Below are 57,671 nucleotides of genomic sequence, written 5' to 3'. Positions count from 1 at the left end.
TGCGCCGGACGGGCTCGACGCCGTCGTCGACTACGTGGGCGGCGACGACTGGGTGGCCTCCCTCGCGTACCTGGAGGACGCCACGCGGGTGGCTTCCGTGGCCGACGCCGAGGTGAAGGAGAAGGGCGGCCGGTACATCTTCGTCCGGCCCAACCCGGAGGACCTGCTCGCGCTCACCGAGCTCGTCGAGGCGGGGAGCGTCAAGCCCGTCCTCGCCGCGACCTTCTCCCTCGAGAATGCGGCCGACGCGTTCCGCAGCAGCATGGACGGCCATGTACGGGGCAAGATCGCCGTCACGGTGGGCGACGAGGGCTAGGCCGGACCGGGGCACGGCGACGGCACCTGGCGGCGCCGTGCCCCGCACGGATGGCTAGTGGTGCGGGTCCTCGTGGTCGCCGCCTCCGAGGTGGACGGGCTCGCGCCGGGCGTCCTGCTGCGCGCGGAGCCAGTGCCGGTATTCGTGGTCCACGCGGTGGCGGCGGGAGCCGGCGGTGATGAGCAGCAGGAAGATCGCCAGGACGGCGAAGAACGCCAGGTTCATCGCGAAGGGCTGGCCCAGGACGCGTTCGACGGCGATCCACAGCAGGCCCCACGAGGTCGCCGCGGCCACGGCGAGGCGCCCGCGGTCCGTGGAGCAGATGACGGCGGCCGTCAGGAGGACGGCGCTGATCCCGAGGATGGACCACGTGACCCCGGACCAGCCGAAGAGGTCCGCCCCCGCCGCCGTGAGGAACGCCGCCCAGTTCGCGGCCGCCGCCAGCAGCACCCAGCCCAGGTAGAGGCCGATCGGCGTATCCACGAAGGCGCCCTCCAGCCGGGTCTCGGTGGGGTGCTCGTTCAGGGTCCGGATGGCGGACAGGAGGGCGAAGAAGAGCAGCATGATCACCACGAGGCTCAACGTCAGGCGGCCCGCCTGCGCACTGAGGATCCAGGCGAGGTTCAGGAGCATGGACGCCGCCACGGTCCAGCCGAGCCGCCGCTGGCGGTCGCTCCTCCGCTGCGACGGCAGCCACTGGAACCCGGTGTAGGCCACCAGGCCCGCGTAGATCACGCTCCAGATGGAGAAGGCGGTCGACGACGGCGCCAGGAGCGTCGCGTCCGGAGCGAACAGGCCGCCTGCGGCGTCCCGGATGGACGGTCCGCCGAAGGCCCCGACGCCGGCTGCCGACCCGAGGATGCACGCGATGGCGCAGAGCGTCACGACCACCTGCCGCACGACGTCCCGGTCCCAGGACGAGACGTGGCGGGCCGTCGCGCTGCTGCCGTCGCGGATGGCCCTGCCGGTGACGCTGCTGCCATGGCGGATGGCTCGGCCGGTCGCGCCGCTGCCCCGGTGGATGGCTCGGCCGGTCACACCCGCGGCTGCCCGAGCCCGGACGGCCGCGACCCGGAGCCGCTCGGCCGCCTCCGCGCTGCGGGCATCGCTGCCCGGATCGCCTGGAGCCCTGTCGCCCTCTGCGGATCCAGTGGTCGCGTGCAGGGTGCGGGTGGTACCGGCGCTCGGCGCTGGGCCCGTGACGCCGTCCGTGGCCGCCGTGCTGTCCCCGGCACCAGCTGACCCGCCGGTAACCGGCGCTGCGGAACGCCGGTCGGGGCGGTCGTCGTCGCCGGTCGCGGCAGCCCGCGGCTGTGCGGCCTTGAGGCGTGCGAGGACGCTCGTCGTGTCCGGAGAGGGTGCCGCGGGAGCTTCCTGTAGGCCGGTCGGGGGCCTGATCGGCTTCTCAGGGAGCTTCGGACCCGGGTTCTTCAGGGTGCTCATGCGTGTTCTTGGCCTTCCGGTGCTTCTTCAGGGTGAGGATCGCTGCTGTGATGGCTCCCACAAGCGTACCGACCACCATTCCGAGCAGGGCACCCACCCAGGCGGGTAGTCCGGTGGAGGCGCCTGCCACGAAACCGAGTCCCACCAGCCAGGCCGTCCACAGGGCGCCTCCTGCGGCGGCGGCGAGCATGAAGGGGCGCAGGGGCAGCTCCGCGATGCCGGCCGCTGCCACGCTCGCGGTGCGCCCACCGGGCAGGAAGCGCACGGCGACGACGGCGGCGTAGGTGGGCGACGAGCCCGCTTTCGCGATGGCTTCCCGCAGTCCCCGATGGATCCGGCGCCCCCAGCGGAAACGCTCCAGGAGATGGGTGAGCCGGCGCCGGAACAGGAGGAACAGGGCCACGTCCCCGAGCCAGCTGCCGGCCCACGCGACGAGGCCCGCGACGGGCAGCAGGAGCAGGCCGTCGGCGACCATCGTGCCGGAGCCGATCACGAGCAGTTCGGAGGGCACGACGGGGAGCACCACATCGGCGACGACGACGGCGAACATGACGAGGAGGTAGAGCGGGTCGGAGATGTCCGTTCCGGGCAGATCCACACAGTAAATGTCCCGTCAGGGCCCTGAGCGACCCCCGGGCGAGAAGGGCGGGATCTGCTCAGGGGAGCAAACCGGGGTCGGACAGCGGCTCGGGCCTGGAGGAGATCAGGGTCAGGCGAACTCGGCGAGGGTCAGGCCGGACTCGAAACTCCGGGCCGTGCCGTCCACCGGGTCCGTGAACGCGATGCTGTGCGCGAGGAGTTGCAGCGGTTTCGTGTAGTCGTCCGGGGCCTGCGGGTGCAGCACCGGGTAGAACGGGTCGTTGACGATGCCGAGCCCGAGGGAGGCCATGTGCAGCCGGAGCTGGTGGGTCTTCCCGGTATGCGGCTGCAGCCGGTACAGGCCGCGGTCGGCGCGCTCCTGGAGCAGGCTCACCGTGGTGTGGGTGTTCGCCGGTCCCTCGACCTCCTGGGCGAGCAGGTAGGTCCGGGATTTCACGATCCGGCTGCGCACCTCCAGCGGCTCCTCGTCGAGGTGCAGTTCCGGCCGGAGGGGTGCCACGGCCCGGTACTCCTTGCTGATGCGCCGGTTCTCGAAGAGCAGCTGGTAGGCGCCGCGGGTGTCCGGGTCGATGGAGAACATGAGGATGCCGGCCGTCATGCGGTCCAGGCGGTGCATGGGAATCAGGTCGGGGAGGCCGAGGTCCACGCGCAGACGCACGAGCGCGGATTCCGCCACGTACATGCCGCCCGGTGTGGTCGGCAGGAAATGCGGCTTGTCGACGACGAGGAGGTGGCGGTCCTGGTACAGGATGGACAGCTCCACGGGAAGCCGCTCCTCGACCGGCAGCTCGCGGTAGTACCAGATGAACGTGTGCTCACCGAGCGGGGTGGACCGCGTGAGGATCTCGCCGCCGAGCGCGACCACCTCGCCGCGGTCGAAGCGCTCACCGAGGCCCTCCGGGTCCACGTGGTCGAAGCGGTCGAGGATGTACTCGAGGGCGGTCTCCCACGGGCCCTCTGCCGGCAGGCGGAGCCGGGTCGCGTTGACGCCGTTGCGCACGGGCAGGGGGGATCTCATCGCCATGGGCACATCACCCGTCGTATTCCGTCCACCTGGTCAGGGTAGTGCCGGCCCGGCCGGGGCTTCCACTCGCGGCTGGCAGTGCGGGCAGTAGTAGAGCTCCCGCAGTTCGGTCTCCTTGTCCCCGAGCTGTTCCAGTGCGACGGGCGTTCCGCAGCGCAGGCAGCCCCGCCGGGACCGCCCGTACACCCAGAGCGTGTTGCCGCGGAGCTGCCCGGTGGTGGCCCGGGTGCTGCGCTCCTTGTTCGCCTCGAGGAGCTTCTTCGAGAGCTCGACCATGCGCGGCAGATTCGGCACCTCGCCCACCGGGGTGAGCGGGTGGACGCCGGCGAGGAAGCACAGCTCGCACCGGTAGACGTTGCCGATCCCGGCGAGGTTCCGCTGGTCGAGCAGGGCGAGGCCGATCGGCCGCTCCGGCTCCTCCCGCAGGCGCCGCAGTGCCTCCTCCGGATCCCAGTCGGGACCGAGCAGGTCGGGTCCCAGGTAGCCGACGGCGTCGTCCTCCTCGGCGCGGGGGATCACCCGCAGGAAGCCCAGCTCGAAGCCGACGACGACGGCGTCCGCGGTCTCCAGGATGCAGCGGGCCTTGAAGGCAGGCCTCCGCCACTTCTCCCCGCGGGCGTAGACGTGCCAGAGGCCCTCCATCTTGAGGTGCGAGTGGATGTCCCAGCCGCCGTCGCCCCCGCCGCGGATGAGCAGGTGCTTCCCGCGGGACACCGCCTCCTGCACGGTGTCGCCCGTGAAATCCACAGTGGCGAAGCGGGGGACGCGGATGTCGCAGCGGGTCAGTGTCTTCCCGGCGAGGGCGCGGTGCAGTTCGCGGGCCGCCCGCCAGACGGTATCTCCCTCAGGCACGGATCCTCAGCCCCTTCGGCGTGGAGTGGAAGCCGGCGTCGGCGAGCGCGCGGCCGATGTCCGTGTCCAGGATCTCGCCGCCGTTGACTTTCTCGAGGGCCATCTTCTCCGCGGCCCCCCGGCGGATGATCGTGACCAGGGACAGCGCCGCCGCCCGGAGGGTGTCGACGTCCTCGGTGAACGCCAGCAGTGTCTTGCCGCCCCGCTCCACGTACAGCGCGAGCGCCCCGTCCACGAGCACGACGAGAGCCCCGGCCTTCCGCCCGGCGCGGTGCCCGCCGTCGGCCTGCGGCCAGCTCAGTGCCGCGCCGTAGGGGTTGGCGGGATCGGTGGCCGCGAGGGCCACCGCCTTCAGGGGTGGGGCCTCCCCGCCGAGCACGTCCTGGGCGGTGGGCAGCTGGTTGTCGGCGCTGAAGGAGCGCAGGCGGTCCACCGTGGCGGGGACGGCGAACTGCGCGGCGCCGAGGTGCTCGATGAAGTAGCCGCGCCGGCACCGGCCCATCTCCTCGAGTCGTGCCAGCACCTTGTACATGAGGCCGAATCCGCCCGGGACGCCCTCGTTGCCGACGGCCCCGCGCGTGACGACGCCGTAGCGGTCCATCAGCAGTTCCGCCTGCGCGTGGGCGTGCAGGGTGGTCTCCGCCTCGACGGCGGGCAGCATGTTCCAGCGGCCGGCCGCCAGGGGAGGGGTGGCCCGCTGGTAGCCGCCGGTGGCGCCGTCGTCCCCGGCCAGGCTCAGGCGCATCGACGCTCCCGTGAGGGATTTGCCGGGGGCGCGGCCCAGCCGCCCGGCGCGCGGGGCCCGTGCTCGGGCCGGGGCCGGTCGCTGCTTGTGGGCTGTCTTGCCGTGCGCGAGGAGGGCGCGGACCGGGGAGAACGTGTCGTTGCTGATCCTGCCCGCCCACACCAGGTCCCACAGTGCGGTGACGACGGCGGTATCCGACGTTGCCTCCTGCACGTCGAGCTGGTTGGTGAGCTGCCGCAGGAAGTACCCGCCGCCGCCGGCGAGCAGGTCGAGCAGCCCGGTGTGGAGGGCCGTCGGCTCGAACGTGGGGTCGGGGCGGAGCGTCAGGGGCGCGTTCTCGGCCAGGTGCAGGGCGATCCAGCCGTCGTTGCCGGCCAGCGACCCGGCGCCGGACCAGAGCACCTCGCCGGTCGCCGTCAGCTCGTCGAGCATGGCGGGCGCGTAGTTGGCCACGCGCTGAGCGAGGATCAGCGGCTCCCAGGCGGAGGCGGGGATGGGGACGCCGGAGAGCTGGTCGATGACGGTGATCACGCCGTCGAGGCCGCGCAGGCCGGAGCCGATGTGCTGCCAGGCCGGCAGGAACCGCCCGTAGGCGGCGGGGTCCACGGGCTCCACCTCCTGGCGGAGGGCTGCCAGGGACCGTCGGCGGAGGCGCCGGAGCACCTCGACGTCGCACCACTCGCTGGCGGCCGGCGCGTGCACGGTGATGGTGCCGGGTTCGGCGCCGGAGGCTGCTGAGATGTCGAGCACGGGGACCGACTCGGCGGGGCGGAACTCGCCCTCGACCACGCGGCCTGCACCGGCGAGGCGCTGCAGCGCCCCGGCGACGACGGCGACGCCCAGCCCCAGGCGCGACGCCGCTTCGGCGGCCGTGAAGGGGCTGTGGGTGCGCGCGTAGCGCCCCACGAGGTCCCCCAGCGGATCGGCGACCGGCTCGATGAAGGCCAGGGGGATGCCCATGGGCAGGGGGACCCCGAGGGCATCGCGCAGGCGGGCGGCGTCCTCGACGGCGGAGATGCGCTCGACGCCGCCGATGTGCACGGTCAGGGCGCGGTTGGCCTTCACGAGGGCGGCCACGTGCTCCCGCACCACCGCGGGCGAGGCCCTCACAGTGTTCGGGGTGGCGGGTGCCGTGTCGGCGAGCAGTTCCTCGTCGGAGGGGTCCTCGGACGGGACCGCCCGGGCCGGGGATGCGTCCGTCGGATGGGCGGTTGCCGCAACGGCCGCCCGGTCATCGGCCGGCGCCTCGAGGCGCTCGGCGATCTCCTCGACGGTCAGCGGCCCGAGCAGGCGCAGGAGGTCGGCGACGCCCTCGAGTCCGCGGGCCAGGCGGTCGTGCTTGAGGCGCTGCAGCTCGAGTTCGGTGTCGGCGATGACCCGGGCGTCGAGCAGCTCCCGCAGTTCGGCGCGGCCGAGCAGCTCGTTGAGGAGGGTCGGGTCCAGCGAGAGGGCGGCCGCCCGGCGCTCGGCCAGCGGGGAGTCCCCCTCGTACAGGAAGGACGCCACGTACCCGAACAGCATGGACCGCGCGAACGGGGAGGGCTGCTGCGTGGTGACTTCGACGATCCGCAGCTCCCGGCGTTCGAGGGAGGCCGCGAGGTCCTTCAGGGCGGGCAGGTCGTAGACGTCCTGCAGGACCTCCCGCACCGTCTCGAGGACGATCGGGAACGTCGGGTACTTCTTGGCGACGTCCAGCAGCTGCGCGGACCGCTGCCGCTGCTGCCACAGGGGGGTGCGCTTGCTCGGGTTCTGGCGGGGCAGCAGCAGGGCGCGGGCCGCGCACTCGCGGAAGCGGGAGGCGAAGAGCGCGGACCCGCCCACCTCGGCCGTGACGATGCCGTCGAGTTCCTCGGCGTCGAACAGGAACAGGTCGGCGCCGGGGGGCTCGTCGTCCATGAGCGGGACGCGCAGCACGATGCCGTCGTCGGAGGCCATCGCGGAGCCGTCCATGCCGTAGCGCTGCTCGAGCCGGGCGCCGACGGCGAGCGCCCACGGCGCGTGCACGGGCATGCCGAAGGGGCTGTGCAGGACCACGCGCCAGTCGCCGAGTTCGTCGTGGAAGCGTTCGACGACGAGCGTCCTGTCGTTCGGCACCACCTCGGTGGCCTCGCGCTGCTCGGTGAGGTAGGTGATGAGGTTCCCGGACGCCCAGGTGTCGAGCCCGATCCGCTCGCACCGCTCCTGCGCCTTCTCCGGCGTCGCCCCGGCCATCTCGCGGCGGAAGGCGCCGAGGGCGCGGCCCAGTTCGACGGGACGGCCGAGGGAGTCGCCCTTCCAGAACGGCAGCTTGCCGGGCTGGCCGAACGCGGGGGAGACCAGCACGCGGTCGTGCGTGATCTCCTCGATGCGCCAGCTGGTGGCGCCGAGGGCGAAGACGTCGCCCACGCGGGATTCGTAGACCATCTCCTCGTCGAGTTCGCCCACGCGGCGGCCGCCCGCGCGCGGGCCCTCGCCCTCCGAACCGACGAGGAACACGCCGAACAGTCCGCGGTCGGGGATGGTGCCGCCCGAGGTGACGGCGAGGCGCTGCGCTCCGGGGCGTCCGGTGATGGTGCCCTCCACGCGGTCCCAGATGATGCGCGGGCGCAGTTCGGCGAACTCGTCCGACGGGTAGCGGCCGGCGAGCAGGTCGAGGGTCGCGTCGAAGGCCGAGCGGGGCAGGGTGGCGAACGGCGCGGAGGTCCGGACGACGTCGAACCACTCCTCGACGTCGATGGTCCCGAGCGCGGCGGCGGCGACGGTCTGCTGGGCGAGGATGTCGAGCGGGTTGGTGGGGATGTAGAGGGGTTCAATCTGCCCGGCGAGCATGCGCTCCACCGTGACCGTGGTGTTGATGAGGTCACCGCGGTGCTTGGGGAAGAGGACGCCCTGCGACACCTCGCCCACCTGGTGGCCGGCGCGCCCCACGCGCTGCAGGCCGCTGGCCACGGAGTGCGGCGATTCGACCTGCACCACGAGGTCCACGGCGCCCATGTCGATGCCGAGTTCCAGCGAACTCGTGGCGACCACGCAGCGCAGGCGCCCCGACTTGAGGTCGTCCTCGATGAGGGCGCGCTGGTCTTTCGAGACGGATCCGTGGTGGGCGCGGGCGAGGAGCGCCTCGGCGCCGCCGGACTGCCCCGCCTGGGCCATCATCTGGGCCGGCGTGGCCTTGGTGTGCGCGAACGACGGCGGAGCTGCCGGCTCGACGGCGGCCGGGTCGCCACCCGCCGCCCATACGGCGTCGCGCTCGCGGCGTTCCGCGTGGATCTCGTTGAGCCGCGCGGTGAGGCGTTCGGCGAGCCGGCGCGAATTGGCGAACACGATCGTGGACCGGTTCTGCTCGATCAGGTCGACGATCTTCTCCTCGACGTGCGGCCAGATGCTCGCCTGCGGCACGGCGTCGCCGTCGTCGTCGGTGTTCGCCGCGGCCCCGCCGAGCTCCGTCATGTCCTCCACCGGGACGGTGACGGTGAGGTCCCACTGCTTCTTCGAGGGTGGGGCGACGATCTCCACGGGGGCGTTGCCCGAGAGGAAGCGGGCCACGGTCTCCTTCGGCTCCACCGTGGCCGAGAGGCCGATGCGCTGCACGGGCTTGTCCAGCAGGGCGTCGAGGCGGGACAGCGACACCGCGAGGTGCGCGCCGCGCTTGGTGCCGGCGACGGCGTGGACCTCGTCGATGATGACGGTGTCCACCTCCATCAGCGTCTCGCGTGCCTTCGAGGTCAGCATGAGGAACAGCGATTCGGGCGTGGTGATGAGGATGTCCGGCGGTCGCGTCAGCATGGCGCGGCGTTCGGCCTGCGGGGTGTCGCCCGACCGGACGCCGACCGTGATGCTCGGCGCCGGGAGGCCGAGCCGCTTCGCGGTCTGCGTGATGCCGATGAGCGGGGCCCGCAGGTTCCGCTCGACGTCCACGCCGAGCGCCTTCAGCGGTGAGATGTAGAGGACGCGGGTGCTGCGCTTGGGCTTCGCCGGGGCCTTCCGGCCCTTCGCCGGGGCCGGGGGATCGGGGTCGACGTCGCCGCTGCCCTCGCCGGAGGCGATCAACCGGTCCAGGGCCCAGAGGAACGCGGCGAGGGTCTTGCCCGACCCGGTGGGGGCGACGACGAGCGCATTGGAGCCCGCGGAGATGGCGGACCAGGCGCCCTCCTGGGCGGGGGTGGGTTCGGAGAAGGCCCCTGCGAACCACTCATGGGTTGCGGGGGTGAATCTCGTCAGTACCTGCGTCACTCCCTCATCATGCCCCAGCGCACCGACACTCGGTCGGGCCGGTGCGCCGGGAACCGATCAGGCGGCGGGCTGCAGGGGGCTGACGGTCAGCAGGACGATCGATGCCGCGGAACAGGCCGGCAGCTCCTGGGGCAGGATCAGCGAGTCGGTGGCGCCGGGCGGGTAGACGCGGAGCCCGGCGGCGGGCGTGAGGCCGCAGTCGGCGCCGTAGTTCTGGGCGTTGGCCTGCCGCAGGGTGGCCGAGGCGGAGGCGCCCGGGGCGAGGAGCACGGGTGCGGAGGTTGTGCCGTCGCGGTCCGCCGGAGCACCGATCTGGTTGCCGGCACCGTCCACGGAGGAGACCCCGGGGTAGCCCGCGACCGTGCACGGCTGGCCCGACGCGTTGGTCAGCACGAGGGTTCGGTACACGCTCCCGGCGGCGCCGCCACCTGCCTGGTCCTGGATGGACCCCGTCAGTTGGGCGGCGGTGCAGGTGCCGACCGCAGCCTCCGGTGAGGCCGACGGCGTCGCGCTCGGTGAGGGGTCCGCGGGGGCGGACGTGGCGGACGGCGAGGCTGTGGCCTCGGTCGTCGGTCCCGGTGCGGCTGTCGTGGCCGACGCGTCCGCTGTTGCTTCGGCGGACGGCGATGCGGACGGCGATGCGGACGGTACGTCGGAGGCCGTCGGGGCGGCGGTGGCGATCTCGGAGGTCGACGCCGCCGGTTCCCCGCTTCCCGGATCCGACGCCGAGCAGCCGCTGACGGCGATGAGTGCTCCGGCAGCCGCAATGGCCGCGATCCAACGGTTGCTCCCCAGCAATGTAGTCATGGGCTCACCCTAAGGCCGCGACCCCCGACTCCACAGGTGTGCGCCACGTCGTACCGAGATCGTTACTTTTGGGGCTGATGAGGCCTCTGAGGTCTATGCGTGGTGGTAGGCGCGCCCGCCCGCAATCTCCTGCGCCCGGTACACCTGCTCGGCGAGGATGAGGCGCACGAGCTGGTGCGGGAAGACCAGGGGCGAAAGGGACCAGGTGAAATCGGCGCGCTGGTGCACCTGCTGGTCGACCCCGTAGGCACCGCCGATGATCACCGTGACACTGCGGGAGGCTTCGAGCGGTGTCAGCAGGGTCCGGGAGAGGGCCGGCGAGTCGATGGCCTTGCCGCGCTCGTCGAGGAGGATCACGTAGTCGGTCCCCAGCCGGGCGAGGAGCCGCTCCGACTCCTCCGTGCGTGCCGCGTCGTTCTCCCGCGCCGAATGGGCGATGAGCTGCCAGGACAGGTCGAAGGGCTTCTTCAGCCGCTTGGAGTACCGCTCGATGCCCTCGGACACCCAGCTCTCATGTTTGCGGCCCACTGCGAGCACCCGGATAGCCATCCCCTCAGGCTATCGCCCGGCCCGCCGATACGGGCCGGGCGCACCCCGTAGGGTGGAATGCGGACGAAAGGAGCACGACATGAAGAAGATCCTCATGGTTCTGACCAGCGTTTCCGAGCTCGGCGATACGGGCGAGAAGACCGGCTACAACGTGGCCGAGGCCGCGCACCCCTGGAAGGTCTTCAAGGATTCCGGGCACTTCGTGGACTTCGCCTCGATCCAGGGTGGCCAGCCGCCGCGCGACGAGGTGGACACGTCGGATCCCATCCAGGTCGCCTTCACCGAGGACGAGACCACGCGGGCGGGCCTCTACAACACGGCGCGCGTCGACGTCGTCGATCCCGGCCAGTACGACGCCGTGTATCTGGTGGGCGGCCACGGCACCATGTGGGACTTCCCGGGCAGCGAGGGCCTGCAGAAGCTCGTCGCCGGTGTCTACAACGCGGGCGGCCTGGTGGGTGCGGTCTGCCACGGACCGGCCGGCCTGCTGGACGTGGAACTGGAGAACGGTCTGCGGCTCGTCGAGGGCCGGAGGGTGGCCGCGTTCACCAACGACGAGGAGGTCGCCGCCGGCAAGGACAAGGTCATCCCGTTCTTCCTCGCCGACCGCCTGGAGGAACAGGGCGCCACCCACGTCTCCGCCGACGTGTTCGAGGAGAAGGTCATCGTCGACGAGCGCCTCGTGACAGGCCAGAACCCGGCGTCGGCCGCCGGTGTGGCCAAGGAGATGGAGAAGCTGTTCGCGGAGGTCATCCACCAGGAGAAGGCCGAGGAGCAGCACGAGACCGAGGCACTGCGGGCCGAGAAGGACGCCCTCAAGGCCGCTGCGGCGGCGGACGACGAGGGCTGACCCCGGAAACGCCAGAACCCCTGCTTCCCTTCAGCTGAAGGGAAGCAGGGGTTCTTCATGTGGCGGTGACGGTGGGATTTGAACCCACGTTGGCTTTTACACCAAACAACATTTCGAGTGTTGCACCTTCGGCCGCTCGGACACGTCACCAACGCCACTACGTTACCGGGTGCGCGGCCGAACACCCAAAACGCGGGGTACTACGGAAGGTCGACGACGTCGTTCTTGCCGCTGTCGGGCTTGGTGCCCGTCACGAGGCCCTTGACCATTTTCACGGCCGACACGACGCGCGGCGCGTCCATGGACCAGTACTCCGCGGTGTCGGCGTCGACATGGATGAGGGCGACGGCGGGATCCTCGCGGCCGTTCTCGAACCATGCAGAGACCGATGGTCCCCATAGCTCGTCGATCTTCGCCTGGTCCTTCGTCAGGGTGGCCGTGCCCGCGATGGAGACGTAGCCCTTGCCGGTACTCGCCGAGACGTTGACCTGCGGGTTGGCGCGGATCTCGTCGGCCTTGGGGGAGGGGTCCTCGGTGAAGAACCAGAGGTCGCCGTCGAAGTCCTTCGCCTGGAGCGCGAGGGGCCTGCTCACGAGCTGCCCGTCGAGGCTTACCGTGGTGAGGATCGCGATGTCGGTCTTGCCGAGGATGTCCTGTACTTCTTTCAAGCCGTCCTGCTGATCTGCCACGTCTACTCCTTCGTGAGGGATACTGCGGATTTCCTCAGCCTACGCAGGATCACCGGGAGTCGGAACCGGACCGCTGTGTGGCGAAGAACTCCTTGAGGAGGGCGGCGCACTCCTCCTCGCGGACCCCCGCGAAGACCTCGGTCCAGTGGTTCAGCCGGCGCTCGCGCAGCACGTCGAACACCGAGCCCGACGCCCCTGCCTTCTCGTCCCACGCCCCGAACACTACGCGGGGGATGCGCGCCAGTACGGAGGCGCCGGCGCACATGGCGCACGGCTCGAGCGTCACCACAAGGGTGCAGCCCTCGAGCCGCCAGGCGCCGAGGCGTGCGGACGCGGCGCGGATGGCCTGCACCTCGGCGTGTGCCGTCGGGTCCCCGAGCTCCTCCCGCTGGTTCCATCCCGTACCCAGCATCCCGCCGTCCGGCCCGACGACGACGGCGCCGATCGGCACGTCCGCACTCGCCCGGGTCCGTGCTGCCGCTTCCAGGGCCAGCCCCATCCACGCCCGATGCTCGGGGAGGGCGGGGGCGACGGAGGGGGCCATGGCTCCAATGGTACTTTTGAGGCATGCGTGTACTGGTAGTCGACCACCCCCTGGTAGCCCACAAACTGACGGTTCTCCGGGACAAGGACACGTCGTCGCCGGTGTTCCGCCTCCTCACCGAGGAACTCGTCACCCTCCTGGCCTACGAGGCCACGCGGGACGTCCGCGTGGAGACCGTGTCCATCGAGACGCCCGTCACGAAGACCGAGGGCGTGGGACTCGTGAAGCCCACCCCCCTCGTGGTCCCCATCCTCCGCGCGGGCCTCGGCATGCTCGAGGGCATGACGCGCCTCGTGCCGACCGCCGAGGTGGGCTTCCTCGGGATGGCCCGTAACGAGGAGACCCTCGAGGCGATCACCTATGCCGAGCGCCTGCCGGACGATCTCACCGGGCGCCAGGTCTTCGTGCTCGACCCTATGCTCGCCACCGGAGGAACCCTCCGCGAGGCCATCAAGTTCCTCTTCGCCCGCGGCGCCGCGGACATCACCTGCATCTGCCTGCTCGCCGCCCCCGAGGGCCTTGCCACGCTGCAGGACGAGCTCGAGGGCCGCAACGTCACGATCGTCCTGGCCTCCATCGACGAGCGGCTCGACGAGAAGTCCTACATCGTTCCGGGCCTCGGCGACGCCGGGGACCGCCTCTACGGCGTCGTCGGCTAGGGCCCCGCCCCTCGAGGTGCTGGGCGGCAGGACCCCGAATCGCAGCAAGCCTTGCGCCGGTGCACGCGAAGTACTGCAATGGGGCGATGGCCACGGACAACAGCACCGCAGCTCCGGTCCCCGCAACGGGACTCAAGCGGGCGATCGGCACCCCCCTCCTGTTCGCGTTCATCGTGGGCGACACGCTCGGAGCGGGCATCTACACGCTCGTCGGCAGCATGGCCACGGACGTCGGGGGAGTGATCTGGTTGCCGTTGCTCATCGCGTTGGTCGTGGCTCTCCTCACCGCAGGGACGTATGCGGAACTCATCACCAAATACCCTCACGCCGGCGGCGCCGCCCGGTACGCCGACAAGGCCTTCGGCATCCCGTATCTGTCATTCCTGGTCGGGTTCCTGATGATGGCCTCCGGCATCACCACGGCCGCAGCACTGGCGAACGCCTTCGCGGGCGACTACCTGGCGGCGCTCATCGACGTGCCTCTCGCTCCGGCGGCCATTGTCTTCATCGTGCTGCTGACGATCATCAATCTGCTCGGCGTCCGCGAATCACTGACCGCCAACCTCGTGGCGTCCGTCATCGAGGTGACCGGCCTCGTGCTGGTCATCGCGATCGCCGCGATCGTGTTCGGGAGCGGCGACGGCGAGCCGGCGAGACTTCTCGAATTCGCGCCCGATGTGCCTCCCCTCCAGGGTGCTTTCGCGGCCTCCGTGATTGCGTTCTTCTCGTTCCTGGGCTTCGAGGCGGCCGCCAACATGGCCGAGGAGGTCCGCAACCCCTCGAAGGCTTACCCGCGGGCCCTTTTCGGTGCCATTTCCACTGCGGCCGTCGTCTACGTCCTGATCGCGATAGGAGCAGTCATCGTCCTGCCTCCTGCCGAACTTGCACAGTCCACAGGTCCGCTGCTCGATGTCGTGAATGCCAGTGGGCTGGGTATCCCGCCCTGGTTGTTCGGTCTGATCGCGCTGGTCGCCATAGCCAACGGCGCCCTGTTGTTCATGGTCATGGCGAGTCGTGTCGGCTACGGCCTCGCAGAAGCGGGGCTCCTTCCTCGAGCCTTCGCCCGGGTTCTGCCGACCAGGCGTAGCCCGTGGGTCTCGATCGTCATGGTTGCCGGGCTGACCATCGTGCTGACAGTGGTCGGGGACCTCGCCACGCTGGCCGAGACCACAGTGCTCCTGCTGCTCCTGGTGTTCCTGTCGGCCAACGTCAGCGTGCTCGTCCTCAAGAAGGACAAGGTGGACCACGCCCACTTCACGGCCCCTCGGATCGTGCCTGTCCTCGCCATCCTTGCCAGCGTCGTGCTTCTGGCGCAGCAGACCGGCGTCGTCTGGGTCGGAGCCGGCGTCTACGTGGCGGTCGGGTCGGTGCTGTTCCTGGTCGCGCGGGCCGGGCGGAAGCGCGAGGCGCAGCCCGCCAAATGATGGTCTCCAGCAGAGAGGATCCTGGGCAGCCGGCGTGGACGCCTGTCCGCATGCTGGACTATCCGTCATTGTTACTTGTGCGTAGCCAATTGTTACGTGCAATAATTCGTCACGTGAACACCCCTTCACTCCCATGTGCAGCCGCAGTTTCCTCCCCGGACGTCCTGTCCGGCGCGGGTCGCTGCTGTCTTCGAATGCACGCGTAACGGTTACACCCCACCCACTTACGCATTCTCAAGCCCAACGGCGGGCGATCCTCTCATCCCGACCGGGCACATCCCGCATTCGAGCCGTGATGACGGCACACTTCACGAGGTTGGTTCCATGTCAGTTAATCCGGGTTACGTCCACATCTCCCTCCGCTCCCCCCAGAGCCGCCAGGCGCGTCCGTCCTTCGGGCACCCCCTTCCCGGTCACATCCAGTCTCCGGCCCAGTCCCGCCTGCAGGCCGTCCCCGGAGACGCTGCCTCGGCCATGACGGCGCCCGTTCCCGTCGTCGCGCCCAACGGTGTGCCGGGCCCCCAGGCGGTCACGGGTGACACCACCGCGCGGGGCTTCGTGCTCTACGTCGCCCTCGACGAGGCCACCGCCGCAGCAGCGGGCACCACCTTCACCAAACTGGCCCAGGACGTGCGGGCCTACGTGCGCTCGCTCGTGCCGACCGCCGAGAGCCACGCGGCCGTCGCCCTCGCCCCGGCCGATGCCCCCGGGTCGGACATCGACGTCGTCCGTGCTGCGCTCGGCGACCCGACCGTCGCCCGTCGTGCCCGCCCCGAGGCGGCACCCGCTCCCTCCCGGACGCAGCAGTCCCGGCCCACCGGTGTGCTCATCGACCTGTCCCGCCGTGAGGTCCACCTCGACGGCGAGACGCTGAACCTCACGTTCAAGGAGTTCGAACTCCTGAACTACCTCGTCGAGAACGCCACCCGCACGGTGGGCCGGGAGGAACTCCTCAGCGGCCTCTGGCGGAACGCCGACGAGGTGCCGAACGAGCGCACCATCGACGTGCACATCCGCCGTCTCCGCTCGAAGCTCGGCCGCCTGGCCAATACCGTCCGCACCGTCCGCGGGCAGGGCTACCGCTTCTACGACCACCCCGAGGTCGTTGTCTGGGCCGCCCCCGAGTACTCCATCTAGGCTGCTCGGCAGACAGCAGACGCCCTAGACTGCGGAGATGGCCTCCCACCTGAAACGACTCATGCTGCTGCGCCACGCGAAGGCCGAGTTCGGGGAGGGTGTGCCCGACCACGAGCGCTCTCTCAGCTCGCGCGGCCACGCCGACGCCCCGCTCGTGGGGCGCTGGATGCTGGAGCACGACGCCGTCCCCGACTTCATCCTGGTCTCCACGGCCCTGCGCACCCGTCAGACGTGCACCTGGGTGTGCAAGGAACTGGGGGACAAGGCGCCCACGCCGAAGCTGGAGGACGAGCTCTACGCAGCCCACCCCTCGGAGATGCTCACCCTCATCAACCACGTGCCGCAGACCGTGACGAGCCTGCTCGTCATCGGGCACAACCCCGGCATCCAGGACCTCGCCATGCGGCTGGCCTCCGTCCGTTCCAGCGAGCACGCGGTCATGGACCTCGCCACGGACTACCCGACGTCGGGACTCACCGTCATGACGTTCGACGGCCCCTGGGCGGAACTCGACGGACGCGACGCCGACGTCACGGACTTCGTGGTGCGCCGGGCCTCGACCCTCCGCTGACGAAGCCTGAGCGGCCCGCTCACAGCCCGTACTTCTCGAGCAGGCGCAGCCACACCTCACTCACGGTGGGATAGGCGGGCACGGCATGCCACAGGCGGTCGAGGGGCACCTCCCCGACGATCGCGATCGTGGCGGCATGCAGCATCTCGGACACCTCGGGGCCGGCGAAGGTGACGCCCACGAGCACCTTCCGGTCCTCGTCGACCACCATCTGCGCCCAGCCCGTGTAGCCGTCGGAGTGCAGGGCGGACCCGGCGACGGCGATCTCGAGGGACGTCTCGGAGGCGTTGACGCCGTCCTTCCGTGCCTGTTCGAGGGTCCGGCCCACCATCGCGATCTCGGGGTCGGTGAAGACCACCTGGGGCACGGCTGCGCGGTCCGCCGTCGAGGCGTAGGCGCTCCAGTCCGCGGCGCTCTCGCCGAGGTCACCCCGGGCGCGGGCCGCGATGGCGTCACCGGTGACGCGCGCCTCGTACTTCCCCTGGTGCGTCAGCTGGACGACGCCGCCCGCGTCGCCGACGGCGTACAGCCAGCCCCCGGCATCGGGCACGCGTCCGGTGTCGTCGCGGGTCAGCGTCTTCGGATCGAGGCCGACGCTCTCGAGCCCGAGGCCGGCGGTGTTCGGGTGCCGTCCGGTCGAGACGAGGAGCTTCTCCGCCGTGACGGTCCGCCCGTCGCCGACGTCGAGCACGAACCGACCGTCCTCCCGCGTCACGGCGTTCGTCGCCGTGTCCGTCAGGACGGTGAGCCCCTCACCGCGGAGGGCGTCGAGGACGAGGTCCGAGGCCTCCTTCGGATAGTTGCCGAGGATCCCGCTGCGGGCGATGACGGTCACCTCCGCGCCGAGTCGCGCGTAGGCCTGGGCCAGTTCGACGCCGGCCACGCCGCCACCGAGGACGGCGAGGCTCGCGGGGACCTCCTTCGCGGAGGTCGCCTCGCGGGTGGTCCAGTAGTCGAGGTCGGCAAGGCCGTCGATCGGCGGGACGGTCGGCGTGGAGCCCGTGGCGAGCACGACGGCGTGCGTCGCGCGGTAGGTGGTCCCGGATCCGTCATCGTGACTGATGGTGACCTCGCGCTCGCCGGTGAGCGTCGCCCACCCGCGCTCCAGGATGATGCCCGTCGAGGTGACCCATTCCTCCTGCGAGGAGTCGTCCCAGTCGGAGGTGAAGGAGGTGCGGCGCTCGAGCACCTGCTGCGGGTCCAGGGCGCCCGTGACCGCTTCGCGTGCGCCTGCCACACCGCGTGCCGCGCTGAGGACGGTGCCCGGGCGGAGGAGGGCCTTGGACGGCATGCACGCCCAGTAGGAGCATTCACCCCCCACGAGGTCCGACTCGACGAGCACCGCCGAGAGCCCGCGCTCGACCACGCGTCCCGCCACGTTCTCTCCGACGGCGCCGGCGCCGATCACGATGACATCGATACTCAGGGGTTCGCTCATGGGCTGAGCCTTCCACCCGTCCCTGCACGGAGGCAACCTCGACGCAAAAAGGCCCCGACCGGAGTCGGGGCCTTTTGGTCTGCGTGACCGTCGTGCGCGCGAAGGGATTCGAACCCCCAACCTTCTGATCCGTAGTCAGATGCTCTATCCGTTGAGCTACGCACGCATCCGTAGGCCGTCGATTCGCACTGCGAATGAGTCCTACAAGCTGGCCGTTTGGCCGTAAATAACTCTAGCGCGGATTCGCTGCGGCGCCTAATCAGCAGTCGCCCCTGGCAGAAACTAGACCGGTCTACGTGACCTTTGTCACAGTGAGGCGTAGCGTAAGCGCTGGACATCGGCTCACTGGCGCGGAAACCCGCCGGGTCGGGCCGGACATGCCGTCGATCGGACCCTTGCACGAAATATCGCGCCCCTAGCATCGGAAGACACCAGGCACCCAACGAAGGGAAGAGTAATGGGCGATCCCGCACGACAGCTCACGGTCGACACACCCCCCGCTGCGCCGACCACCCACCAGGCCCTGCTCGCCTGGGTCGAGGAGGTCCGGCAGCTGACGCAACCCGACGACGTCGTCTGGGTGGACGGCTCGGAGGCCGAGAACCGCCGGCTCACGGACGGGCTGGTCGCGAGCGGGACGTTCATCCGGCTCAACCCCGAAACCTTCCCCAACTCCTTCGCGGCGTTCTCGGATCCCAAGGATGTGGCCCGGGTGGAGGAGCAGACCTTCATCTGCTCCGCCGACGAGCGTGAGGCGGGCTTCACGAACAACTGGATGGATCCGGTGGAGATGAAGGCGAAGCTCACCGGGCTGTTCACCGGCGCCATGCGCGGCCGCACCATGTACGTCATCCCGTTCGTCATGGGCCATCTCGACGCCGAGGACCCCAAGTTCGGCGTCGAGATCACCGACAGCGCCTACGTGGTCACGTCCATGCGCATCATGGCGACGATCGGCACCGCCGTCCTGGACCGCATGACCGAACTCGACGCCGCGTTCGTCCCCGCGCTCCACTCGCTCGGCGCACCCCTCGCCGCCGGGGAGGCCGACGTCCCCTGGCCCTGCAACGAGGAGAAGTGGATCGTCCACTTCCCGGAGGAGCGCTCCATCTGGTCCTACGGCTCGGGCTACGGCGGCAACGCCCTGCTCGGCAAGAAGTGCTATGCGCTGCGGATCGCCTCCGTCATGGCCCGCGACGAGGGCTGGCTGGCCGAGCACATGCTGATCCTCAAGCTCACCTCGCCCCAGGACAAGACCTACTACCTCTCCGCGGCGTTCCCCTCGGCGTGCGGCAAGACGAACCTCGCCCTGCTCGATCCCACGATCGACGGCTGGAAGGTCGAGACCCTCGGCGACGACATCACCTGGATGCGCTTCGGCAAGGAGGGCGAACTGCGGGCCGTCAACCCCGAGGCGGGACTCTTCGGCGTCGCGCCCGGCACCGGCTGGCACACCAACCCCAATGCGATGCGGGCCATCGCCAAGGGCAACTCGGTCTTCACGAACGTGGCCCTCACCGACGACGGCGGCGTCTGGTGGGAGGGCATGACCGAGGAGGTGCCGGCCCACCTCATGGACTGGCAGGGCCGCGACTGGACGCCGGACATGGACCACACCGCCGCCCACCCGAACGCCCGGTTCTGCACGCCGATCGACCAGATCGACATGCTCGCCGAGGAGTTCAACCGGCCCGACGGCGTCGAGCTCTCGGCCATCCTCTTCGGCGGACGCCGCAAGACGACGGTCCCCCTCGTCACGCAGTCCCGCGACTGGGCGAACGGCATCTTCATGGGCTCGACGCTCTCGTCGGAGACCACGGCCGCCGCCGCGGGCGAGGTGGGCCGGGTGCGCCGTGACCCCATGGCCATGCTGCCCTTCATGGGCTACGACGCCGGCGACTACCTGAAGCACTGGCTCACCCTCAGCGCGGCTGCGGACCAGGCACGCCTGCCGAAGATCTTCCTCGTCAACTGGTTCCGCCGCACCGCCTCCGGCGGCTTCGCCTGGCCCGGTTTCGGCGACAACGCGCGGGTGCTCAAGTGGGTCATCGAGCGGTTGGAGGGCACGGCGGACGCCGTCGAGACGCCCATCGGCTTCGTGCCCACGGGGGAGTCGCTCGATCTGACCGGGCTGGACATGACGCCGGCCGAGGTGGAAGCCGCCGTGCACGTCGACCGGGAGGAGTGGGACGTCGAGCTCGCCTCCATCGAGGAATGGTACGCCCGGTTCGGGGACTCGCTCCCCGACGCCCTGCAGGCCGAGCTCGACGCGCTGAAGGAGCGTATGTCCGCCCACTGAGCGTCCGGCCGACGACGGCGTCCGCCATGCCTGCGCACGTCCGGCGGGTCCCGAGCGCCGGGACCCGCCATGCCTGGGCACTCGACGGGGGCATGAGGGCGCTTCCGCGCCCATCCTCCGTCGGTGTGCAGAGGTGGCGGGTCCTGGGCAACCGGACCCGCCACGCCTGCCCAGTCAACCGTCCTCAGGGCCGATACTAGGCCGGGAGGCCGGGCCGAGGGTCAGTCGCGGATGACGGCGAGGACGCGCTGCACGAGGTCCTGGAGCGTCTGCGGGTCCACGGCCTCGGCGTTGAGCCGCAGGTACGGCTCGGTGTTCGAGGGGCGGAGGTTGAACCACCAGTCCCCGTGGTCCGGCGTGAAGGTGAGCCCGTCGAGGTCGTCGACGACCACGCCGTCCTGCTCGAACTCGGCGCGCGCCCGGGCGATGGACGCCGGGAGGTCCGCGACCTTCGAGTTGACCTCGCCGGAGGAGAAGTAGGGCTCGTACTCGCGGCCCAGCTCAGAGAGCGGACCGTCCTGCTCGCCGAGGGCCGCGAGGACGTGCATCGCGGCGAGCATCCCCGTGTCCGCGTTCCAGAAGTCCCGGAAGTAGTAGTGCGCGGAGTGCTCGCCGCCGAACACGGCGCCCTCCTTCGCCATGACGGCCTTGATGAAGGAGTGGCCCACCCGGGTACGCACCGGGCGGCCGCCGTCGTGCCTGATGAGTTCCGGCACCGCGCGGGAGGTGATGAGGTTGTGGATGATCACGGGCTCGGCCTCGCCGGCGGCCTGTGCGCGGGCGATCTCGCGGCGGGCGACCATCGCGGTGATGGCACTGGGGGAGACGGGCGCGCCGAGCTCGTCGATGATGAAGCAGCGGTCGGCGTCGCCGTCGAACGCGATCCCGAGGTCCGCGCCGTGCTCGACGACGGCGGCCTGCAGGTCGCGGAGGTTCTCCGGCTCGAGCGGGTTGGCCGGGTGGTTGGGGAACGAGCCGTCGAGCTCGAAGTAGAGCGGCACGATCTCGAAGGGGAGGGCGGGCAGGATCTTGTCGCCGAGGACGGCGGGGGTGGTCAGGCCCGCCATGCCGTTGCCGGCATCGACCACCACCTTCAGCGGGCGCGACGACGAGAGGTCCACCTGGGCGCGCAGGAACCGCGAGTACTCCTCGAGGACGTCACGCACGCCCACGGTGCCCTGCACCTCGACGGCGGGGATCACGCCGTCGGCGAGATAACGTTCCGCCCGCGCCTGAACGTCGTTGAGCCCCGTCTCAGAGGACACCGGGACGGCACCGGGACGCGTCATCTTCATGCCGTTGTACTGGGCCGGGTTGTGGCTGGCGGTAAACGTCACACCGGCCGCGTTCAGGGTGCCGCTGGCGTAGTAGAGCTCGTCGGTGGAGATGAGGTCGAGGTACACCACGTTCGCGCCGCGGCGGGTGGCGCCCTCGGCGAAGGCCTTCGAGAACTCGGGTGACGACGGCCGCATGTCCCCGCCGACCAAGATGGTCTCACCCGCCAGCTCCAGCGAGTCGACGAACGCCGCTCCCACGGCCCGGACCGACTCGACGGTGATGGTCTCGCCGACGATGCCGCGGACGTCATAGGCCTTGAAGGATGCAGAGAGATCGATGGTTGTAGTCACGTCTGGAAGTGTATCGGCTGGTAGCGGAGCGACGGTTGTGCACATAGCCGTTGCACCACGGGGAGTGGGGGAGGCGGCTGGGATACTGGGGACATGTCGCCGACCACCACGCTGAACGAGCAAGCCACCGAAATCCTGACCACCCTCGTCGGGTCACCGGACGCACGGTTCCACGACGGGCAGTTCGAGGCCATCGACGCCCTCGTGGAGGGCGGGCGCCGGGCGCTCGTGGTCCAACGCACCGGGTGGGGCAAGTCGGCCGTGTACTTCGTCGCGAGCCTGCTCCTGCGCGCCCGCGGTGCAGGCCCCACGCTGATCGTCTCGCCGCTCCTGGCGCTCATGCGGGACCAGGTCGCCGCCGCGGCGAGGGCCGGTGTCCGGGCGGAGGCCATCAACTCGGCCAACCAGACCGAGTGGCAGGACATCACCGCGAAGCTCGAGGCCAACGAGGTGGACGTCCTCCTCGTCTCGCCCGAGCGCCTCAACAACCCGTCCTTCCGCGAGCAGCACCTCCCGGAACTCATGCGGCGGACAGGCCTGCTCGTGATCGACGAGGCCCACTGCATCTCCGACTGGGGGCACGACTTCCGGCCCGACTACCGGCGCCTGCGCGAGCTCATCCTTGGCCTGCCGACCGGGGTGCCCGTGCTGGCCACCACGGCAACCGCCAACTCGCGCGTGGTGAAGGACGTCGAGGAGCAGCTGGGGGCGGGCGGCACGGACGTCTTCACGCTGCGCGGCGAGCTCGCCCGGAAGTCCCTGCGACTCGGCGTCCTGCGGCTGCCCAGTCCGCGGTCGCGCCTCGCCTGGCTCCTCACCCACCTCTCGGACCTGCCGGGCAGCGGCATCATCTACGCCCTCACCGTGTCCGCCGCGGAGGACACCGCCCGGCTCCTGCGGGAGAACGGCCACGCGGTCCGCGCCTACACCGGGCGCACGGACCCCGCCGACCGCGAGGCCGCCGAGGCGGCCCTCAAGAACAACGAGGTGAAGGCCCTCGTGGCCACGAGCGCCCTGGGCATGGGCTTCGACAAGCCGGACCTCGGGTTCGTGGTGCACCTCGGCGCACCCTCGTCCCCGGTCGCCTACTACCAGCAGGTCGGACGCGCCGGGCGCGGGACACCCAACGCCGACGTCCTGCTGCTGCCCGGCGCGGAGGACCGCGACATCTGGGAGTACTTCGCCACCGCGTCGATGCCGTCCCAGGACGCCGCGCTCCGGGTGATCGAGGCGCTCCAGCCCGGTGTCGTCCTGTCCACCCCCGCCCTCGAGACGCGGGTGAACCTCAAGCGCTCACCGCTCGAGCTGCTGCTCAAGGTGCTCGACGTCGACGGCGCGGTCCGCAAGGTCACCGGCGGGTGGGAGGGCACCGGTGCGACGTGGGAGTACGACGCCGAGCGGTACCGCCGCATCAGCGAGGCGCGCGTCGTGGAACAGAAGGCGATGCTCGACTACGAGAACACCACCGCCTGCCGCATGGAGTTCCTCTCGCGGTCGCTCGACGACCCAGCGGCCACCCCCTGCGGCCGCTGCGACAACTGCGCCGGCCCCTGGTACTCCGACGAGGTGGCCCACGAGGCGTCGGACTCCGCGAACCAGGCCCTCAGCAGGGTCGGGGTGGAGCTCGAGCCCCGCGGCCAGTGGCCCTCCGGCATGGACAAGCTCGGGGTGCCGCTCAAGGGGAAGCTGAAGCCGGGCGAGGTCAGCCTGCCCGGACGTGCCCTCGCCCGACTCACCGACCTCGGCTGGGGCAACCGGCTCCGTGAACTCCTGGCGGATGCGACACCGGACGCCCCGCTCGATCCGGCGGTCGTCGAGGCCGTGGTCCGCGTGCTGGCCCAGTGGGGGTGGGAGGAGCGGCCCGTCGCGGTCGTGAGTATCCCCTCGCGACGGCGCCCCCAGCTCGTCGGGTCCCTGGCGCAGGCGCTCGCGGGTGTGGGCCGCATCCCCTATCTCGGGCAGTTGACCACACCACACGGCTTCCCCCAGGGACAGCCCGGCGGGAACAGCGCATTCCGTCTCGCCGCGGTGTGGGATCACTTCGGCGTTCCGGACCAGGGGGCTGCCTGGTTCGCGGCGAACCCGGGGCCTGTGCTGCTCGTCGACGACTTCGCGGACAGCCGCTGGACCATCACGGAGGCCGGGCGGGCGCTGCGCGCTGCCGGGGCGTCCGGGGTGTTGCCGTTCGCGTTGGCGCTCAAGGCCTGACGCCCCTGAGGAACGGCCGGGCAACAAAAAGACCCCCGCAGGTGCGGGGGTCTTAGCGCGGAGACGGGGGGATTTGAACCCCCGGTAGGCTTTAGGCCCACACTTCATTAGCAGTGAAGCCCATTCGGCCGCTCTGGCACGTCTCCATCGGCTATCGCTAGCTTCCCAAGGTTACCCAGAAGGGGACAGCACAAGCAAAACAGGCCTTCGATCCCGCGCCAGACCGAAGCCGAGACCGAGCCCGGGCCGGAGGCGAGGCGATCCAACCGACCCGAAGCGAGGCGCCCGAGCCCGGGCCGGAGGCGAGGCGATCCAACCGGCCGCCGGTGGGCCCGGACCCGAAGCGGCACCGCCGCCGGTCAGAGGGAGCCGGTCAGCGCCCGCCACAGGAACTCGAAGCTCATCGCGTGCATCCTCGCGGCCTGCCGATTGTCCGATGCCCCGGCGTGGCCGCCCTCGAGCGCCTCGTGGAACCAGACGTCCCCCGCGCCGAGGTCCTTCATCCTCGCGGCCATCTTGCGGGCCTGGACCGGCCCCACGCGGTCGTCGCTGGTCGCCGTCCAGATCAGGGTCTTCGGGTAGTCCACACCGTCACGCAGCAGGTGGTACGGCGAGAACGTCCGCACGTACTCCCACTCCTCGGGCTTGTCCGGGTCGCCGTACTCCGCGATCCACGAGTACCCGGCGGAGAGCTTCGTGTACCGGCGCATATCCAGTAGCGGGACGCCGCAGGAGACGGCGCCGAACAGGTGCGGGTAGGTGGTCAGCATGTTGCCCACGAGCAGGCCGCCGTTGCTCCGGCCCGTGCAGCCCAGCAGCGCCGGTGACGTGACGCCGCGGCCCACCAGGTCCTCGGCGATCGCCGCGAAGTCCTCGTACGCGCGGTGTCGCTCGGCGTGCAGGGCGGCGCGGTGCCACGCCGGGCCGTACTCGCCGCCGCCGCGGATGTTCGCCAGCACGTACACCCCCGGGCGGCCGTCGTCGGTGGTGCGTTCCAGCCAGCCGCGGCCGATCACGCCGCTGTACGCGGGCGTCATGGAGTGCTCGAACCCGCCGTACCCGGAGAGCAGGGTGGGGTTGCCGCCGTCGAGCACGAGGTTCTTCGCGGCGATCTGGAAGTACGGGACGCGCGTGCCGTCGCGGGAGACCGCGAAGTGCTGCTCGACCGCGAAGCGGTCCTCGTCGAAGTACGACGGCGAGGCCTTGACTGCGGTGTGGTCACCGCCGATCGTCCCGCGGTAGAGGGTCGAGGGGGTGAGGAAGCCGGTGGCGATCAGCCAGTAGTCGTTGCCGGCGTCGTCGTCCTCGTCGTCGACGGCGTAGGCGTCCACCGCGTGGAGCGGCGGGCAGGCGTCGAGGAGTTCCACCGCCCAGCCCTGCGCGGGATCGAGGATGCGGATCTCGGAGGAGACGTCGCGCAGCAGGTTCAGCAGCAGATGATCCCGGGTCCAGCTCCAGGACTGCAGGGATGTCGACGCGTCCGGGGTGAACACCGTGGCGAAGGACCGCTCACCGGCGAGGAACGCCTCGAGCCCGACGACGAGCAGCGAGCCGGCGGCGTGGGTGGTGCCGGCGACGGTCCAGTCCGTGCGCGGCCGCACGATCAGCCACTCGCGGTGGAGGGAGATGCTCGCGTCCTCCGGCACCTCGATCATCAGCCATGCCCCATCACGCCGGAGATAGGTGTGCCGCGTGTAGAAGTCGATCGAGTCGACGGCGACGTCGCGCACGAAGCCGGGGGTGGAGTCGTGCAGGACCAGGGCCATCAGGTGGTCCTCGTCCACGTCGAAGTACTCCTCGGCGTCGGCCAGGGTGCCGCCGCGCTGCAGGGTGCGGACGGTCCGCGGGTAGGAGCTCGTGGTCATGGAGCCCGGGCCGAAATCAGTGCCCACGTGGAGGGTGTCCGGCCCCGCCCACGTGATGCGGCTCTTGGCTGTGGGGATGTCGAACCCGCCGTCCACGAAGGCCAGGTCGCCGAGGTCGAACTCTCGGTAGCGTGCGGCGTCGCCGCCGTCGGGGGACAGCACCACCAGGACCCGGGTGTGGGGCTCGCCGTCCGCGGGGCGCAGGAACAGGGCACCGCCCCAGACCCACTCCATGCCTTCGGCGGCACTCAGGGCGTCGACGTCCAGGAGGAGCTCCCACGCCGGGGCGTCGGAGGCGTAGCTCTCCCACGTCGTGCGGCGCCAGATGCCCTGCCGGTGCTCGGCGTCGCGCCAGAAGTTGTAGTAGTGGTCGCCGTGCTTGCCCACCATCGGGATGCGGTCGGTGGAGTCGAGCACCTCGAGGATGCCGCGCTCGCGGGTCTCGAAGTCCGGCGTCACCAGTGCACCCTCCGTCAGGGCGTTCTCGGCGCGCACCCAGTCGAGTGGCCGCTCGCCGTAGATGTCCTCCAGCCAGAGGAAGGGGTCGTCCGTCATGGCGGGGCTATCGGTGTGCAGCGTCATGGGCCCATCCTATGCAGGGACGCGTCACGCACCTTCCGGCGGACCGGCAGGGCGGCCGGGTTGGATACTCTGGAACGGTGGAGATCCAGGACACACGGCAGGTGGCCGTCATCGGCGGTGGGCCCCGCGGCACCTCCGTTCTCGAGCGGCTGATCGCCGGGCATCGGGCCCTCGGAGAGTCCGCGCCCGCGCTCGTGATCCGCGTCGTCGAGCCGCACGATCCCGGGCCGGGCCACGTCTGGCGGCCGGACCAGTCGCGGCTCTTCCTGATGAACACGCCCTGTCTGTACCCGACGGTGGTGCCGGTCGGCGCCCCGGCCGCGGGCATCGCCCCCGCGCCCGTGGGTCTGTCCTTCGACGCGTGGCGCGAGCGTGCGGTGGAGGGTCTCGTCCCGGGGCTCGACGGCGACGACCTGGCGGAATGCGCGGGGCTCGCCTCCCGGGACTTCCCGAGCAGGGCGCTCTACGGACGCTACCTCGCCTGGGTGTTCGGCGAGGTGGTGCGGTCGGCGCCGCCCAACGTCTCCGTGATCCACCACCGCCACGAGGCGGTGGGCCTCGACCGCACCGGCTCGGTACGGCGCGGCGCCCACGAATGGCGGATCACCCTCGACGACGGCTCCCGGCTCGACGCCGACGACGTCGTCCTGGCGCTCGGCCACCTCCCGGCGGCCCTGACCCCCGAGCAGGCCCGATTCCAGGACGCGGCGGCTCGGCACGGCCTGCAGTACTGGCCGCCCGCCGTCCCGGCCGATGTCTCCTGGAACCGCCTTCCGGCGGGCAAGACCGTCCTGGTGCGGGGGCTGGGACTGAACTTCTTCGACGCCATGATCCAGCTGACGGAGGGTCGCGGCGGACGGTTCTCCAGCGCCGGCGACGACGGCCGGCTCGTCTACACGCCGTCCGGCAAGGAGCCCCGCCTCGTGGCCGCCTCACGCCGCGGCGTCCCCTACCGGGCCAAAGCGTCCCTGGACTCGTACGTCCCGCGCAGCGTCGTCCTGCGTTTCTGCACCCTCGACCGCGCCCTCGCCTTCCGGGCCTCCGGCGTCCAACCCGGCTTCGACCACGACCTCTGGCCCCTCCTGCACCGCGACGTGCTGTGGACCTACTACTCGACCCTCGGCCGGACCGCGCCCGGCGTGTTCCTCGTGCCGACCGAGGCGTTCCTCGCGGACCTCGACGCAGCCCTGGCGACGGACGGCCCCGGCTGGGAGGTCACAGCCGGGGACGCCGTCGCGCGAGCCGTTCCCGTGGACCTGCGGCTCGACGTCGAGGCCCTCGCCCACCCCTTCGCCGGCCGGCGCTTCGCGGACGGGGACGCCTTCACCGGGGCCGTGCTCGCCTACCTCGACGCGGATGCCGCTGGGTCGGCGCAGGGCGAGGACGATCCGCTGAAGATGGCGATCGGAGCCCTGAACGCCGGGCGCACGGTGATCAAGCAGGTCGTGGCGGACGGAGGGATCTCCGTCGCGTCGTGGAACGCCGAACTGCGCGGGTGGTTCGAACCGCTGGTCGAGGGTCTCGCGAGCGGCCCGCCACCGCTCCGGATCGCACAGCTCGCGGCGCTCGTCCGGGCGGGGATCGTCCGCTTCGTCGGCCCGAACCCCAGTTTCGGCTTCGACCCGGAGGTGGGCCTGTTCCGGGCGGCTTCGCCGTGGGTCTCCGGGGACTCCTTCACGGCGCACTACCTCGTTGAAGCCATGATGCCGGCGAACCGCGTGTCCACGAGCATCTCCCCGCTGATGCGCCAGATGCTGCAGGAGGGGATCGTCCGGCCGGCGACGTTCCTGGGGGAGGGCGGCGCCCCCGTCACCACTACCGGACTGGATGTCGCCGGGCCCCCGTACCGGGCGGTCGACCGGTCCGGCAGGGAGCAGGGATCGCTCTTCGTCATCGGTCTCCAGCTCGCGTCCGTGCAGTGGGGCACGGCGATCGCTGCGCAGGCGGGCGCGGCACTCGAAGCGGGCAGCAGGACCCTGCTCGACGCCGATGCGATCGCCGACGCCATCCTGGACCGGGCATCGGCGTGGACGCCGAGCGAGGTCCCGCTGTCGGCCGGGCAACAGACGGCAGCCGGAGTGACTGCGGCCTCGACGGTCGACTGACGTGTCGACGGCGGCCCGGTCTGCGGGAAGCGTCAGCGCGCTCGCGAGAGGTGACAGACATTGTCCGGGTCGTAGGCGACGGCAGTCCGGCCGGCAATGGTGCCAGCGGACGGGGGACACGGGACCGCAACCCGGCCTGCAGGGGGTCGGTCGCCCAGCCGGGCAGGGCGACCGGCCCGTAGCCGGCGAGGACAGCCCGACATGACAGAGGGACCCCCGCCCGTAGTGAGCCGGCGGGGGTCCCTCTGTCATGTGCGGCCGGCCGCGGAACGGCCGGCGATCAACCTAGCCTTCGAGGCAGCGGTTGTAGTTCGCGAGGTGCGCACGGTAGCTGACCCAGCTGCCGTGGTTCGCGCCGGCGGCCGGCTCGGTCGGCTTGGAGCAGGCGGGCTTGCCGGGCTTGATCGGCTTGCCCGGCTTCTCCGGCTTGCCGGGCTTGACCGGTGCGGGCGGTTCCGTCGGCGTGACGGCCTCGACCGTGACCGGCAGGGTCACCGTCGTCGCGCTCGGAGCGGCGGTCAGGATGAGACGACCCTGTCCGCTGCCGGCCGTTGCGGGAACCGTGAGGTTCACCGTGGCCGTGCCGCCCGTGACCGGGACACTGCCCAGCTCGGTGGCCGTGCCGTCCGCCGCCACGAAGCGCGCGGCCAGCGTGGTGTTGGTCGGGCTGCCGAGTGACGTGAGATCCAGCCTGGACACCGTGAAGGAGACGGCGGTACCGGCCTTCACCGTGGTCGGGGCGCCCTGCACCTGCACACTGCGGCGGTCGAACGACGGCGACAGCGGGCTGTTGGCGCGGAGGTAGTCGATCCACGCGTCGCGATCGACGAGTCCCGACTCGCGGGTGTCGGTGCCCTCACGGAAGACCGTGAAGTTGTCGCCGCCCTGCGCCAGGAAGCTGAACGTGCCGATCCGGTAGTCCTTGGCCGGATCGAGCGGCGCACCGTCGATCGTGACCGAGGTGATCCTCGACCCGCGTGCGAGGGCCGGATCGTAGGTGACGCTCACGTTGTCCGACAGGCCGAGGGCCAGGAAGGAGCGCGAGCTGCCGTCCGGCTGCCACTGCTGCTCGAGCATCGCCTTGAACTGCGCACCGGTCAGGGTGGTGGTCCAGAGGTCGTTGACGAACGGCAGGACGGCATTCGCCTCGGCGAACGTCACGACGCCATCCGGAGCGTAGTAGAGCTCGTTGCGGAGCCCGCCCGGATTGACGACGCCGATCTGCGCACCGCCGCGCTCGACCGGTGCGAGGCTGGCCCGCAGCGAGTCGGCGACGAGGTTACCCAGGGTGGACTCGTTCGTGCGGTCGTCGCGGGTTGTGCCCGAGAAGGCCGTGGTGATGTCCGCGGTGACCGCACTGACCGGCTGGTCGCCGATGACCTTCGCCTGCGCGAGCGCAGCATCCACGATGGTCTTCACGGCGGCGACGCGGGGGTAGGTGGCCACGAGTGCTGCGTCCGTCTCGGTGGAGCGTGCGACGTTGCGGGCCGTGTAGGACTCGACGTCGCCCGTCGCGGTATCCACGGTCAGCGTGATCTGACCGACGAACTCGCCGTAGGACCCGGTCTGGAGGACGGGCCGGGTCTCACCTGCGGCGCCGGGGACGGGGGCGTCCCACGCGTACTGCTTGTGGGTGTGGCCGGTGAAGATGGCGTCCACGAGGGGCGTCGTCTCCGTGACGATCTCGGCGAACGTCCCGCCTGCTGCGACTTCCTGCTCCAGGCTGGCACCCTCGACGACGCCGTCCCCGGCGCCCTCGTGGTACTCGGCGACGATGACGTCGGCGAGGTCCTGGGCCTCGATCTCCTTCGCCACCCGGTTGACCGCCTCGACGGGGTCCCCGAAGTCGACGGTCTCGATGCCGCCGGGGCTGACGAGTGCCGCGGTCTCCTCGGTCACGACGCCGATCACCGCGACGTCGACGCCGTCGACCGTGATGATCGAGTACTCGTCGAGGGCAGGCTCGGTGGTGCCCTTGGTATAGACGTTCGCGCCCAGGTACGGGAAATCGGCGGCGTCGGAGACGCGGCCGGTCAGATCGCCGAGGCCCTTGTCGAACTCATGGTTGCCCACGGCGGACGCGCGGAGTTCCAGGGTGTTCAGGACGTCGATGGTCGGCTGGTCGTCCTGGAGCGCCGAAGCGAACAGCGACGCACCGATGTTGTCGCCGGCCGAGAGGAAGGCCGTCTTGTCCTCGCCGAACTCGGCGCGGAGCTTCTCGACGGTCCCGGCGAAGCGGACCGTGTTGGAGTCGATCCGACCGTGGAAGTCGTTGATGCTCAGCAGGTTCAGTTCGGCCGTGGTGTCGGCCGGTGCGAGGTCCAGGCCGACGACCACGGGGTCGTGGTCGCTGGCGCGGTACGGGTCCGTCCGGTAGTAGTCGGTGACGTTGTTGTTGTACCGGCTGTACTCGAGGGCCACCGACTCCACGGAGTTGATGTTCCAGGTGTCCACTCCGGACACCGTGGCGTCCGCGGTCGGCGACGCGAGGATGTGGTCGAGGGAGCCGCTCAGGCCCGAGAAGACGTACGAGTAGCTGTCGTCCTTCTCACCCTGGTTGACGTACCCGGCCTCGTAGAGGACCTGCATGGGGTCCTCGTACGTGTAGGAGTTGAAGTCGCCGGTCAGGAAGACCTTGTCCGTCTTCGCCGCCGTCTTCATGGAGTCCGCGAACGCGGCGAGGGCCCGGGCCTGGTTCACGCGTGCGGCGTTCCATGCGCCCTGGCCGTCACCGGCGTCGGCGTCGGGTCCGGAGCTCGGCCCCGACCCCTTGGACTTGAAGTGGTTGACGATCGCGAGGAAAGTCTCGTCCGCGGTCCCTCCGACGGGCTTGAAGGCCTGCGCCAGGGGCTTGCGGGCGTTGGTGAACACCACGTTGTCGTCGAGGATGACGGACTCGCCCACGGGCTCGGCGGCGGCCTTCTTGTAGATCAGGGCCGTGCGGATGACGTCCTCGTTCTCCAGCGCCGGCAGGGCCGCGGGGGAGCGGACGTAGTCCCAGGTGCCGGGCGCCTTCTCGTTGAGGGCGTCGGTGAGGGTCTTGAGCGCGAAGTCGCGATCCTTGCCGAACTTCGCGGAGTTCTCGATCTCCATGAGGGTGACCACATCGGCGTCGAGCGCGTTGATCGCCGAGACGATCTTCGCCTCCTGGCGCTCGAAGCTCTCCTGGGTCGCGGCACCGCGGGCGTCACAGCCGCCTCGCACTGTGATGGGGTTCCCCGCGCGGTCGGTGTTGTAGGTGCAGCCCGTGAGCTGCTCGCCGGTGGTCGCGAAGTAGTTCAGCACGTTGAAGGAGGCGATCGTGAGATTCCCGCCCACCTCCTCGGGGGCGGCAGGGCGCTCGCCGGCGAACTGCACGGGCTGCACGCCGTCCGGGGCGGCTCCCTTCAGTTCGGCCAGCGGCTGGAACTTCCACGCGCTGTTGCGGAAGTCCAGGACCACCGGGGACGTGAACTGTGCGCTGGAGCCGACGCGGACCGGCTGCGACGGCGTCAGGTACGGCAGCACCGTGCCGCGGTTGACCTGGGTGAAGAAGTTCGTCGAAGCGCCGTCGTCGAGCCTGATGCTCCGGGCGGCGTTGTCCGCGATGACGGCGGCGTTCTCGGGCGTGCCGGGACGTGCGACGTCGGTCGGCTGACGGAGGCGCTCGGTGCCGGCGGCGAGGGTGACCTCGCCGTACTGGTTCAGTGCGTAGTTGTCGGCGACGGTGAAGTCTCCGGAGGGCTGGAAGAGCATCCCCTCGACGGCTTCGCGCGCGGTGTCCGTGGCGGGGAGGGCGATGGCCGAGGCCTTCGGTTCCTCGGCGGCCTCGGAGAGCTTGACCGTGCCGCCCGCGGCGACGGTGAGCTGGGTCAGGTCGAAGAACTCGCCCGCGGTGCCGGTGACCTCCACGTAGTCGCCCACGGCGACGGAGCCGACGGTGGCGGGGGAGTAGACGAAGACGGCGTCCGACGCCGTCTGATCGGCGGTGGCCGAGCTGCCGGCGGTCTGGAGGTAGAAGCCCGCGAAGCCGCCCGTCGGGTAGGCCGCGGTGACCTTGCCGCGTGTGGTGACGGTCTGCCCGGCCAGAGGGGTGGCGGAGCCGGAGCCCTGGATGTCCCGGATGGGGGTGACGACGCCGGGCGCCGGAGGTTCGGTGGGCGTCGGTGTCGGGGAGGGAGTCGGAGTCGGCGTCGGCGTCGGTGTGGGCGTGCCGGCGCTGCCGGTCGCGTTCATCGGCGTGGTGTCCTGCAGCGTGAAGTCGGCACCGTTGTCATCGGTGTCGGCGAACGCGGTGCGGTTCGCGGACTTCGTGCTGCCCGCGCCCGGTGTGGTGGCGGCGGTGCCCTCGAAGGCGTTCGCACTGCCGTAGCCGAGGAGGTCGACGACCCCTGCGACACCGGAGGCGTCACCGACCGGAAGGGCCCCGACGCTGGTGGCCTGGTCCGCCAGGACGATCACGCCGCCCGCAGCGCCCGGGTTGAACCCGCTGGTGAGGTCGGGGGTGGGCAGCGCGGCACCGGCGGTCCCGTTGCTGCCGCCCTGGACCAGGAAGTAGCCCCTGGCGGGAATGGTGCCGCGGAGTGCGGTGGCTCCAGGAGTGGAGGTGGACCCCGGTGCGCGGTACTGCAGCGACCACCCCTCCAGGTTCACCGGCGCATCGGTCGGGTTGTAGAGCTCCACGTACTTGTTGACGAAGGGCGTTCCCGCGGAACCGCCCGTGAGGTAGGCCTCGTTGATGACGACGCCGTCTCCTGTGACGGACGCCGTCCCCGGGGTGGTCTCGACCGCAGTGGCCGGCAGTGCGATCATCGGCGAGGCTACGAGCCCTGCCGACAGCGCCGCACAGAGCGCTCCCTTCCATGACGAATGAGTCATTCGTTCCTTCTTCTCCTTGACGGTGGCCGCTACTGCGGCCGCGAGTGAAGCCCGCCGACCCGTGATGGGTGGGCGCGTTGGCATCTGCACCGTATGTGACGCAGGTGACATTCCTATCCCCAGGAGTAGCCAACCAGAACATCGTTAACAATGGGTTACCAAAACGCCAGTGGCCCCGGAAGATCCGGGGCCACTGGCCGATATTCATGGACGAATGCTGCTATCTGGCGGCATCCTGGAGCGTCCCCGTCACCGGGGTCTCCCCCTCCTCCGCGACGAAGCACAGGATCTCCCGATCGCCCTCGGCGTTCCAGCTCTCCTCGACGGGATAGAAGTAGAGCAGTTCGAGGACGGAGGCGTCGTGGTCCACGCCGACGAAGGTCCTGAACTCCGCGGCACAGAAATCGGCCGCGGCGGCGGTCGCCTCGCCCAGGCCGGGATACTCGCCGTCGGGCATGTCGGTGGTGGAGAAGGCCTCGAACACGTGCTGTTCATTGCACGGGATGACGGGGATGTCCGCGCGAGGCGTCATGCCCGGATCGTCGATGCAATCGCCGACCGCGATCGGGGAGGTCCCGGCCGGGGCCGTTTCCACGCTGTCGGAGCGACGCTCCGGCTCGTCCGGGGCCGGCATGGTGCATCCTGCGATCAGGGCGGTTGCCGCGACCGCTCCGGCGACCGACGCCGTCCTACCCGGGCGGCGTGGTGACGCCCGTCTTCCCTGCCCACTGCGCATTGGATCCCCGTTGTCAGGCCACGCACCCGTGGCGCCGCTGCTCCTCGGGACAGTACACGACGGCGTGGGGCACGACGGCGGGCCCGCGGCCGGCGGGTTGTGCACCGGGCCCGCGGCCGACGAGTCAGCCGAGGACGCTCCCGCCGCCGGTCCCGGTGCCGGCGGGCTTCGCGTCGGGGATCCGCATCATGCGGAGGGACATGCCGAGCCCGGCGAGCCCGGCGAGGATGGGGACGAGGAGGGCGATCTGGAGGGCCAGGGGCCGTGCCTCGGTGTTGATGCGGATGATCTCGTCCTGGATGTCCTCCGGCTGGCCCACGAGGAGTTCCTCGAGTTGCGCGTTGCTCAGCACCTCGGCGTCCTCCTCCAATGCCGTCGCGACCTGCTGCTGCTCCGAAGGCGGGAGGACCTCGCTGGAGGTCGCCAGGCCGGTGAAGATGGTCGCGAGCGAGGCCAGCATGATGCCGCCGGCGAAGGCGAGCCCGAACGACAGGCCGAAGGACCCGGCGGCCGAGTTGACGCTGGCCGCCTCGCTCACGCGCTCGTCCGAGATGGGGGACAGGGTGTAGTTGTTGAGCTGGGACACCAGGAGCCCCAGGCCCGCCCCGGCGAGGACCAGCGGTATCAGGAGCCACCAGCCGGAATCCGCCCGCGGAACCACCGGGATCAGCAGTGCCAGACCCACGAGTAGCAGCAGGAAGCCCGACCGGATGAGGCTCGCAGGGCGCCGCCCGCCGGGCTTCTTCCCGATCAGGAGGGCGACGACGAACATGGTGAGGGACAGCGGGGCGATGGAGAGCCCCGACTGCATCGCGTTGTAGCCGAGCACCATCTGCAGATAGATGGGCAGCACGATCATCGTCCCGCCCAGGGCGATCTGCTGGAGCATCTGGCCGGTGGCGCCGAGACGGAAGGTCTTGGCCCGGAACAGTTCCGGGTCCAGCAGTGTCGGCTTGCCGTGGCGTTTGCGCTGGACGAGCCAGTAGACCAGGCTGCCCAGCCCCACGACACCGACGGCCAGGAGGGCTCCCACCGCTTCGCCGCCTTCCTGCCACACCAGGATGCCGAGCACCACACCGCCCATACCCACGATGGACAGGATCGATCCGATGATGTCCAGCTCCCGGGGCCCCGTGTACGGGACGTCGCGGACCCGCTTGACCCCCAGGAGGACGACCCCGATGAGGACGGCCTCCAACAGGAATGCGACGCGCCAGGACAGGAACGTCGTGATGAACCCACCGAGCAGGGGCCCGACGGCGGCGGCGACTGCTGCCGAGGCGCCGACCAGGGCGTAGACCCGCTTCTGGGCGTCCCCCTCGAAGTTTCCGTGGATGAGGGACTGCATGGCGGGCAGGAGGAGCGAGGCGCCCAGGCCGCCGATCAGGGCCCAGAAGATGAGAATCGGGAGGAGGCTCTGAGCCAGGGTCATCGCCACGGCGCCGACGGCGTAGCAGCACAGCCCGACCACGTACGCCCGCTTGCGCCCGATGAGGTCGCCGATCTTGCCGCCGATCAGGATGAAAGCCGCTGAGACCAGCGCCTCGAGGGCGATCGTCGACTGGAGTCCGCTGACGGTCGCGCCGATGTCGTCCACCACCGCGGAGATCGAGACGTTCATGATCGATGTGTCGACCACGAGGACGAACATCGCCGTCGCCAGCAGCATGGCGAGTCGTTGGTTGAACGGCGTCGTCTGGACGTCGCCGTCGTTCGGAGGATTCATCAGGGACCTGCTCGACTCGCCGGGTTCGGATGTGCGGGGCGGACACGTCGCCCTGCCCGACCCACCCTCTACCCGCGGGCAAGGCCCCGACAGAGGCCAAAGCCCTTCCGTCGTCGAGGCCCACCACCGGGATGATCACCCTCGGAGGAGGAGGCTCAGGACCCTCTCCGGCGCTACCGTGACGTGCGGTGCACTCGTCCCATCCGGCGGGTGGCTGCCGGATACGACGACAGTCCGCGCAGGAGCGCCGAGCACGGACCGACCCGGGCCCCTGGTGCCGGGGACGGGCCCCTGACGGAAGAGGGAGGCCACCGATCATGGCCGTAGTGACCAAGGTGGAGCACCAGAGTGTGGAGGAACGTGCCGCGAAGGGCAGGGCGTGCCGGGAGCAGTCCCCGCGCTCCGGACACAAGGCGTGGGCGCCGGCCACCGACCGACCGGATCCGGTCGCGCTGCTCGAGGAACAGAACCTCACCCGCGACCAGGATCTCGTGCCGGTGCGGCACGGCCGGATGCTGGTCTCACCGTTCACGTTCTATCGGGGTGCGGCCAGGATCATGGCCGCGGACCTGAAGGACACGCCGCGGGCGGGCCTGGTCTCCCAGCTCTGCGGGGATGCCCACCTGTCCAACTTCGGCGTCTTCGCCTCCCCGGAGCGGACCCTGCTGTTCGACCTGAACGACTTCGACGAGACCCTCCCCGGACCGTTCGAGTACGACGTCAAGCGCATGGCCGCGAGCTTCACGATCGCGGCACGCAACAACGCGTTCACCGCGGACGAGGTGCGCGACGTGACACTCGCGGCGGTGCGGTCCTACCGCGAGGCGATGGCCGATTTCGCCCGGATGCGCACCCTGGACATCTGGTACGCCCGCCTGTCCGAGGAGCAGTTGCTGGAAGCTGTGGACCTGGCCGTGCGGTCCCAGAAGGGCAAGGCCCTGAAGAAGGCGCAGCGCGGGGCGGAGGCGGCGCGGCGGAACGTGGACAAGGCGCGCACCCGGGACAGCCTGCATGCTCTGTCCAAGCTTGCCGAGCTCGTGGACGGGCAGTACCGGATCGTCAGCCAGCCGCCGATCGTGGTTCCGCTGCGCGAGCTGGAAAGTGCGTACGGGATGTCGGCGGAGGAGGCGGGGCCGGCGCTCCGTGAACAGCTCCGGGCCTACCGTGCCACCCTGCCCGCCGATCGGCGCCGGCTGCTGGAGCGCTTCGAGGTCGTCGATGTCGCCCGGAAGGTCGTGGGGGTCGGCAGCGTGGGGACGCGGGCGTTCATCGTCCTGCTCCAGGGCCGTGACCAGCAGGATCCCCTGTTCCTGCAGGTCAAGGAGGCCACACGGTCGGTGCTCGAGGACCATCTGCCGAAGAGCCGGTACCGGCAGCCGGGCGAGCGCGTGGTGCAGGGGCAGCGGATGATGCAGGCCGCGAGTGACATCTTCCTGGGGTGGACCAAGGGGGTGCAGGACAACCGATACCTGTACTGGCGGCAGCTGCGCGACATGAAGGGCAGTGCCGTCGTCGAGGGGATGAAGCCGCTGGCCATGAGGTTCTACGCCGACGCCTGCGGCTGGACCCTGGCCCGGGCCCACGCCCGCTCCGGCGACCCGGTCGCGATCGACGCCTACCTCGGCAAGGGCGACACGTTCGACCGCTCCATCACCGATTTCTCGCAACGCTACGCCGTCCAGAACGACCGCGACTACGAGGCCTTCGCCGAGGCGGTCCGTTCGGGACGTCTGGAGGCAGCCGACGCCGTCTAGGCCGCCGGTGCCGCTTCCGGAGATGACCTCGTCGCTGCCATGTTTCTTGCGGAAGGTAAGGGATTCGAACCCTTGAGACGGGGTAACCGCCCACTGGTTTTCAAGACCAGCTCCTTCGGCCGCTCGGACAACCTTCCCGCCGCTAGTGTTTCATGAGGTGAAGGTGGTGCCCAAATACCGAGCAGGGAGTGGAGGCCGACGTGCGAGCAGTCGTGATCGAGGGAGCGGGTGGGCCTGAGGTCCTGACGGTGCGGGAGGTGCCCGCGCCGGTCCCGGCGGCCGGCGAGGTGCTCGTCGACGTCGTCGCCGCGGGCCTCAACCGCGCCGACGTACAGCAACGGCGCGGCCTCTATCCGCCGCCCGCCGGCGCGTCCGACGTCCCGGGGCTGGAAGTGTCCGGACACGTGGCCGATCCGGGGGACTCGGGGTTCGCCGTCGGGGACGCCGTCGTCGCGCTGCTGGCCGGCGGCGGGTACGCCGAGCAGGTCGCGGTGCCGGCGGGGCAGGTGGTCCCCGCGCCCTCAGGCGTGGGCCTCGTGGAGGCCGCGGCGCTCCCCGAGACGGCGGCCACCGTCTGGTCCAACCTCGTCCTGCAGGCCGGCCTCGCGGCAGGCGACCACGTCCTGATCCACGGGGCGTCCGGCGGGATCGGTCTCATGGCGATCCAGGTGGGCCTCGCGCTCGGTGCGGTGCCGCACGTGACGGCAGGATCGACGGCCAAGCTCGACGTCGCCCGGTCCCTGGGCGTCGACTCCCTGATCAACTACCGGGACCAGGATTTCGTCGCCGAGGTCGTGGCCGCGACGGACGGTCACGGTGCGGACGTCATCCTCGACGTCGTCGGGGCGGCGTACCTGGCACGCAACATCGAGGCGCTCGCGACGGGCGGGCGGCTCGTGGTGATCGGCCTGCAGGGCGGGGCCAGGGCGGAACTCGACCTCGCGGCCCTGATGGGCAAGCGGGCGAGCGTGGCCGGCACCACGCTGCGCTCCCGTCCGGTGACCGAGAAAACCGCGATCATGCGCGCGGTGCAGGAGAACGTCTGGCCCCTCGTGGCCTCGGGGGCGGTGCGGCCCTTCGTGGACCGGACGTTCCCGCTCGCGGAGGTCGCGGACGCCCACACCTACTTCGATTCCGGGGAGCACACGGGCAAGATCCTGTTGACACTGGCGTAGGTGCGCCGGGCAGCGGTCCGACGACGGGGGTCGCCGTCGCGCGACGTCGGGTGCCGGACACCCTCCCCCATTCGCCGCAGGTACGCGTACGTTGGGCGCAACCACCCCGCGCCTGGGCTTGCAGTGTGATGTACGCCTCACTAGCTTGCTACCCTTCGGGAGCATCACACTCTCGCCCCCCGAGGAGCACCATGAACAACAAGCAGAACGGATCCCACCGGCACGCGGACGTGCTGGTGACGGATCCGGACCTGCCGCCGGTCGCCGTTGACCCGCAGCAGGCCGAAGCGGAAGACCGCCGGTGGACGCCGGCGAAGATCGCCCTCTGGCTGGGCATCGCCCTTCTCGGCGGTGTCTCCTGGGCCGTCCTCGCGATCGTCCGTGGGGAGACGGTCAATGCGATCTGGTTCGTCTTCGCGGCAGTCTGTACCTACCTGATCGCCTACCGGTTCTACTCGAAGTTCATCGAGCGGAACCTGCTGAAGCCCGACGACCGCCGGGCGACCCCCGCCGAGTACAAGGCCGACGGCAAGGATCATGCGGCCACCGACCGCCGGGTCCTCTTCGGTCACCACTTCGCCGCCATCGCCGGAGCCGGCCCCCTCGTGGGACCGGTGCTCGCAGCCCAGATGGGCTACCTCCCCGGGACCCTGTGGATCATCATCGGGGTGATCTTCGCGGGCGCGGTGCAGGACTACCTCGTGATGTTCTTCTCCATGCGTCGCGGTGGGCGCTCGCTCGGGCAGATGGCCCGTGAGGAACTCGGCGTCATCGGCGGGACCGCCGCGCTCATCGCCACCCTCGCAATCATGATCATCATCGTCGCGATCCTCGCCCTCGTCGTCGTGAACGCCCTCGGCGAGAGCCCGTGGGGCGTCTTCTCCGTCTCCATGACCATCCCGATCGCCCTCTTCATGGGCGTCTACCTGCGCTACCTCCGCCCCGGCAGGGTCACCGAGGTATCCGTGATCGGGTTCGTGCTGCTGCTGCTCGCCATCATCGGTGGCGGCTGGATCTCCGAGACCGCTTGGGGCGTCGAACTCTTCACGCTGGACCGCATCACGATCGCCTGGGGCATCATCATCTACGGGTTCATCGCCGCCGTCCTGCCGGTCTGGCTCCTGCTCGCCCCGCGTGACTACCTCTCCACCTTCATGAAGATCGGCACGATCATCATGCTCGCCGTCGCGATCATCGTCACCCGCCCGGAGATCAGCGTCCCGGCGGTCACCGAGTACGCGACCACGGGTCAGGGTCCGGTCGTCGCCGGCACGCTGTTCCCCTTCCTCTTCGTCACGATCGCGTGCGGCGCGCTGTCCGGGTTCCACGCCCTCATCGCTTCCGGCACCACCCCGAAGATGATCGAGAAGGAGCGCCAGACCCGCTTCATCGGCTACGGCGGCATGCTCATGGAATCCTTCGTGGCGATCATGGCGCTGGTTGCCGCGCTGTCGATCGACCGCGGCATCTACTTCGCCATGAACTCCTCGGCGGCGGCGACGGGCGGCACCATCGAGGGAGCGGTGGCGTTCGTCAACGGCCTCGGCCTGACCGGCGTCAGCCTGACCCCCGAAGCGCTCAGCACCATGGCCTCCAACGTCGGCGAGGAGTCGATCGTCTCCAGGACCGGTGGGGCTCCGACCCTGGCGGTCGGTATCGCGCAGATCATGCAGGGTGTCTTCGGCGGCGCGAACATGATGGCTTTCTGGTACCACTTCGCCATCATGTTCGAGGCCCTGTTCATCCTCACGGCGGTCGACGCCGGTACCCGCGTGGCGCGCTTCATGCTGCAGGACAGCATCGGCAACTTCGTCCCCCGTTTCCGCGACACCTCCTGGCGTACCGGCGCGTGGATCTGCACGGCGATCATGGTGGCCGGGTGGGGAGCGATCCTCATCATGGGTGTCACGGACCCGCTGGGCGGCATCAACACGCTGTTCCCGCTCTTCGGCATCGCGAACCAGCTGCTCGCGGCGATCGCCCTCGCGGTCTGCATGGCGATCTGCGCCAAGCGCGGGTTCTTCAGGTTCCTGTGGATCCCCGCGGTGCCACTGGCCTTCGCCGCGGTGGTGACCATCACGGCGTCGTTCCTGAAGATCTTCTCGCCGGTGCCGGCCATCGGCTACTGGGCGCAGCATGCGGCGTTCCGCGACGCGCTCGCCGCGGGGGACGAGAGCTTCGGCACGGCGAAGACCGTCGCCGCCATGGAGGCGGTGGTCCGCAACACCTTCATCCAGGGCACGCTGTCGATCGTCTTCGTGGTGCTGTCCATCATCGTCATCGCGACGGCGATCCTCGCCACCATCCGGTCGTACCGGGCCGGCGGCGGAACGGACTCCGAGGACCCTCCCGTGGCCTCCCGGGTCTTCGCGCCGGCCGGGCTGATCGCCACCCCCGCCGAGAAGGAGCTGGAAGCCCGGTGGGCCGCCCTCGAACCCGGCGGACGTCCGGCCAGGACGGGCCACTGATGACCATGCCGCAGGTCCTCACCCGGGCACGGGACACCGCACGGGAGGTGGCCTGGCTGTTCAAGGGCATCATGGGGGAGAACGCGTACCAGGCGTATCTCGACCATCACGAGCGGACGCACGCCGGTGGCCTGCCCATGACCGAGCGGGAGTTCTGGCGGGACAAGATGGACCGCCAGGACGCCAACCCCGAGGGCCGCTGCTGCTAGGCGGAATCTCACGCACGAAGCCCGACGCCGACCGATCGGCGTCGGGCTTCGTCGTCCACCAGACTCAGCGTTTCTCCCACCGGAAGCGTCTGGAGGCGACCAGGTAGGGCACGACGATCCAGGCCAGGAGAGCGGCCGCAGCGCCCGCCGTCGACACATCCAGTGGGATCGCGCCCCAGCCGGCCATCAGAAGGTTCTGCAGCGCGCCGCCCGGGGTCAGCCGGGACAGGGTTTCGAAGCCGTCGTCGAAGGCGGTCCAGAAGAAGGAGGCGAAGACCACTGCGAAGAAGGGGAGGGTGGTGATCTGCGCGGCAGCGGCCGACGGCGTGTAGATGCTCGTGAACATGCCCACCGTCGCGCACAGGGCGAGGAAGCCGAGGACGGCGCCGAGCACCACGAGCGGCCGCGCGGGAGCGTCCATCCCCGCCATGCCGAACCCGACTGCGATGACGGCGAGCTGGCCGGCCACGAGGGTGACGATCGGCACCAGCATGCCGAGCCAGATGACGGCGTCGGACGACTCACCGCTGCGCAGCCGCTTGAGGAAGAGCTCTTCGCGTCGTGTCGCCATCGTCGTCGTCGCTGTCAGGTACACGCCGAGCAGGGCGACGGCCATGAGGGTCAACCCGGCCATGACGGCGGTCGATGCGGGGCTGACCATCTGCTCCGCGCCGAAGTAGAAGAAGTACACGGCCATGGCGATCGGCATGAGGACGGCACCCAGGAGCACCGTCTTGTTCCGGAAGATGATGCGCAGCTCCATCAGGGCGATCGAGGTGACGCGGCTTGCGGCTGAGGGGCTGTGGGGCGTGGCCGCCGGGATCGGTGCGAGGGTGCTCATGGGTCTTTCCTGTCGTGGGCTGGCGGATCGGAGGGGCTAGGCTGCATCGCCGTTGCTGACCCGGCGGAAGACCGCGGCGAGAGAGGCCTCCGAGGCGGACAGGCGGTCCAAGCGGATACGGTTGCCGTCCGCCCAGGACAGGACCGTCCAGAGGTCCTGCTGGAGGTCCATGGAGTGCACGCTCACCCGGGTGCTATGAGGGGTCGGAGTGAAGTCGGGGGACAACCCGAGGCCCCCGAGCTGCAGGACGTCGACGGACGCCTCCACCTCGAAGGAGATCACCGACGGTTCACGTCCCAGCACCTCCGGAAGGGTGCCTTCCACGGCGATCCGGCCGTCGTGCATGATCGCGAGGCGGTCCGCGTAGCGTTCAGCCTCCTCGAGGTAGTGGGTCGTCAGGACCACCGTGGTCCCGGCATCGTTCAGGCCCTGAACGAGATCCCAGGTCCGTTCCCGGGACTCCGGGTCGAGGCCCGTGGTCGGTTCGTCGAGGAACAGGAGGTCCGGTTCGTTCGCTGTGGCGAGGAGCAGGTCGAGGCGGCGCCGCTGTCCGCCCGAGAGCATCTTGACGCGTGTGGTTGCCTTCGCTGTGAGATCGAGGAGCTCCAGGCCGGTGGCGATGGTCTGGGCCTGACTCCTGGACCGCGGGGCCGCCGAGAGACGGAGCCAGAGGCGGCAGGTCTCCTCGACGGTGAGGTCGTCGGCGAACCCGGCCTCCTGCAGCATGATCCCGAGGCGGGGCCGGATCGAGGCCCTGTCCCGGTGGGGGTCGCCACCCAGGACGGACACCCGGCCGGAGGTCGCTGCGCGGTGCCCCTCGAGCGTCTCCATGGTGGTGGTCTTGCCCGCGCCGTTGGTGCCGAGCAGGGCGAAGAACTCCCCGTTCCGGATGGACAGGTCGATGCCGCGGACCGCCTCGTACGAGCCGTAGGCGCAGCGCAAGCCCTCGGCCGAGACCGCGATGGTGTCGGCCGGCGCTCCACCGGCGGTTCGATGTCCGTGCCTGAACGGGAATGCCCGGGTGCTGGGTGATGTGGTCATGGTTCAATCCTCACCAGCCGGCCGGGCACGCGTCAGTGGCCGTCCGTCACGACCCCACGCCATGATTCCCACGCCGGGACCGTGACAAATGTCATCCATCTACGATGGGAAGCATGGCGCTTCTGACTGCTCGAGGCAGGACCCGGGACCGGGAGACGACGGAGGAGCAGGGCACCGCGGCCGTACCGGAGATGGGCCGCGGGGTCCGTGCGACCTGGCGCTACACGGTTGTGACGATCGCGGCCTGGGGGCTCTTCGTCAATGTGGTCGCCACCCTGGTACTGCTCGGTGGCGACGGGTTCGGGGTGCAGCCGCTCGACCTCGTGATCGTCATGCTCGTGACGGCGTCAACGGCATCGCTGGTCCGCTACTGCTGGTTCTTCAAGACCGGACTCGGTGGCGGACTGCCGGCCCGCCACCACACCCTGAGCCTGCTCCTGCCGGCTGGTGCACTCTGGTTCGTCTGTCTCCTTCAGCCGCAGGCCCTGTGGGCCGGGGCCGTTCCACTCTGGTTGGCGTGCAATGCGCTGGCGGTCGTCGTCGGCCGGCGTGCCCGGTGGTCGATCCTCGGTGTCGGGTTCGCCGTCCTCCTCGCGCACGGTCCGCTCGGCATCCTGCTGGGGCAGAGCATCGGCGGACCCTCCTGGGAGGACGGCTCGCTGGTCGCCCTGGCGATCTGGGCGCTGATGTCTCCGGCCCTCTTCGTGGCGAGCATCTGGTGGTGGGACATCGTGCTGCGCCTCGATGACAGCCGCCGCACGTCCGGAGAGCTTGCCGTCACCAAGGAGCGGCTGCGCTTCGCCGCCGATCTGCACGACATCCAGGGGCACCACCTCCAGGTGATCGCACTCAAGACGGAACTCGCAGGCCGACTGCTCGACGTCGATCCCGCGGCCGCCCGTATCCAGATCGCCGAGGCGCAGCAACTGGCCCGGACCGCACTGGAGGACACCCGCGCCCTCGTGCACGGGTACCGCACGGTGTCCCTCGCGTCCGAGGCGGCCAATGCCGCGGAAGTCCTCCGCGCCGCGGACATCGAGTGCTCGGTGGACGTCGACGCCGGAGCGCTGCCTCCCGAGGAGAGGACCCTGTTCGGCCTGGTGATCCGTGAAGCCACGACCAACATCCTCCGCCACAGCGAGGCGACCACCGTGACGCTGTGTCTCGTCCGCTCCGGCGTCGGGTCCGTCCTGACCGTGCTGAACGACGGCGTGTGCGACCACGAGGATGCCCGCACGGGCGGGTCCGGCATCGATGGGCTGCGCCGTCGGTTCGAAGCCGTCGGGGGGCGGGTCGAGACCCGGCAGGAAGGCGCTTCCTTCCGGCTCACGGCCAGGACGCCCCGGCAACCACGTACCGGTGATCCGACGACCGCTGCTGTCCCCGTCGCGGCTGTGCAGGCGTCGGGCCCGCGGGCCGAGGCGGCCGGGGTCCCCTCCGCCACGCCTGCACGCCCGGGCGGTTCCCCGTGGAGTCCTCGGTGATCCGGGTGGTCCTCGCCGACGACGAGCATCTCATCCGGGGCGCGCTCGTGGCGCTGCTGGGGCTGGAGCCCGACCTGGAAGTAGTGGCGAGCACGGACAACGGGACCGACGCCGTGCGCCTCGCGAGGAAGCACGCCCCCGACGTGTGCGTCCTGGACCTCGAGATGCCCCCGACTGACGGCATCTACACCGCGGAGGAGATCCTCCGGACGGTCGCTACGCGCGTGGTGATCGTCACCCGGCATGCCCGGCCCGGCGTGCTGCGACGGGCTCTGGCGAGCAGGGTGTCCGGCTTCGTCCCGAAGTCCACTCCTGCCGACCAGCTGGCGAATGTCATCCGGGATGTCGCCGCCGGCCGCCGTTACGTGGATCCGGACATCGCCGCGAGCGCCCTCTCCGGAGAATCGTGTCCGCTCACCGTCCGTGAACTCGATGTGCTCCGGCACGGTCGGCAGGGCGCCAGTCTGCAGACGATCGCCCGCGAGCTGCACCTGGCGCCGGGCACGGTCCGGAACTATGTGTCCTCCGCGATGACCAAGCTGGGCGCGACGTCGCGCCATGAGGCCTCGACGCTCGCCTGGGAGCAGGGCTGGATCTGACCTGCCCCGGGGCTTCGCGCATCCGGAGGGCCACACCGGATGTCGCGCCGTGACGCGGCGCCGGTCCGCGGGTGGGCCCTGATCTGCCCGGCCCACGACGGTTGTGGGAGCATAGCGGGATGACTGAACAGCAGCCGGCCGGTCCGTCCGCTCCGGTGCCCGCGGCGGACGCCCCGGATCAGCTCGCGTCCGCCGGCGTACCTGCCCCGGACGGCGCTACCCATGGTGACGCTGCTCCGGGTGACGCCGCCCCGGACAGTGGTGCACCGGCTGAGGGCGAGAGCACCCCAGCATCGACGGACGGGCACACGACGTCGCTCGCGGACCTCGTCGACGAACCCGCCAAGGTCATGCGGATCGGCACCATGCTCAAGCAGCTGCTGGAGGAGGTGCGCAGTGCGCCGCTCGACGACGCCGGCCGCACCCGCCTCGCCTCCATCCACGAGCGTTCGATGCGGGAGCTCGAGGACGGCCTCGCACCGGAGCTGGTCGAGGAGCTGCACCGCATCAATCTGCCCTTCGACGAGGACACGGTGCCCACCGACGCCGAGCTGCGCGTCGCGCAGGCGCAGCTCGTGGGCTGGCTCGAGGGCCTCTTCCACGGCATCCAGACGGCGCTCGCGGCGCAGCAGATGGCCAACCAGCAGCTGGCCGCCCGCCTCCAGCTCCGGGAGCTCCCGCCCGGCACCGTGATCGCCCCCGGGGTGGTCATCGGCGAGGACGGCGAACCGAAGCGCACCCCTCCCGGCCGTCAGGCCGCGTCGCAGCAGGCCGAGGGCCACGGCCCCGGCCAGTACCTGTAACGGGCGGATGGCTCTCTTCGCAGCGGCCCGGCAGGGTCGCAGGGACGACGCCGAGCTCGGTACCGGGGTCTGGCGCCGCGCACATGACCGCTTCCGCCGCGGTCTGGACCGCTACCACCAGATCCTCGAGGGCATCGAGGACGATGACGTCTACAACGAACTCGTGGGGATCGCCGACGAGCTCGGTGCCTTGCTGCCGCGCGTGCGGGCGGTCTGCGTGAGTGCCCAGGCGTCCTCGCCGAGTACTGGTCTCGATATTCCGGGGGCCCTCCTGCAGGTGCACCGGGCGCTGTCCCGGGCCGGGAACACCCTCGCGACGACCGCGGAGGCAGCCGCGATGACGAGGCTCGACGGCGCACGATGGGGTGTCGCCTCGTCCGGGCTCGACAACGTCCGGCGTCGCGCGCAGCTCGTAGCGGAGGACGTCGAGGAGGCCGAGCGGGCCATGCCGGGCGGCCGGTAGGGCCGGCGTCAGTAGGTCAGCAGGGTGGTTCCGGGTTCGACGGCGATGTCCCACACCTCGAGCTCCTCACCACCGCACTCGTCCCGCCGGCCGGTCGGTGTGCCGCCGATGAACGGGACCTGCCGCTGGTGGTCCACGTACGGGTAGCCGCGGTCGTTCAGGACCGTCAGCACCTGCCGGCCGCGCCGGGGGTCCCCGTTCGGATAGGCCAGCACCTCCGTGCGCTCGTAGGCCGAGAACCCTTCGGGCCAGCGCAGGAGGACCGACCGTCCGTCGTACTCGAAGACCGCGCACGCCCGGTCGTCCGCCGTGGGCAGGACCCGGAACGAGCCGAGCGGGTTGCGGGGGCGGTTCTGTACGTCGTCGTCCTCGGGCGGGCGGATGCCCAGGACGGCATCCTCGGCCACCAGCCCCGGGGCCGTCCCGTTCGTGTCGAGCGCGAGTTCATCCAGGGGCAGGGCGTCGATCGCGTTGCGGAGTGCGTCCGGCAGCGGTGCAGGGTCTCCCGCGATCGTCGTCGTTTCCGGGGAACGGCGGTCGATCAGGGTCAGGACCGACGCGTCCCCCTCGATCGGCGAGAGGACGCCGTCGTCGTCGCGCACCAGGAACATCAGCCGGTCCGGCGTGAAGAGATCCCGGCTGAAGGGGCGCTCGAGGGTGCTCCGACCGGTGACGTCGATGGTCAGGGTGCTCTCCTCGGCGTCGCCCTTCACGATCTGCACCACCGCCGCGGCCTGCAGCATCCGCAGTTCGCCGTCGACCTGCGTGGGTGTCAGGTCCGCGATCGACACGACGGCGACGACGTCGGCGAGGGCGAACAGACGCTCGGCCTCGCCGGCCGGGCCTGGCGCGGCCCGCGGGAAAAGGACAGCGGTCAGGCCTGCGACGACGGCGAGGAGGCAGAAGGTTCCGAGGGCCACCTGGGCCCTGCGACCGGGAGCGCCGGGGCGCGTGAGGAAGCGGGGGAAGTCCCTGGTCGCGGCGGGGACGTCGTCCGGCGCGTCGGGGGCCGGCATCGGAGTGGCTGACCCCGGTGCGGTTCCGGGGGAGGAGGGGGCCACCTGCCCTTCACCGGCCGCCGCGAGGGGTGCGGATCCCGCTGCGGCCGTCGTGACGCGCTGCTGCCCGGTGGTCGACGGCACGATCGACGGCGTGGTCACGGCCCGGGTCTCCGGCCGGACCCCGGCCCCGGGACCTGTTGCGGTTCCAGGCAGGGCCTGGCGGCTGCGGACCAGGTCCTCGACGGAGATCGCTGCGGCGGGATCGGCTGCGGAGAGGAGGGCGGCCAGCGTCGTCGACAGGACAGCATCACCGGCCGCAGCATCACTGACCGCCGCACCACCGGTCGTCGTGTCACCGGCAGGCGCATGATCGGCCGCAGCGTCACCGGCCGACGCACCCCGCTGCCGTACCTCCTGCGCGCAGGCAGCCTCGACGGCGGGGAGGCGTCCGGGGTTACCGCCCGCCAGCCGGGCGGCGTCCTCCACCGGGAGGCCGTCCCAGTGGTGCAGGAGGAGGAGTTCACGATCCGCGGGGGCCAGATCGGCGAGGGCGGTCTGCAAGGCGGGGTCACCGACAGCGCGGGGCGGCAGCGTCGTCGGGAGGTAGCGCTGCAGGACACTCCTTGCTGCACGGAGCACGGCGACGCGGTCGGACTCAGCGGCGGACGTTGCGCCCTCGGCGGGGTCAGCCGGGTCGCCCGGGTCGTGCAGACCGGCAGCGGGGGCGGCGTGCAGGTAATCGATGGCCTCCCGTGCCGCGGAGGTCGCGAGCCGCACCGAGAGCGAGCGGCGGAAGGCATACCGGTAGGCGGCGTCATGGAGTGCGGCGCGGGCGTCGTAGTCGTCGAGCACGTCCCATCCCCGTCCTCCGGGCCGATCGCCGCGGCCACCAGGGCCTGCGAAAGTATGTCGGCTGATAGTTGTCGGTGGGAACCGAAATAAACGGGCTGCATCCTTGGTTCCCGCCTATATGACTACATCACCAAATCTTACGTTCAACGACGGCCACACGATCCCGCAGCTCGGGTACGGAGTGTGGCAGGTCGAGGACAACGTGGCCGAGGACGTCGTCGGCAAGGCCTTCAAGGCCGGCTACCGCCACATCGACACCGCCAAGATCTACGGGAACGAAGCCGGCGTGGGCCGCGCCATCGCGTCGTCCGGCCTGAGCCACGACGAAATGTTCATCACCACGAAGCTGTGGAACGCCGACCAGGGCTACGAGAGCACGCTGAAGGCGTTCGAGGAGTCCATGGAGCGTCTCGGCCTCGAGACCCTCGACCTCTACCTCATCCACTGGCTGCAGCCCAAGCAGGGCAAGTACCTGGACACGTGGAAGGCGCTCATCGAGCTGCAGAAGCAGGGCCGCGTCAAGAGCATCGGCGTCTCGAACTTCACCATCGAGGCCCTGACCGAGATCATCGACGCCACCGGCGTGGTCCCCGTCATCAACCAGGTGGAGACGCACCCCTACCTGAACCAGTCCGAGCTCCGTGCGTTCGAGGCCGAGAAGGGCATCCTCCACGAGTCGTGGTCGCCCATCGGCTCCGGCAAGGGACTGCTCGACGACGCCGTGCTGCAGGACATCGCGCAGAAGCGTGACGCCACACCCGCGCAGGTCGTCCTCGCCTGGCACCTCGCGCTCGGCAACGTGGTCATCCCGAAGTCCGTCACGGAATCCCGCATCATCGAGAACTGGGAGTCCCTCGACGTGAAGCTCGAGGACGAGGACATCGAGGCCATCAACGGGCTGGACAAGGGTGCGGCCGGCCGCATCGGCGCCGACCCCGCGACGGCCGACTTCGCGTAACCTCCGCGTCAGCGTGCTCACTGAGCACGTGTGGTGGGTATGCGACGGCGGAACCCGCCACGAATATTCAACGACGTGACATCCAAGGAGCCGCCCGGCATCGCCGGGCGGCTCCTGTCGTCGCCGGGCGGTCTCAGGCAGCCTGGGCCAGGGACGCCCGGAGCGAGTAGTCGGTTCCCTCGAGGATCAGCTGTGCGCAGCGTCCCGTCACCGGATCGAGGACGATCGGGGCGGCCAGGTTCACGGTCGTCCCGCTGGGGCCGGGATTGGCGACGACGAACAGGTGGGCGTCGGGGACGTCCGGCCCGAGGACGCCACGCTGCGCGTCCGAGAAATGTGGGCTGTACTGCGGCACGTAGGTGGCGGCGTCGAGAAGGAACAGGCGCACCCCCGTGTCCTGGGCCGCGGTGAGGGTGAACAGCCCGTCCGCGCCCTGCACCTGCTCGAGGTGGAAGTCCGTGAGCGGTGCGAGCCCCGGGGGAGGGGTGACGAACGCGGCCCTCATCGCAGGAAGTCCATCAGGGAGGGCTGGAGGACGCGGGCCGAGACGGCGAGCGCGCTCTGGTAGGCGGTCTCCTGGAGCTTGAGGTCCAGGATCACGGAGGCGAGGTCGATGTCTTCCACGGTGGCGCGTTCTCCTTCGAGGGCCAGCGAGGCGTCGGCGACGGTGTCCTTGGCTTCGAGCAGCCGCGCGTGGCGGGTGCCGATCTCGCTGTGCTGGGTGGTGACGGCCTGGATACGCTGCTGGAGCGGGGCCAGGTGGACGGACACGTCCTTGCCCTCGCGCAGGTCCGCGGCGATGGTGTCCAGGAGAGCGAACGCCGAGGTGGGGCCGCTGCCGAAGACGTCCGCGCCGTTCGCGTCGACGCGCACGGTCTGCCCGGGGCCCACCCTGCGCTCCACCGTCCCACCGGCCTCGAAGGTCAGATCCGGGCGCAGCGCGGCGGATCCGTCGGTGTTCCCTGCGAACAGGAACCGGCCGGCGTAGGTCGCGTTCGCCTGGCCGGCGAGTTCACCGCGCAGTGATTCGATGTCGAGCGCGAGAGCCTCCCGCGCAGCCGGGGGCAGGGACGAGTTGGAGCCCTGCAGGGTGAGGTCGTTGACGCGGTCGAGCGCGCGCTTGGACGTCGTCATCGCATTGTCGAGCTGGGAGAGCCAGCCTTCGCCGTTGGAGATGTTCCGGGCGTACTGCTCGTTCGCGCGGATCTCGCCGCGGACGCGCAGTGCTTCGCCGGCGGCTGCGGGGTCGTCGGAGGGGCGGCTGATCGCCTTCTGGCTGGATGCCTTCTCCTGCAGCTCTGACAGCCGAGCGAGGTTGTGCTGCAGTGAACGCTGGGCTCCCTGCATCATGGTCTGGTTGGTGACGCGCGTGATCATGGTGGCCTTTCCCTAGCGTCCGACGATTCCCATGCGGTTGATGAGGACGTCGAGCATCTCGTCGACGGCCGTCATCACGCGCGCGGCGCCCTGATAGGCGTGCTGGTACTGCAGCAGGTTGACCTGTTCCTCATCCATGCTGACCGAGGTGGCACCCAGCTGCTGCCGCAGGGCGCTGGTGGCGGAGACCTCGGCGAGGGCGTTGCCCTGGAGCTCGGTACGCGCTGCGGCGCCGAGGTCGACGACGAACGCCGACCACGCGGCGTCGGGCGATCCCGAGCCCTGACCGATCTCCGAGATGGCCAGGGCCACGGAGCCGTCGAATCCGCTGGCGCCCGGGGCGCCGGCGGCGAGCTGGTCGCGCCCGGTCGGCAGCACATCGAGGGACGCCGCGGCGCGGTCCGGATCGTAGGCGAAGAACGGGCCCTTGCCGGCGCCGGTGTGGAGGGTGTTCACCTTCTCGGCGAGTGTCGTTGCGAAGGCGTCGTACCCGGCGGCGGCCTGGGCGAGGGGCCCGCCGTCCTCGGCGCGGGCGAGGAGGGACAGGGTCGCGGCGAGTTCGCCGGTCTCGACGCCGGCGGATGCGCCGGGGAGGTCCGCCCATTCGACCTGGACGCTCCCGGCGCCGTCGAGCCCTGCGGGTCCGGTGACCTGCAGGGCGCGGGCTGTGACGCCGGAGACGAGGGCACTCCCGGCCACCAGGACGTCGGCCGTGCCGTTCGCGTTGTCGCGGACCGTGGCGCCGGTCAGTGCGGCGAGCGTCGAGGTCAGGGTGGTGCGGCGGTCCACGAGCTCGTTGGCGGAGGTGCCCGCGGCGACGGCGGAGCGGATCTGCCGGTTCAGGTCCGCGACCTGCGTGGCGGCGGCGTTGACCTCGGTGACGAGGCCGGTGGCCGTGGAGCGGGAGGTGGCCCACTGGGACTCGACCTCGCGGTAGCCGGCGGCGATACGGGAGGTGAGCTGACCTGCGGCGGCGAGGAGCGTCGACGCCGGAGCGCCCTTCTCGGGTGCGTTGGAGACTTCCTGCCAGCCGGCCCAGAAGTCCTGGAGGGACGCGGAGACTCCGTGGGCGCCGGGTTCCCGCAGCCCGTCCTCGAGCGTGGCGAACGCCTGGGCGCGGACCGCGGTGTATCCGGCGGCCCCCGCCGTGATGCGGACGCGTGCTTCCAGGTGGGCGTCGCCGAGCCGGGCGATGCCCGTGGCGAGGACGCCTTCGCCGGCGCGGACGCCGGTGGTGAAGAGCGACGGCCGGGCCGGGGCGGTGGCCGCGGTCTCGAGCCGCTGCCGGGTGTACCCCTGGGTGGTGGCGTTCGCGATGTTCTGCCCGGTGACATCGAGGCCGGCCCGCGCTGCGGCGAGCCCTGAGTACGCCGTGGTGAGTCCGCTGAATGTGCTCATGGTCCCGCTACATGTCCTTGTCGAGGAGGGTGGGTTGTGCGTGGCCCCGGCGGTGGCCGTGGCTCGCGGCGCCGTCTGCGGCATAGGTGCCCGCTCCGGTGCCGATCCCCGCGAGGGTCTCCTGGGCGGACCGGCTGGCCGCCTTGAGGAAGTGCTGGTTGCTGTCACGCAACGCACCGATCTGCGCCACGAGGACCGTCATCGCCTGGAGGTGCGCGGTCAGCAGCTCACCCCACGGTTCGTCGGGGGCGGCTGCGGCCAGTTCGCGGAGGGTGGCGGTGCCGTCGATCCCCCAGCTCTCCGCCACGCCGGAGGCGTGCACGGCGCGGGCGAGGCCTGTGTCGCGGAGCCGTTCGAGGACCTGCTCCACTTCGCGGGTGGCGTGGTGGAGCCAGCGGGTCCGGCCGGAGGTGAGGAGGAGCTGTTCCTCCTCGAGCTTGAAGACGAGGAGCTCGAGCAGCTCACGCTCCTGCCAGAGCAGGGCGGACAGATTCTGGGCGCTCACGGTGCTTCCTCCTCTCCGGTGCCACGGACGGTGGAACCGGGAGAACTATCGGCGGTATCCGGCGCGATGTAAGGGGATGTGGCCGGTCGCGTCGTCGCACCCTACCGGCAGGGGCTCAACCGGCAGCGCTCAGGGCCGTGGACATCGGGGCATGCCGGGTGATCCAGGGGGCCACCTCCGCGGCCGGCAGGGGCTTGGCGAAGTGGAAGCCCTGCGCCACGTCACACCCCAGCGCACGCAGCTCCATGAGGGTCTCCTCGTTGTCGACCCCCTCGGCCACCACCCGCAGGTCGAGGCTGTGTGCGAGGACGATGATCGAGCCCACGAGCCCACTTGCACGTGGATCGGTGCGCATCACCGTGATGAAGGAGCGGTCCAGTTTGAGCTCATCGGCGGGGAGGTCCCGCAGGTACGCCAGGGAGCTGTAGCCGGTCCCGAAGTCGTCGATCGAGATCTGGATGCCCGCGGTGCGCAGGCGGGCGAGGATCTTGGCGGCATGGGCGGGGTCGGCCATCAGCATGTCCTCGGTGATCTCGAGCATGAGGCAGTCCGGCGGCAGGTCGTGCTGCTCGAGCAGCGTCAGGACCTGCCGGGGGAGGTACTGCTGGATACAGGACCCGGACAGGTTGACGGCGACGCTGATCGCCATCCCGTCGGCATGCCAGCGGGAGGCCTGGTCCACCGCCGCTTCCAGGACGAGCGTGGAGAGCTGCGGCATCAGCCCGGCCTCCTCGGCGATGGGAAGGAACGACGTCGGCGGCAGCTGCCCGAGGACAGGGTGGTTCCATCGGACCAGGGCCTCGACGCTGGTCACGGCGTCATCGGCGAGGTGCACCTTGGGTTGGTAGTGCAGCTCGAACTGTCCCTCGACCAGCGCCGTCCGGAGTTCCTCGAGGGTTCTCAGCTTGCGTGCGCCGCCGTCGTCGTCCATCGAGCTGTAGAGATGGTGCCCGCTGCGGGTGGACTTCGCGCGGAACATGGCGATGTCCGCCTTGCGCATCAGGAGGGTGATGTCGGTGCCGTTCTCCGGGGTGAGGGCGATGCCGATGCTGACGCTGATCGTCAGGGCGGCCGTCCCGATGCGGATCGGCTCCGTGAGTTTCGCTTCCAGCCGCCGCGCCACCTTCAGGGCGTCCTCCCGGGACAGGCCGTCGAGGAACACGGCGAATTCGTCACCGCCCAGGCGTGCGAGGAGGTCCTCCTGCCTCAGTGCCCCGGCGAAGCGCTCGCTCACCTGGACGAGGAGGGCGTCGCCGACCTCGTGCCCCAGGGCGTCGTTGACGTCCTTGAAGCGGTCGAGGTCCAGGAAGAACAGTGCCCCGGGACGGCGCCTGCCCAGCCGGCCTCGGAGGTCCTGGACGAGGCCCCGGCGGTTCGGCAGCCCCGTCAGCTCGTCCGTGGTCGCGAGGGTGACCAGCATCCGGTTCCGGAACAGCAGGGGTACCGCGGCCAGGAGGAGGGTGAGGGCGGCGAGGATCTGGGCGACGGGGGCGATGGGCACCTGGCACCCGATGATCAGGACGGCTACGGCCGACCCGGTGGACAGCATCAGGGCGGTGGCAGCAGGCAGGCCGCGGTCCCGCCGGCGCAGGGGCGTACCTGTACGCGTCACGCCGTCGAGCCACAGGGCGATGCCGACGAGTCCCAGGATCCAGCCGGCGTCGATCATCGAGCCGACGGCGTAGTCCCGCATGCCCAGCGCGAAGGCGATATCCGCGGCGGCGAAAAGGGTGAGTCCGGCGACGAGCAGCAGCCAGCGCGACCCGAGATCGATCCCGCGGGAGGCCAGCAGGCCACCGGCGGCGGTGATCAGCAGGAGGTCGAGCAGGGGGTAGATGACGATCACGACCACCCCCAACGCCGTACCTCCACTGACCTCGGCGCGCAGGACCGGCGCGAGGACCATGGCCATGACGGCCGCGGCGGCCATGGCACCGACGAGGCTGTCCAGCAGCAGCGGCCAGGTCATGCCCTTCAGCTTGCGGAGCGAGACCGCTAGGGCGCCGAGCATCAGCGGGTAGAAGGCGCAGTATGCGATATCAGCGGCCGATACGTCCGTGAGGGCCTGCTGCCCGTCCAGCGCCGCGAGATAGAAGACGTCTCCTGCGGCGCGCACGGTCACTGCTGCGGCGCCGAAGACCACCTGCCACTGGGACAGTCGTGTACGAAGGACCGCGCAGACGCAGACGGCGACGGCGGAGAGTTCCACCGTGGTGCCGAGCCACACGCCGACGACGTCGAACCGGACCAGGTCGCCGAGGAGGAGGCCCGCGATGTACAGGATCGACGCGGTGACGGCAGCGATCACCGGGATCCGGGACATGCTCCGCCACGCCGTGCGTTCTCCGTGCGCTTCAGCAAGCACCGGCACTTCCTCCCCGTCTCCTATGGTCAGGACCCTGACCGTAGGAGATCGAGCCTACGGCCGTCGCTCCACCCCGGCAGTCGATCCGGCCTGCTGAGCCCGAACCCACGGGGAAAACTGGCGATTTGCTGCGTCAAATAACGCTCGGCCGACGGCGACCGGAAAAAAGTTCTCCGGATTCCTAACACCCTGGGCCGGCTGTTCCGATAGCTACGGTTGCAGGCCCATGGATGGGCCGGCGATAGCAACCCTTTCACGGAGGAATACATCATGGGTTTCCAGATCAACACCAACACCGCGGCCAACACCGCATACCGCAACCTCTCCAGCACTCAGGGCGATATGTCCAAGTCGCTCGAGAAGCTCTCCAGCGGTCTCCGCATCAACCGTGCAGCCGACGATGCCGCCGGTCTGGCGATCTCGGAGGGCCTGCGCTCGCAGATCGGTGGCCTGGGAGTTGCAGCCCGTAACGCCCAGGACGGCATCAGCGTGGTCCAGACCGCTGAAGGTGCGCTGACCGAGGTCCACAGCATCCTGCAGCGTGTCCGTGACCTGGCCGTCCAGTCGGGTAACGACTCCAATAACGCGGACGCACGCACGGCCATCCAGACCGAGGTCACCGCGCTGTCCGAAGAGCTGACGCGAATCGGCAACTCGACGAACTTCAATGGCACCAAGCTTCTCGATGGCAGCGCGGACCTCACTTTCCAGGTGGGTGCAGGAAGCGTGGACGTCAATGATCAGATCAGCGTTGACCTTACGGGTGCAAATATCTCGGATCTGGGCGCGACCATCGGTGCCCTGCCGTTCGACTCTGCAGCGAACGCTCTGACGACGATTGCCGCGCTTGATACGCAGATCACTGCAGTCTCCACCTCGCGCTCCGAGCTCGGTGCCGTGCAGAACCGCTTCGAGTCCGCGATCAACAGCATCAACGTCTCGCAGGAGAACCTCTCGGCGGCCAAGTCCCGCATCACCGACACCGACATGGCGAAGGAGATGGCGGACTTCACCCGCGCGAACATCCTCTCGCAGGCCGGCACCGCGATGCTGGCCCAGGCCAACCAGATGAACCAGGGTGTCCTTCAGCTCCTCCGCTAGACGGTGAGTATGTAGGCGAAAGTGCACGACGGCGGGGCCGATCCTGGACCGTGAGGTCCCGCCGCCGTGCATTCGCTTGCCCAGCACCGCCCGTCCTGATGAACACGACTGATCCTGATCACTAGGCAGCACCTTCCAGCCCCGAGAGGCAGACCCATGGCGTTCTCCATCGACGGCATCGCGAGCGGGCTGGACACCACGAACATGATCAACCAGCTCATGCAGTTGGAAGCCCGCCCGCAGACGCTCCTGAAGGCGAAGGCCACCTCGACGCAGGGCTTCGTCACCGCCCTGCAGCAGCTGAACACCCGCTTGAGCTCCCTCACCGAGCTCGCGACCAAGACCGCAAAACCCCTGGCCCTCGACCTCTACAAGGTCGCCAGCAGCTCCGACGCCGCCACCGCTACGGCGACCTCGTCCGCCGGCGCCGGCACCGTCGACTTCACCGTGAAGCAGCTCGCCTCTTCCCAGTCCTCCGTCACGGGCGCCATGTCGGTGTTCTCCCCAGCAGCCTCCACGCTCACCCTGCGGGCAAAGGACGGCACCACGACCGAGATCGCGACCACCGGAACCCTCGACGACGTCGTCGCCCGGGTGAACAAGGCCGACGTCGGCATCACCGCGACGAAGGTCAGCACCGGTACCGACGCCGCCGGCGTGCAGCAGTACCGCCTCCAGTTCACCGCGCAGGAACCCGGCGCGGAGCACGCCTTCGAGGTGTTCCGCGGCACCGCGGCAGATGTCACCGCCGGCACAGCGACCGATCTCTTCACCGAGCCGGGCGCAGCCACCGTCCGCGCCGCGCAGGACGCCGAGGTGGTCCTCTGGGGCGGGACCGCGGCCGAGCAGATCGTGGCGTCGTCATCGAACACCTTCGCGGACATCCTCCCCGGCGTCTCCGTCACCGTCGCCAAGACCACCACCGAACCGGTCTCCGTCACGGTGTCCCGTGACACCGAGGCCACCACCACGAAGGCGAAGGAGCTCGTGGAGGCCCTGAGGGGCGTCTTCTCCTTCGTGGAGACGAACACCAAGGTCACACCGGGTGCGACGGCCAGCGCCGCTCCGACGTCGGGCCGGTTCACGGGCGACAGCGCCGTCCGCGGGATCACCCAGTCGATCCTCACGGCGGCGACGGCGCCCATCAACGGCAAGTCGACCTCGGAGCTCGGCATCACGCTGACGCGCTCGGGGACCGTCGAGTTCGACGCCGACAAGTTCGCCGCAGCGCTCGCGAAGGACCCGGCCGCCGTGAAGGACGCCCTGACCCAGCTCTCGACGCGCATCGCGGACGCAGGCAAGGCCGCGTCGGACAAGTACGACGGCGAGCTCACGCGCCGGATCACGAGCCAGGAATCGACGGTCCGCAGCCTCAACGACCAGGTCTCCGGCTGGGACACCCGGCTCGAGA

The 57,671-nt window shown here is 70.3% G+C and carries 43 protein-coding genes and 4 tRNA genes (2 of these 47 cut by a window edge); 20 read left to right on the top strand and 27 right to left on the bottom strand.

Features of this window, described 5'->3' with window-relative positions; genetic code table 11:
* On the top strand, window positions 1–316 hold the 3' portion of the coding sequence (locus tag C4K88_RS14490; protein WP_104122347.1) for an NADP-dependent oxidoreductase. It extends 617 nt beyond the left edge of the window; 316 of the gene's 933 nt are visible here — the last part of the coding sequence; its start codon lies off the left edge, out of view; it ends in the stop codon at window positions 314–316.
* A gap of 54 nt (window positions 317–370) precedes the next feature.
* Here C4K88_RS14490 and C4K88_RS17520 read toward each other — a convergent pair whose 3' ends face one another.
* The 7 genes from C4K88_RS17520 to C4K88_RS14455 form a co-directional block, all read right to left on the bottom strand.
* Entirely contained in the window at window positions 371–1,759 is a 1,389-nt protein-coding gene (locus C4K88_RS17520; protein ID WP_174705255.1) for a TspO-related membrane protein, read from the bottom strand.
* Window positions 1,722–2,357, bottom strand: coding sequence for a DedA family protein (locus tag C4K88_RS14480; RefSeq protein ID WP_104122346.1), 636 nt, complete (start codon window positions 2,355–2,357; stop codon window positions 1,722–1,724). The genes C4K88_RS17520 and C4K88_RS14480 overlap by 38 nt, the downstream gene beginning before the upstream one ends.
* A gap of 111 nt (window positions 2,358–2,468) precedes the next feature.
* Complete coding sequence (locus tag C4K88_RS14475) at window positions 2,469–3,377, bottom strand: pseudouridine synthase (RefSeq protein WP_104122534.1); 909 nt, start codon at window positions 3,375–3,377, stop codon at window positions 2,469–2,471.
* Window positions 3,378–3,416: 39 nt separating this feature from the next.
* Entirely contained in the window at window positions 3,417–4,235 is an 819-nt protein-coding gene (locus tag C4K88_RS14470) for a DNA-formamidopyrimidine glycosylase family protein (RefSeq protein ID WP_104122345.1), read from the bottom strand.
* A complete protein-coding gene (locus C4K88_RS14465; protein WP_104122344.1) occupies window positions 4,228–9,192 on the bottom strand; it encodes an Lhr family helicase in 4,965 nt (1,654 codons plus the stop codon). The genes C4K88_RS14470 and C4K88_RS14465 overlap by 8 nt, the downstream gene beginning before the upstream one ends.
* A 57-nt stretch (window positions 9,193–9,249) precedes the next feature.
* The gene (locus C4K88_RS14460) at window positions 9,250–9,999 is read right to left on the bottom strand and encodes a DUF4232 domain-containing protein (RefSeq protein WP_146065704.1); all 750 of its coding nucleotides are present in this window, start codon (window positions 9,997–9,999) and stop codon (window positions 9,250–9,252) included.
* A gap of 93 nt (window positions 10,000–10,092) precedes the next feature.
* Entirely contained in the window at window positions 10,093–10,548 is a 456-nt protein-coding gene (locus C4K88_RS14455) for a 23S rRNA (pseudouridine(1915)-N(3))-methyltransferase RlmH (RefSeq protein ID WP_174705254.1), read from the bottom strand.
* Between the two features lie 79 nt (window positions 10,549–10,627).
* Here C4K88_RS14455 and C4K88_RS14450 point away from each other — a divergent pair, with 79 nt between their 5' ends.
* Window positions 10,628–11,398 (top strand): type 1 glutamine amidotransferase domain-containing protein, encoded by a 771-nt coding sequence (locus C4K88_RS14450; protein WP_104122342.1) that lies wholly within the window; start codon window positions 10,628–10,630, stop codon window positions 11,396–11,398.
* Window positions 11,399–11,458: 60 nt separating this feature from the next.
* Here the strand turns inward: C4K88_RS14450 and C4K88_RS14445 are convergent.
* The 3 genes from C4K88_RS14445 to tadA all read right to left on the bottom strand — a co-directional run bounded on the left by C4K88_RS14445 (window position 11,459) and on the right by tadA (window position 12,631).
* Window positions 11,459–11,548, bottom strand: a tRNA-Ser gene (locus C4K88_RS14445).
* A gap of 50 nt (window positions 11,549–11,598) precedes the next feature.
* The gene (locus C4K88_RS14440; RefSeq protein ID WP_104122341.1) at window positions 11,599–12,087 is read right to left on the bottom strand and encodes a pyridoxamine 5'-phosphate oxidase family protein; all 489 of its coding nucleotides are present in this window, start codon (window positions 12,085–12,087) and stop codon (window positions 11,599–11,601) included.
* 49 nt (window positions 12,088–12,136) lie between these two features.
* Complete coding sequence (gene tadA / locus C4K88_RS14435; RefSeq protein WP_104122340.1) at window positions 12,137–12,631, bottom strand: tRNA adenosine(34) deaminase TadA; 495 nt, start codon at window positions 12,629–12,631, stop codon at window positions 12,137–12,139.
* Window positions 12,632–12,654: 23 nt separating this feature from the next.
* Between tadA and upp the strand changes: the two genes are divergently transcribed.
* The 4 genes from upp to C4K88_RS14415 all read left to right on the top strand — a co-directional run bounded on the left by upp (window position 12,655) and on the right by C4K88_RS14415 (window position 16,422).
* The gene (upp, locus tag C4K88_RS14430) at window positions 12,655–13,290 is read left to right on the top strand and encodes a uracil phosphoribosyltransferase (RefSeq protein ID WP_104122339.1); all 636 of its coding nucleotides are present in this window, start codon (window positions 12,655–12,657) and stop codon (window positions 13,288–13,290) included.
* An 86-nt stretch (window positions 13,291–13,376) separates the two neighbouring features.
* Window positions 13,377–14,714 carry an APC family permease gene (locus C4K88_RS14425; protein ID WP_104122531.1) on the top strand — a complete coding sequence of 446 codons (1,338 nt, stop codon included), beginning with the start codon at window positions 13,377–13,379 and terminating at the stop codon, window positions 14,712–14,714.
* A 324-nt stretch (window positions 14,715–15,038) separates the two neighbouring features.
* Window positions 15,039–15,851, top strand: coding sequence for a winged helix-turn-helix domain-containing protein (locus tag C4K88_RS14420; RefSeq protein ID WP_104122338.1), 813 nt, complete (start codon window positions 15,039–15,041; stop codon window positions 15,849–15,851).
* A 37-nt stretch (window positions 15,852–15,888) separates the two neighbouring features.
* Window positions 15,889–16,422, top strand: coding sequence for a SixA phosphatase family protein (locus C4K88_RS14415; protein WP_104122337.1), 534 nt, complete (start codon window positions 15,889–15,891; stop codon window positions 16,420–16,422).
* Window positions 16,423–16,441: 19 nt separating this feature from the next.
* Here the strand turns inward: C4K88_RS14415 and C4K88_RS14410 are convergent, their stop codons facing one another.
* Complete coding sequence (locus C4K88_RS14410; RefSeq protein ID WP_104122336.1) at window positions 16,442–17,860, bottom strand: dihydrolipoyl dehydrogenase family protein; 1,419 nt, start codon at window positions 17,858–17,860, stop codon at window positions 16,442–16,444.
* A 93-nt stretch (window positions 17,861–17,953) separates the two neighbouring features.
* Window positions 17,954–18,026 (bottom strand) — tRNA-Arg (locus C4K88_RS14405).
* Between the two features lie 291 nt (window positions 18,027–18,317).
* Between C4K88_RS14405 and C4K88_RS14400 the strand changes: the two genes are divergently transcribed.
* Window positions 18,318–20,159, top strand: a complete 1,842-nt coding sequence (locus C4K88_RS14400) for a phosphoenolpyruvate carboxykinase (GTP) (RefSeq protein ID WP_104122335.1) — start codon at window positions 18,318–18,320, stop codon at window positions 20,157–20,159.
* A 221-nt stretch (window positions 20,160–20,380) separates the two neighbouring features.
* On the opposite strand, the gene C4K88_RS14395 is transcribed toward C4K88_RS14400, so the two are convergent.
* Window positions 20,381–21,832, bottom strand: a complete 1,452-nt coding sequence (locus tag C4K88_RS14395; protein ID WP_104122334.1) for a phosphomannomutase/phosphoglucomutase — start codon at window positions 21,830–21,832, stop codon at window positions 20,381–20,383.
* A gap of 48 nt (window positions 21,833–21,880) precedes the next feature.
* Here C4K88_RS14395 and C4K88_RS14390 point away from each other — a divergent pair, with 48 nt between their 5' ends.
* Window positions 21,881–23,995 carry a RecQ family ATP-dependent DNA helicase gene (locus C4K88_RS14390; RefSeq protein ID WP_104122333.1) on the top strand — a complete coding sequence of 705 codons (2,115 nt, stop codon included), beginning with the start codon at window positions 21,881–21,883 and terminating at the stop codon, window positions 23,993–23,995.
* A gap of 58 nt (window positions 23,996–24,053) precedes the next feature.
* On the opposite strand, the gene C4K88_RS14385 is transcribed toward C4K88_RS14390, so the two are convergent.
* Window positions 24,054–24,141, bottom strand: a tRNA-Ser gene (locus tag C4K88_RS14385).
* A 213-nt stretch (window positions 24,142–24,354) separates the two neighbouring features.
* Window positions 24,355–26,442 carry a prolyl oligopeptidase family serine peptidase gene (locus tag C4K88_RS14380; RefSeq protein WP_104122332.1) on the bottom strand — a complete coding sequence of 696 codons (2,088 nt, stop codon included), beginning with the start codon at window positions 26,440–26,442 and terminating at the stop codon, window positions 24,355–24,357.
* Between the two features lie 77 nt (window positions 26,443–26,519).
* Here C4K88_RS14380 and C4K88_RS14375 point away from each other — a divergent pair, with 77 nt between their 5' ends.
* Window positions 26,520–28,547 carry an FAD/NAD(P)-binding protein gene (locus C4K88_RS14375; protein ID WP_174705253.1) on the top strand — a complete coding sequence of 676 codons (2,028 nt, stop codon included), beginning with the start codon at window positions 26,520–26,522 and terminating at the stop codon, window positions 28,545–28,547.
* Window positions 28,548–28,832: 285 nt separating this feature from the next.
* On the opposite strand, the gene C4K88_RS14370 is transcribed toward C4K88_RS14375, so the two are convergent.
* From C4K88_RS14370 to C4K88_RS14360, 3 genes are all read right to left on the bottom strand, one after another.
* Window positions 28,833–33,404, bottom strand: a complete 4,572-nt coding sequence (locus C4K88_RS14370) for an ExeM/NucH family extracellular endonuclease (protein ID WP_104122330.1) — start codon at window positions 33,402–33,404, stop codon at window positions 28,833–28,835.
* Between the two features lie 220 nt (window positions 33,405–33,624).
* Complete coding sequence (locus tag C4K88_RS14365) at window positions 33,625–34,038, bottom strand: septum formation family protein (protein ID WP_167399058.1); 414 nt, start codon at window positions 34,036–34,038, stop codon at window positions 33,625–33,627.
* A gap of 226 nt (window positions 34,039–34,264) precedes the next feature.
* Window positions 34,265–35,866: an MFS transporter gene (locus C4K88_RS14360; RefSeq protein WP_104122328.1), complete on the bottom strand. Its 1,602-nt coding sequence runs from the start codon at window positions 35,864–35,866 to the stop codon at window positions 34,265–34,267.
* A gap of 317 nt (window positions 35,867–36,183) precedes the next feature.
* Here C4K88_RS14360 and C4K88_RS14355 point away from each other — a divergent pair, with 317 nt between their 5' ends.
* Window positions 36,184–37,620, top strand: a complete 1,437-nt coding sequence (locus C4K88_RS14355; protein WP_104122327.1) for a DUF2252 domain-containing protein — start codon at window positions 36,184–36,186, stop codon at window positions 37,618–37,620.
* Between the two features lie 49 nt (window positions 37,621–37,669).
* On the opposite strand, the gene C4K88_RS14350 is transcribed toward C4K88_RS14355, so the two are convergent.
* A tRNA-Ser gene (locus tag C4K88_RS14350) sits at window positions 37,670–37,757 on the bottom strand.
* Between the two features lie 63 nt (window positions 37,758–37,820).
* Here C4K88_RS14350 and C4K88_RS14345 point away from each other — a divergent pair.
* The 3 genes from C4K88_RS14345 to C4K88_RS14335 all read left to right on the top strand — a co-directional run bounded on the left by C4K88_RS14345 (window position 37,821) and on the right by C4K88_RS14335 (window position 41,472).
* Window positions 37,821–38,795: an NAD(P)H-quinone oxidoreductase gene (locus C4K88_RS14345; protein ID WP_104122530.1), complete on the top strand. Its 975-nt coding sequence runs from the start codon at window positions 37,821–37,823 to the stop codon at window positions 38,793–38,795.
* Window positions 38,796–38,986: 191 nt separating this feature from the next.
* The gene (locus C4K88_RS14340) at window positions 38,987–41,263 is read left to right on the top strand and encodes a carbon starvation CstA family protein (protein ID WP_104122326.1); all 2,277 of its coding nucleotides are present in this window, start codon (window positions 38,987–38,989) and stop codon (window positions 41,261–41,263) included.
* Window positions 41,263–41,472: a YbdD/YjiX family protein gene (locus C4K88_RS14335; RefSeq protein ID WP_174705252.1), complete on the top strand. Its 210-nt coding sequence runs from the start codon at window positions 41,263–41,265 to the stop codon at window positions 41,470–41,472. The genes C4K88_RS14340 and C4K88_RS14335 overlap by 1 nt, the downstream gene beginning before the upstream one ends.
* Window positions 41,473–41,536: 64 nt before the next feature.
* Here the strand turns inward: C4K88_RS14335 and C4K88_RS14330 are convergent, their stop codons facing one another.
* Window positions 41,537–42,313, bottom strand: coding sequence for an ABC transporter permease (locus C4K88_RS14330; protein ID WP_104122325.1), 777 nt, complete (start codon window positions 42,311–42,313; stop codon window positions 41,537–41,539).
* Between the two features lie 36 nt (window positions 42,314–42,349).
* A complete protein-coding gene (locus tag C4K88_RS14325) occupies window positions 42,350–43,354 on the bottom strand; it encodes an ABC transporter ATP-binding protein (RefSeq protein WP_104122324.1) in 1,005 nt (334 codons plus the stop codon).
* 113 nt (window positions 43,355–43,467) lie between these two features.
* Between C4K88_RS14325 and C4K88_RS14320 the strand changes: the two genes are divergently transcribed.
* The 4 genes from C4K88_RS14320 to C4K88_RS14305 all read left to right on the top strand — a co-directional run bounded on the left by C4K88_RS14320 (window position 43,468) and on the right by C4K88_RS14305 (window position 46,703).
* Entirely contained in the window at window positions 43,468–44,838 is a 1,371-nt protein-coding gene (locus tag C4K88_RS14320) for a sensor histidine kinase (protein WP_206604378.1), read from the top strand.
* A complete protein-coding gene (locus tag C4K88_RS14315; protein ID WP_104122323.1) occupies window positions 44,835–45,437 on the top strand; it encodes a response regulator transcription factor in 603 nt (200 codons plus the stop codon). The genes C4K88_RS14320 and C4K88_RS14315 overlap by 4 nt, the downstream gene beginning before the upstream one ends.
* 119 nt (window positions 45,438–45,556) lie before the next feature.
* Complete coding sequence (locus C4K88_RS14310; RefSeq protein WP_104122322.1) at window positions 45,557–46,240, top strand: bacterial proteasome activator family protein; 684 nt, start codon at window positions 45,557–45,559, stop codon at window positions 46,238–46,240.
* A 7-nt stretch (window positions 46,241–46,247) separates the two neighbouring features.
* On the top strand, window positions 46,248–46,703 hold the full coding sequence (locus C4K88_RS14305; RefSeq protein WP_104122321.1) for a hypothetical protein: 456 nt from the start codon (window positions 46,248–46,250) through the stop codon (window positions 46,701–46,703).
* Between the two features lie 8 nt (window positions 46,704–46,711).
* Here the strand turns inward: C4K88_RS14305 and C4K88_RS14300 are convergent, their stop codons facing one another.
* Window positions 46,712–48,556 (bottom strand): sigma-70 family RNA polymerase sigma factor, encoded by a 1,845-nt coding sequence (locus C4K88_RS14300; protein WP_104122320.1) that lies wholly within the window; start codon window positions 48,554–48,556, stop codon window positions 46,712–46,714.
* A 118-nt stretch (window positions 48,557–48,674) separates the two neighbouring features.
* On the opposite strand from C4K88_RS14300, the gene C4K88_RS14295 reads away from it, so the two are divergent.
* Window positions 48,675–49,514 (top strand): aldo/keto reductase, encoded by an 840-nt coding sequence (locus C4K88_RS14295; RefSeq protein ID WP_104122319.1) that lies wholly within the window; start codon window positions 48,675–48,677, stop codon window positions 49,512–49,514.
* A 133-nt stretch (window positions 49,515–49,647) separates the two neighbouring features.
* Here C4K88_RS14295 and C4K88_RS14290 read toward each other — a convergent pair whose 3' ends face one another.
* The 5 genes from C4K88_RS14290 to C4K88_RS14270 all read right to left on the bottom strand — a co-directional run bounded on the left by C4K88_RS14290 (window position 49,648) and on the right by C4K88_RS14270 (window position 55,159).
* On the bottom strand, window positions 49,648–50,019 hold the full coding sequence (locus C4K88_RS14290) for a flagellar assembly protein FliW (RefSeq protein ID WP_104122318.1): 372 nt from the start codon (window positions 50,017–50,019) through the stop codon (window positions 49,648–49,650).
* Window positions 50,016–50,891 carry a flagellar hook-associated protein FlgL gene (gene flgL, locus C4K88_RS14285; RefSeq protein WP_104122317.1) on the bottom strand — a complete coding sequence of 292 codons (876 nt, stop codon included), beginning with the start codon at window positions 50,889–50,891 and terminating at the stop codon, window positions 50,016–50,018. Before flgL ends, C4K88_RS14290 begins: the two co-directional genes overlap by 4 nt.
* Window positions 50,892–50,903: 12 nt before the next feature.
* Complete coding sequence (gene flgK / locus C4K88_RS14280; protein ID WP_104122316.1) at window positions 50,904–52,289, bottom strand: flagellar hook-associated protein FlgK; 1,386 nt, start codon at window positions 52,287–52,289, stop codon at window positions 50,904–50,906.
* Between the two features lie 7 nt (window positions 52,290–52,296).
* On the bottom strand, window positions 52,297–52,794 hold the full coding sequence (locus tag C4K88_RS14275) for a flagellar protein FlgN (RefSeq protein ID WP_104122315.1): 498 nt from the start codon (window positions 52,792–52,794) through the stop codon (window positions 52,297–52,299).
* Between the two features lie 115 nt (window positions 52,795–52,909).
* Window positions 52,910–55,159 carry a putative bifunctional diguanylate cyclase/phosphodiesterase gene (locus C4K88_RS14270; RefSeq protein WP_146065703.1) on the bottom strand — a complete coding sequence of 750 codons (2,250 nt, stop codon included), beginning with the start codon at window positions 55,157–55,159 and terminating at the stop codon, window positions 52,910–52,912.
* A 270-nt stretch (window positions 55,160–55,429) separates the two neighbouring features.
* On the opposite strand from C4K88_RS14270, the gene C4K88_RS14265 reads away from it, so the two are divergent.
* Both C4K88_RS14265 and fliD read left to right on the top strand, forming a co-directional pair.
* Window positions 55,430–56,260 (top strand): flagellin N-terminal helical domain-containing protein, encoded by an 831-nt coding sequence (locus tag C4K88_RS14265; protein ID WP_104122313.1) that lies wholly within the window; start codon window positions 55,430–55,432, stop codon window positions 56,258–56,260.
* Between the two features lie 156 nt (window positions 56,261–56,416).
* Window positions 56,417–57,671: the 5' portion of a flagellar filament capping protein FliD gene (gene fliD / locus C4K88_RS14260; protein WP_104122312.1), read on the top strand. It continues 122 nt past the right edge of the window; only the first 1,255 of its 1,377 coding nucleotides appear in the window; it begins with the start codon at window positions 56,417–56,419; its stop codon lies off the right edge, out of view.

Origin of the sequence: Arthrobacter pityocampae, assembly GCF_002927275.1 — a bacterium.
Classification (GTDB): domain Bacteria; phylum Actinomycetota; class Actinomycetes; order Actinomycetales; family Micrococcaceae; genus Arthrobacter_D; species Arthrobacter_D pityocampae.
This window is presented reverse-complemented; position numbering and strand designations above follow the sequence as displayed.

Excerpts from the sequence above, each read along its gene's own strand:
- C4K88_RS17520 (WP_174705255.1), bottom strand. The coding sequence starts at position 1,759 with ATGAGCACCCTGAAGAACCCGGGTCCGAAGCTCCCTGAGAAGCCGATC.
- C4K88_RS14475 (WP_104122534.1), bottom strand. The coding sequence starts at position 3,377 with ATGAGATCCCCCCTGCCCGTGCGCAACGGCGTCAACGCGACCCGGCTC.
- C4K88_RS14460 (WP_146065704.1), bottom strand. The coding sequence starts at position 9,999 with ATGACTACATTGCTGGGGAGCAACCGTTGGATCGCGGCCATTGCGGCT.
- C4K88_RS14455 (WP_174705254.1), bottom strand. The coding sequence starts at position 10,548 with ATGGCTATCCGGGTGCTCGCAGTGGGCCGCAAACATGAGAGCTGGGTG.
- C4K88_RS14450 (WP_104122342.1), top strand. The coding sequence starts at position 10,628 with ATGAAGAAGATCCTCATGGTTCTGACCAGCGTTTCCGAGCTCGGCGAT.
- tadA (WP_104122340.1), bottom strand. The coding sequence starts at position 12,631 with ATGGCCCCCTCCGTCGCCCCCGCCCTCCCCGAGCATCGGGCGTGGATG.
- upp (WP_104122339.1), top strand. The coding sequence starts at position 12,655 with ATGCGTGTACTGGTAGTCGACCACCCCCTGGTAGCCCACAAACTGACG.
- C4K88_RS14425 (WP_104122531.1), top strand. The coding sequence starts at position 13,377 with ATGGCCACGGACAACAGCACCGCAGCTCCGGTCCCCGCAACGGGACTC.
- C4K88_RS14420 (WP_104122338.1), top strand. The coding sequence starts at position 15,039 with ATGTCAGTTAATCCGGGTTACGTCCACATCTCCCTCCGCTCCCCCCAG.
- C4K88_RS14415 (WP_104122337.1), top strand. The coding sequence starts at position 15,889 with ATGGCCTCCCACCTGAAACGACTCATGCTGCTGCGCCACGCGAAGGCC.
- C4K88_RS14410 (WP_104122336.1), bottom strand. The coding sequence starts at position 17,860 with ATGAGCGAACCCCTGAGTATCGATGTCATCGTGATCGGCGCCGGCGCC.
- C4K88_RS14400 (WP_104122335.1), top strand. The coding sequence starts at position 18,318 with ATGGGCGATCCCGCACGACAGCTCACGGTCGACACACCCCCCGCTGCG.
- C4K88_RS14395 (WP_104122334.1), bottom strand. The coding sequence starts at position 21,832 with ATGTGCACAACCGTCGCTCCGCTACCAGCCGATACACTTCCAGACGTG.
- C4K88_RS14390 (WP_104122333.1), top strand. The coding sequence starts at position 21,881 with ATGTCGCCGACCACCACGCTGAACGAGCAAGCCACCGAAATCCTGACC.
- C4K88_RS14380 (WP_104122332.1), bottom strand. The coding sequence starts at position 26,442 with ATGACGCTGCACACCGATAGCCCCGCCATGACGGACGACCCCTTCCTC.
- C4K88_RS14370 (WP_104122330.1), bottom strand. The coding sequence starts at position 33,404 with ATGACTCATTCGTCATGGAAGGGAGCGCTCTGTGCGGCGCTGTCGGCA.
- C4K88_RS14365 (WP_167399058.1), bottom strand. The coding sequence starts at position 34,038 with ATGCCGGCCCCGGACGAGCCGGAGCGTCGCTCCGACAGCGTGGAAACG.
- C4K88_RS14360 (WP_104122328.1), bottom strand. The coding sequence starts at position 35,866 with ATGAATCCTCCGAACGACGGCGACGTCCAGACGACGCCGTTCAACCAA.
- C4K88_RS14355 (WP_104122327.1), top strand. The coding sequence starts at position 36,184 with ATGGCCGTAGTGACCAAGGTGGAGCACCAGAGTGTGGAGGAACGTGCC.
- C4K88_RS14340 (WP_104122326.1), top strand. The coding sequence starts at position 38,987 with ATGAACAACAAGCAGAACGGATCCCACCGGCACGCGGACGTGCTGGTG.
- C4K88_RS14335 (WP_174705252.1), top strand. The coding sequence starts at position 41,263 with ATGACCATGCCGCAGGTCCTCACCCGGGCACGGGACACCGCACGGGAG.
- C4K88_RS14330 (WP_104122325.1), bottom strand. The coding sequence starts at position 42,313 with ATGAGCACCCTCGCACCGATCCCGGCGGCCACGCCCCACAGCCCCTCA.
- C4K88_RS14325 (WP_104122324.1), bottom strand. The coding sequence starts at position 43,354 with ATGACCACATCACCCAGCACCCGGGCATTCCCGTTCAGGCACGGACAT.
- C4K88_RS14320 (WP_206604378.1), top strand. The coding sequence starts at position 43,468 with ATGGCGCTTCTGACTGCTCGAGGCAGGACCCGGGACCGGGAGACGACG.
- C4K88_RS14310 (WP_104122322.1), top strand. The coding sequence starts at position 45,557 with ATGACTGAACAGCAGCCGGCCGGTCCGTCCGCTCCGGTGCCCGCGGCG.
- C4K88_RS14305 (WP_104122321.1), top strand. The coding sequence starts at position 46,248 with ATGGCTCTCTTCGCAGCGGCCCGGCAGGGTCGCAGGGACGACGCCGAG.
- C4K88_RS14295 (WP_104122319.1), top strand. The coding sequence starts at position 48,675 with ATGACTACATCACCAAATCTTACGTTCAACGACGGCCACACGATCCCG.
- C4K88_RS14290 (WP_104122318.1), bottom strand. The coding sequence starts at position 50,019 with ATGAGGGCCGCGTTCGTCACCCCTCCCCCGGGGCTCGCACCGCTCACG.
- flgL (WP_104122317.1), bottom strand. The coding sequence starts at position 50,891 with ATGATCACGCGCGTCACCAACCAGACCATGATGCAGGGAGCCCAGCGT.
- flgK (WP_104122316.1), bottom strand. The coding sequence starts at position 52,289 with ATGAGCACATTCAGCGGACTCACCACGGCGTACTCAGGGCTCGCCGCA.
- C4K88_RS14265 (WP_104122313.1), top strand. The coding sequence starts at position 55,430 with ATGGGTTTCCAGATCAACACCAACACCGCGGCCAACACCGCATACCGC.